Source organism: Burkholderia sp. 22313, from assembly GCF_052045245.1.
Classification (GTDB): Bacteria; Pseudomonadota; Gammaproteobacteria; order Burkholderiales; family Burkholderiaceae; genus Burkholderia.
In genome coordinates this window covers 173015-228329 of the sequence record NZ_JBQEON010000002.1, presented here as the reverse complement: position 1 = coordinate 228329, position 55315 = coordinate 173015, and the positions used below count along the sequence as shown (strand labels likewise).

The window sequence follows — 55315 nt, the reverse complement described above, 5'->3', positions numbered from 1 at the left end:
AAGGGCAGCAGCGCGCCGCGAGCCGCACCGCCCGCGCCGAGCATCAGCACGCGTTTGCCGGCCATGGGCAGGCCGAGATTGAGTTCGATATCGCGCACGAGCCCGATGCCGTCGAAATTGTCGGCCAGCATGCGTCCGCCTTCGAACTTGAGCGCATTGGCCGCGCCGGCAAGCGTTGCGCGCTCGCTGCGTTCGTCCGACAGCGCGAACGCGTCGAGCTTGAACGGGGCGGTGACGTTCATGCCCTTGCCGCCGCTCGCGGCGAATGCCCGCACCACGGCGGCGAACGCGCCTTCCGGCGCGACCGGGCCCTCGATGGCCGCGTAGTGCATGTCCTGCCGCGTCGCTTGCGCGAAGATGCCGTGGATCAGCGGAGATTTCGTGTGTCCGATCGGGTGGCCGATCACCGCGTACTGGTCAGTCATCACTGGCTCGCTTTTGAATAGAGCACGCCATCGGCCTGCATGGCTTCGATTTCGGCGGGTTCGAACCCGAGCGAACGGGCGACGTCGGCGTTGTGCTGCCCGAGATCGGGCGCGACGTCGCGAATCGTCGTATCGCAATCGGAGAACCGGAACGGCAGGTTCGGCAGGCGCAGGGTTCCGTAGCGCGGGTGCTGCTGCTCGACGACCATGCCGCGGGCCTCGATCTGCGGATCCGCCAGGACCTCGTCGATGCGTTGTACCTTCGCGCACGGAACGTCGATACGATCGAGCAACTCGAGTACCGACGCGACGGAATGGGCGGCCACCCACGGCTCGACGACCGACAGGATCTCCACGCGATGCGCGTTACGTCCGACGCTGTCGTGAAATCGCGTATCGGCGCCGAAGCCGGCCGGCCCGCCGTGCGCTTCGATCAGCGCGGCGAAGCGTTTCCATGCGTCGTCGACCTGCGCGGCGATCACGAGATCGCCATCCGCCGCGCGGAATACGCCGTAGAGCGTCGAAGTCGGCATGTCGTGCCCGGTCTGCTCGGGCAGCACGCCTTGCAGCGTATAGCACTGGACCGCGTATTCGTGCATCGAGACCAGCGTGTCGTACAGCGCCATGTCGATGTGCTGGCCGCGGCCGCTCTTCACGCGCCCCAGCAGCGCGGCGTTGATGGCCGCGACCGCGTGAATGCCGGTGTACATGTCGCCGAGCGAGATGCGCAACAGCGGCGGCCGCTCGCCCGGCGTGCCGACCATCTGCATGATGCCGCTCCTGGCCTCGGCGATCAGCCCGAAGCCTGCGCGATGCGCGTCGGGACCGGTGTGTCCGTATGCCGAGATCGAGCAGTAGACGAGTGCCGGATTGCGTGCCGACAACTCGGCATAGCCCAGTCCGAGCTTGTCCAGGGCGCCCGGCCGGTAGTTCTCGATGAACACGTCCGCGGAGTCGCACAGCCGCTGCATGAACGCCTTGCCGCGCGCGTCCTTCATGTTCACGCTGACGCCGCGCTTGCCCATGTTGAGCTGCAGGAAATAGCCGCTTTGCTGGTCGTCGAGCACCGTCGCGTGCTGGCGGCCGGCGTCGCCGGTGCCGGGGCGTTCGACCTTGATCACTTCGGCCCCGAGCGCCGCGAGGCAGCGCCCGACATAGGGGCCGGCGAGGAAATGGCTGTAGTCGACGACGCGAATGCCTTCGAGAGGGCGGGCCTGCATCAGAATGCTCCCGGCCGGCGCGGCACCATCAGCCGGTGTTCGCCGCGCTGGACGACCTGGCCGTTCTGGTTGACCAGCTCCGACGGCAGCACGACGATGCCCCAGCCCGGTCGGCTCGTGCTGGCCCGCATCGAGCCGACGCGGAACGACACGTGCAGCACGTCGTTCACCTTGATCGGCAGCAGGAAGTCCCAGGTCCAGCCGAGCGACATGCCCGGCAGGAAGCGGTAGTCGCTCTGCGTCTTGAGGCCGTCGGCGATCGACAGCCCGAACAGGCCGTGCGCGACGATGCAGCCGAAGTGGCTCGCGTTCGCGTACGCCTCGTCGACGTGCACCGGTGTGTGGTCGCCGGTGAGATCGGCGTACGCAAGGATACGCGCCTGGGTCACCGTGTAGCTCGGGCTCGTGCACGCGTCGCCTTCGCGGGCATCGTCCCAGTATTTTTCGACGATCGTCATGGTCATGCCTCCGTCCGCGGGTTGATCGCCAGCGCCTGCGCGACGCAGGAGGCCGGCATCGCCTGAATGAGTTCGACGGCCAGGCCGTCCGGCAAGCGCAGCCAGTTCCGCCCCTGCGGCATGGCGGTCACGCCGTACGCCTGCGCCGCGGCCAGCGCGGCCTCCAGGTCCTCGCACATCACGCCCAGATGACCGAGCCGGCCCTCGGGGCCGTCCCAGGCCGGGGCATGGATGAACTGCAGGCCGCCGAGCGTCCAGTACTGCCGCGGCGCGTCGACGGTGCCGTCCACCTCGCGCATCGTCATGCCGAGCACGTCCTCGAAGAACCGGATATGCCAATGGATGTCCTTCACCCAGATGGCGACGTGCTCCAGATAGGCTCGGGTCGCGCTCATGCGGCAACCTCCTTCGATTGGCGATCGGCCAGCGCGCGCTCGATACCCTTGATGCACGCGACCAGCGTCGTGTTGACCGGCGTGGGCACGCCGTAACGCTGCCCCCAGCGCACGACCGATCCGTTGATGAAGTCGATTTCGGTCATCGCGCCGCGCTCCAGGCTCTGCAGCATCGACGTCTTGAACGCGGGGGACAGGCCCTCCGCGGCCAGCGTCCAGGCGCGCTCGGGGTCCGTCATCGACAGCCCGACACCGGCTGCTTGCGCGGTCTCGATCGCTTCGGCGACGGCCGCGAGCGCCGTGGCCTTCAGCAGCGGCTCGCTGTAGAGCTGCCCGTAGGTCAGCCCGGTGATACCGGTCAGCGCGCCCGTGGCGACGTTGACCAGCAGCTTGTCCCACATCGCGCCGACGATGTTGTCGCTGACCGTCGTCGCGAGGCCCGCGGCGTTGAATGCGTCGGCGATCGCCTGGATACGGGGCGTGATGCGCCCGTCGAGCTCGCCGATGCAGGTGAGCTTGCCGGCCACGCCCGATTCGATGTGGCCATCGCCGCGCCGCACGCCGCCGACGTAGGTCTTGCCGGCGAGCACACGCTCGCGGCCGACCACGTCGGCGAGGATGTCCTCGTGCCCGAGGCCGTTCTGCAGCGACAGCACATGCGTATCGGGCCCGATCAGCCCCCGCGCGCCGCGCATCGCCGCGTCGGTGTGAAACGACTTGACCAGCACGATCACGAGATCCGCTACGCCGACGTCGTCCGAGCGCGTCGTCGCGCGGACGCTCACGCGTCGGGAGCCGCTCGGATCGTCGACCTGGAGGCCGTCGCGGCACATCGCGCCGACGTGCGACGGCGAGCGGGCGATCAGCCAGGTCTCGTGGCCGCCTTCGGTCAGGGCGGCGCCAATCGCGCAGCCCAGCGCGCCGGCGCCCAGCATCGCAATCTTCATGGGGTTTCTCCGATGTCATGCAGGGTTGACGTATCGCTGCACGATAGAAGTTGCCCGTCATGCTGACAATGCAATGACTACAATGGCGTCATTGCAATGGACAATAATGCGATGATTCCGACCGATCTTCCCGACCTGAAGCTGCTCCAGCTTTTCGATCTGCTGTATGACGCGCGCAGCGTGACCCGCGTGGCCGAGCAACTCGGACAGAGTCAGCCGACGGTCAGCATCTGGCTCGGACGCCTGCGGGAACACCTTCACGATCCGCTGTTCATTCGAACGCCCGGCGGCATGGCGCCGACGCCGCAGGCCGACGCGCTGATCGGCCCGTGCCGGGAAATCCTCGAATCGTTGCGGCGCTTCGCGGCCTGGGAGATCGCGTTCGACCCGGCGACGGCCCAGCGCCGGTTTCGCATCTGCATGACCGACGCGAGCCATGTCACGCTGTTGCCGCGGCTTCTGGCGCACGTTCGCGCGCAGGCGCCGGGGGTCCGGCTGGAGGCGGCGCGGATCGACGGCAACACGGAACGGGCGCTCGAGTCGGGCGAGGCCGATCTCGCGATCGGCTATGTGCCGTGGCTGGGCGGCGGCATCTACCAGCAGAAGCTGTACGACCAGGACTGGGTGTGCCTGGCCAATCGCCATCACCCGAGGATTCGCGCTCGCCTCGGCGTGAAGCAGTATCGGTCGGAGGGCCATGTGGCCATTACCGCCGGAACGGGCGCGCAGCTGCTCGACCAGGCGCTGGTGCGGGCGCGCATCGAACGTCAGGTCGTGCTGGAATTGCCCGGATTCCTCGGTTTGGGCGCAATCATCCAGAGCACGGACCTGATCACGACGCTGCCTCGCCATATCGGCGAGACGCTGGCCCGGGCCAATGACCTGACGGTTCATGCGTGCCCGATCGAGGTCGAGGGTTTTGCGGTGCGACAACACTGGCACGCGCGATATCACCATGAAGCCGGCAATCGCTGGCTGCGCGGGGTCGTGGTGCAGTTGTTCGCGGATGCGCGGTGAGGGTGGGGTGGCGCTCGTGATCGATCACTGCGGACGGCCGCACGGCGACGGCGGGATCGTACTGTCACGTTACGTTTGATGCCGCGCGTGCCATTGCCGGTTGCAGGACGCGGACGCCGGCCGGGTATCCAGTCTTCCCCGGCAAAGGCGTCGCCGTCGAGAACAGGCATGAAAGTTCGTATTCGGACAACGAAGCATATCTCCACCCCGGCTCGAAATCCCGTCGGCGCGGACACGGCATTACACCTTCGGGTGGCTTTTTCGTCTTACATTTGCCCTTTCCAGGATGCAGGTTTTGTCCTGTTAAATGGAGGGTCTGTCCGTTGAGCATGTGAAAATTTGGCCATAGAGTGCTCCTACTAAAAACAGTCTGATCGTTCGGTTCAGCATACGGAGCGCACTATGGTCTATCAGATCACCCTCAATTTTGAAGACGGCGTAACTCGGCTTATCGACTGCGAAGAGGGCGAGCGCGTTACCGACGCCGCGATTCGCGCCAAACTCAATATCCCTCTCGATTGCCGTGACGGCGTGTGCGGTACCTGCAAGGCCGTATGCGAATCCGGAGAATACACGACGGGTGACTGCACGGATGAAACCATCAGCGCGGAAGAGCTGGCTCAGCGCAAAGTCCTGACATGCCAGATGAGCCCGAAGTCGGACTGCGTGATCCAGATCGCGTCGAGTTCGACGGGCAAGAGCGCTCGCGTGCACCAAGGCCGTCTGACGTCGATCGAGCGCGTTTCGGAAAGCACCATTGCATTCGCCGCCAAACTCGACGACCGTGTTGGGCTCGAATTCAAGGCCGGTCAATACGTGAACGTGACGGTTCCGGGCACGGATCTGACGCGCAGCTACTCATTCTCCTCGGGCCCCCAAGACGGTGACGTCTCGTTCCTGGTGCGCAATGTGCCGCAAGGCCTGATGTCCACGTGGCTGGCCGAGAAGGCGAAGGTCGGTGCTGCGATCGAGTTCAAGGGTCCATACGGCGGTTTCCATCTGCGAGAAATCGGGCGTCCGGTTCTGATGCTGGCCGGTGGCACGGGGCTCGCACCGTTCCTGTCGATGCTTGACGAGGTCCTGAAAAGCGGCGGCAGCAAGTATCCGATTCACCTGATCCTGGGCGTGAATACGGACAACGATCTGGTGTGCGTCGATCAACTCGAGGGATACGCGAAGCGGATCCCCGGTTTCACGTACGCAACGGTTATCGCGGACAAGACGAGCGCTCACCCGCGCAAGGGTTGGGTTACCGATCACATCGAGGCCGCTCAGCTCAATGACGGCGAAGTCGACATCTACCTGTGCGGGCCGCCCGCGATGGTCGATGCGGTAAGCAAGTATCTCAAGGACCAGAACGTGAATCCCGCGAGTTTCCATTATGAAAAATTCGCGACGGCAGCGCCTGCACAAGCTGTTGCTCCGGCTGCGGCTTCTGTCGTCGTATCGCAAGTGGTGGACGCGCCCGTTTCGTCCTCGGACGCGGCCAGGGCTTTCGAACTGGGCTTGCTGCTCGGTCGCTTGAACGCAGATCAGATCCAGACGTTCGGGGCCTTCGCTGCGGCACAAAATGCGCTGGTTCGAGCAACGGGCGATGATCAGCTGGTCAAGCTGTACGCAGAATTCGCACAAAACGATTTCGTGATGAAGGCGCTGGCCAAGCACGTGAAGCATGATTCCGGGGCGATGTCGGCTCTGGCTGACGAAGCCAAGGCCGGTGGTTGCCCGTTCCACGCGATGATCGACCAGACGCCGGCGACCGCGCTCCCTGCATACTCGCATGAATTGAAATGGCCCGCGGGCATGGAGCCGTTCAAGGTCGTTGACGACGGTTCGCAGGGCGACCCCTACGCTCACTACGAGTGGATGCGTGAAAACGCACCGGTTCTGCGCTGCCAGTCCACGACGTCCGACGTCTGGTTCCTCTCGCGTTACGAAGACGTGTTCAAGGCCGTTCGTAATACGAAGCTGTTCTCGTCAGAAGTGGTGAAGCCGGTGCCCCTCACGTTCCTCACGTTGTTTGACGGCGAAGCACACTCGCGTCTGCGCACGATTCTGCAACCGTCGTTTACGCCGCTGGCAATCGATCCGTTTGTTGAAGCGGTGACCGCACGTGCCAACGAACTGCTGGATGCGATGATTGCCAACGGCGGTGGCGACGTGGTTCAGGACTTCTCGATTCCGCTGTCGATTCGCACGATTTCGGCCATGCTGGATGTTCCGGCAGAAGACGAAGAGAAGATGAAGTTCTGGTCGGATGAAACCTTCTCGTACTTCGGACGTATTGCACGTAACGCGCTGGGCACCGGCACCGATGAGCAGAGTGCTAACGATTTTTGGGAATACCTCCGCGTCCAAATGCTGAAGCTCATGGACACGGACAGCCGGTCGATTGGCGCGCACATCGCACGTATGTGGAAGGACGGGCTGCTCAGCGAGAAAGAGGCAAAGGAGCTGTGCTCGTTCGTGTTCATCGCCGGCCACGACACGACGACTATCTTGGTGGCCAACGCGTTCCGCATGATGGCCGAGCAGCCGCACCACCTCGAACGATTGCGCGCCAACATGGACGACTGCGAGAAGTTCGTGGAAGAGACGGCACGCTATCGTGGCACCGTTCAACGCGTGTCCCGCGTGACGACCGCCGATACGACGGTCGCCGGCGTTCACATCCCGAAGGGTTCGATCATCCGACTGCTGCTGTCCTCGGCCAACCGTGACTCGCGCAAGTTCCCGGACGGTGAGACGTTCAACATCGACCGCGATAACGAAGCACACATGGGCTTCGGAAACGGGATGCACAAATGCCTGGGTATGCCGCTGGCGAAGCTGGAGACGCTGCTGTCGGTGCGTGCGCTGGCACAGAAAGTGGCTTCGATCTCGCTCGATGCCACGAAGGAAATCAAGTACGTGCGTGGCAACAACTTGACGAACTCGGGACCGGAGCACCTGTTTGTCAAGCTCACGGGCCGCTAACCCAGCAGGAATCGCTCTTGGGCATTAGAACGATACTCGGTTGGCCGTTCTCCCACTTGTTTGCGGAAGAAACGGCCGAAGTAGGCTTCATCCTGGAATCCTAGTTCGTTGGCGATTTGCTTCACGCTCATCGTTGAATAGCCGAGTAATCGTTTTGCTTCATGGATAGAACGCGCGTCGATAGCCTCGATCGCTGAAGTACCAAATGCGGCATGGCAGATTCGGGAAAGTTGGCCGGTGGTTACGCCCATGGCTTTGGCGTACTCACCGACTGGCCGGCGTTCACGACAGTGCTTGTCGAGCAGGGCGCGGAATTTTTCAATTCTGTCGGCCAGTGTTCGTTGCTCGGGATTGGCTGCCAGTTTCGCACTTTCGCCAAGACGTCCAACCTTAACGAACAAGGCAATCATCTGTGCAGCACCCGCAGCGAACTGCCAACGCGCGTCTACCAGCGTCTCTTGTCTGATCGATTGAAAAACGGTCTCTAGCGGGGTGCCCTTGTCAAGGTTGAGTATTCCCGACAGAACTGCCGGCGTTCGAACGAATTCCAGTAGATCTGGGGCCAAGGCCATGATCACGGATTCGAGTGCTGGCTGAGCCGCCGTAACAACGTGTCCCTCAATGTCGTTCGCGAAGTGGAAGTTATGCACCGATTGTGCAGGGACCGAAATGAGGCAGGGGGCCTGAAATGTCCAGGTCCTGCCGTCAATCGACGTCTCTCCGCCACCGTGGGTGATGTATAGCACCTGGATCAGGGCACGGTGGACGTGAGGCTCGATTTCGAAGTCGAAAAGACTGGCACGCAGTGAGATAGGCTCGTAATGAACCATATCGTCGTGGGGGGCATTGCTCTCCGCTCCGTAGAGCACGAAGTTCGAAATCGCATTTCGCTCGCGTTGCACGGTTTGTCCTGCTATTTGAGTAGTTTGTCCATTGTCACATACTTGGCCAGTGTGTGAAATGGCGGAACGATTCTCCATAGAAGTAACCTTCCAAAAAGTCGGGTATCCATATGAGTCAAGAAATTCAAAATCCGGCGCAGCCTGGGCTGCACCTGAATGGCAAGATTGTTGTCGTGACAGGCGCGGGCTCGGGTATCGGTGCCGGCATCGCACAGGCGTTCGCGCGCGTGGGGGCCCACGTTGCTCTCGTGGATAAAAACTTCGAAGGTGCGAAGGCCGTAGCCTCGTCGCTGCGTGATGAGGGTCTGGTTGCATTGCCCTTCGCTTGCGACGTATCGGATGAGAAGTCGGTCGTCGCTGCCGCTGACGACGTGCGTGCCACGATGGGCCCGGTCAACGCCCTGATCAACAATGCGGGCTTGCTCCGCGCTGGCTCGCTGGAAATGGTTTCGATCGAGGACTGGAATCTCTCACTGTCCGTGAACCTGACGGGCTACCTGCTGTGCGCTCGTTCGTTCGGCAAGGATATGCTGGCCGCAGGCAAGGGCAGCATCGTTCACGTGGCTTCGATCGCAGCACTCAACCCGCAGACGAATAGCGGCTCGTATTCGCCGGGCAAGGCAGGCGTGCTCCTGCTCTCGCGCCAACTGGCAGCAGAGTGGGGGCCCCGTGGTGTGCGCTCGAACTGCGTGCTCCCCGGCATGATCCGTACCGCACTGTCGGCCAGGTTCTATGAAGAGCCGGGTTTCGAAGAGCGTCGTGCGCAAGTCGTTGCCTCGCGTCGTATCGGTGAACCGGAAGATCTGGCAGGACCCGCACTGTTCCTGGCCTCGGACCTCGCGGCCTACGTCAACGGCGCAGAGATTCTCACCGATGGCGGTCTGAACTGCATGCTCATGGACCAGGTTCCACGTCCTGGTTTCAACGCAGTGCCTGCAAAGTAATCCGTGACTACGACAAGGAAGTCAGACATGAAGAAGACAACTTGCGATTTGGTGGTCGTTGGTTCCGGTGCAGCTGGACTTGCTACGGCCATCACGGCAAAGAAGCGCGGCCTCAATGTTGTGGTCGTGGAAAAGGAAGCAGTGTTCGGCGGCACAACCGCACTGTCAGGCGGTGTTCTCTGGATTCCGCTCTCCCACTATGGCCGCAAGCAGAATCAGGCAGACTCGGTAGAGAAGGTCAAGCAGTACCTGCAGGAAGAAGCGGGCAAGAATTACGACGACGCTGCTGTCTCGTGTTTTATCGAGAACGGCGCGAAGATGGTGGACTTCTTCGAGAAGGAAACCGATACGAAGTTCGTACCCACGATGTATCCCGATTACAACCCGCATAAGCCGGGCGGACAGGATATCGGCCGCTCGATTTTGGCCGCACCGTACGACATTCGTGGCCTCGGTAAGGACATGAATCGTCTGAAGCCGCCGCTCGAAACGATCACGTTCATCGGCATGATGTTCAATTCGAGCAATGCCGACCTCAAGCATTTCTTTCAGGCGACGAAGAGCTTCAAGTCATTCTGCTACGTGGCAAGGCGTCTGGCCACACACGTCAAGGAACTGACGCTCTATCGTCGCGGTATCAACGTCACGAGTGGTAACGCGCTGGCCGCACGCCTCGCGGCCTCGGCGCTGAAGCTCGGTATTCCGATCATGACCTCGACGCCGGTTCGTGGTTTGCTGACCGAAAATGGCAAGGTCACCGGCGTGCACGCTGTGGGCCCGGACAGTGAAGTCCAGATCGTGGCAAGGCACGGTGTCGTGCTCGCGGCAGGCGGCTTCCCTCACGACCTCAAGCGACTGGCCCAGGTCTACCCGCACGTCAAGAATGGGGGCACCCACTTGAGCCCGACGCCGGAAAGCAATACCGGTGACGGCGTCAACATGGCCGAGAAGGCGGGTGCAGCCCTGGGTATGGCCTATGCCGACGCCAGCGCATGGATGCCGGTGTCGAAGGTGCCGCTCGGTGGTGGTCGTACCGGCGTGTTCCCCCACCTGCTGGACCGCTACAAGCCCGGCATTATCGGTGTGCTGTCCAATGGCAAGCGCTTCACCAACGAATCAAATTCGTACCACGACGTTGGAGCAGCACTGATGCGTGCATGCGAAGGCCAGCGTGAAACCGCGATGTGGCTCATCTGCGACAAGGACGCGCTGGCGAAATACGGTCTGGGCTACGTCAAGCCTGCACCGATGCCGACCGGTGGTCTGATCAGGAAGGGCTACCTGATCAAGGGCAAGACCCTGCGTGACCTGGCGCAACAGTGTGGTATCACCGCGGACACGCTGGAAAAGACGGTCGCTGAATACAACAAGGGCGCGGTCGTCGGCCAGGATATGCAATACGGTCGCGGCACGACGGCATTCAACCGCTATCTGGCCGATCCGGAAAACAAGCCGAATCCGTGTGTCGCACCGGTCCAAAACGGTCCGTTCTACGCGGTCAAGGTGCTGATGGGCGACCTCGGTACGTTCGACGGTATCGAAACGGCGGTCACGGGCGAAGTGCTGCGTAAGGATGGTTCGCAGATCGAAGGTCTGTACGCAGTGGGCAACGACCGAAAGTCAATGATGGGCGGGGCTTATCCGGGCGCGGGTATTACCCACGGTCCGAACATGACGTTTGGCTACGTCACGGGCAACACGATTGCAGACAAAGTAAATGGGATGGGCGCATGGTAAATCTCGCAAAGCCGCTGGTCGATCACCGGACGTACACGATTGCACTTCGCAAGATGCCGGAGTTTCTGGAGGTGTTCAATCGATTGGCCATGCCGATTCTGCTCGAAACGCTGGGCCATCCTTTGGGTTTCTGGACCTCGATGGTTGGGCCACAGAATCAGTTCACCCATTTGTGGGGCTATGAGGATCTGGCCGATTACGAGCGCCGTTGTCGAGCCCGTGACACACACCCGGATTTCCCCAAGTATCTGGCGGCGTCGGGCCATCTGATTACCGCGCAAACGACCCAGCTTATTCGCGCTATATCGATGTCCGCCGTCGCAAAATAGCAGCATTATTAATGGACGAGTCCAGGCTGGGCCCTGGTATAGCTATAAGTTCGCCATGCCGATCGAGGCATCGGGCCATCTGATCACGGCGCAGGAGACGCGGCTCATTCGTGCCGCCGCGCCGGGTAGCGTCGCAGGGTAAGCCAGCAGGCCGTTATCGCATGCCTTCGGCCCACTTCGCGTCTCGCGCTACGACGTGCCTAATGCCAGATCGCGATGAGCAGAGCTCTGGAATTCGCGGGGCGTCGCGCCTGTCTGCTTGCGAAAGTAGCGGCTGAAATAGGCGCTGTCCTCGAATCCCAGACTGTGCGCGATCTGCTTGACCGTCATGCCCGAGTAGACGAGATCGCGCTGCGCTTCGCGAATCAGATGGTCGTTGATCAGCGCGGTGGGTGACGAACCGAGTTCTTCGCGGCAGATGCGGCCGAGTTGCGGTGGGGTGACATCAAGCGCGTCTGCATAGAACTCCACCGGGCGATGCTCGCGGAAATGCTGGGCAATCAGCTCGCGAAAGCGTCTGATTTGCTGGCTGCGCCGCGCGGCGAGCGCGGCCACCGGCACGTTGGCATGATCGACAAGCCGCGCCGCCTGTACGAAAAGTGCCATCAGCAATGACATGCCCGCTGCCGTATAACCGGCCGAGCCACGGCGAAACTCGTTCTCAAGCATATGGAAGAGCGGCATCAGCGTCTCGTCGCTGGCTGCTGGCCCGCTCACTGGAATCACGGCCGGGCGCTGGAGAACCGCGACGAGCGTTGACGAAACGGACTTCGCAACGGACTCCAGCGCGCGCTGGGCCGCCGTGACGACCAGGCCGTCAATCTCCGGCGAAAACGCGAAGCCGTGCACCACCTGCGCAGGAACGATCACGAGGCAGGGCGGGTTAAACGGCGTTTTTTCGCTCTCGATGACGACGTGACCCTGACCGCTGCGGATGTAGAGAAACTGCAGCAGCGCGTCGTGACGGTGCGCCGGAATGTTCCAGTCGTTCGGCCGGCTGCGCTCCGGAATCCACTCGAAATTGAATGCATCGTGCCACGGCGGCCGCGCGGCCGATGCTTCCCCATACAGCTCGTAACTAGGGATTTTCCTCATGTCACCTTCCCTCAGATGTGCAGATTGTCCTGTTTTTCCTCAGTTTTGTCCATGATCGGCCGATGCCGTCTGCCTATACTTCATGCAGACGGAATCGATGAGCATGCTTCGTTGGAGACGTAAGGCACCCTATGGTGTATGCCTTTCAAGCATTAGATTCTGATAACTAACGAAATAGAAGCACTAGACCGTCGCAATAAAAAAACATCAATTTCTGGAGACATCGCAATGCAAACGCCCGATCGCACCGGCTCCGCCGGAGCGCAGCCCCCGTACGTCCTTCACGTTGCCGGAGGACGGTCATGAAGACTTCCGAACGCGTCATCGATACCCAGGCCTTCATTGACGGCCAGAGATTCTCGCCATTTCAGTGGGTCATTCTCGTGCTGTGCTTCCTTGTCGTCGCCGCCGACGGCTACGACACGGCGGCGATCGGCTTTATCGCACCGTCGCTCGTGCAGCAGTGGGGCATTGCTCGCGTCGCGCTCGGCCCGGTCATGAGCGCGGCGCTGGTCGGGCTGGGCATCGGTGCGGTGCTGGCCGGCCCGCTCGCAGACCGGCTCGGACGCAAGACTGTGCTGGTGCTTTCCGTTGCGTTCTTTGGACTGTGGAGTCTTGCCGCGGCATTCGCCAACACGGTGGAGTCACTGACCGTGCTGCGCTTTTGCACCGGTCTCGGTCTCGGCGCCGCCATGCCGAACGCCGTCACGCTGATGTCCGAATATGCACCGACGCGCGTGCGCGCGGTCGTCGTCAATGCAATGTTCTGTGGCTTTTCCACGGGTCTCGCACTCGGCGGATTCGCCTCGGCATGGCTGATTCCGCATTTCGGCTGGCAAAGCGTGCTGGTCGCCGGCGGTGTCGGTCCGATCGTGCTTACGGTTCTGCTGATCCTGCTCTTGCCGGAGTCCGTTCAGTTCATGGCGGTACGTCAACGTGCCGACGCGAAAATCGCACGTATCCTTGGCCGTATTGCACGCGGCGCAACGCTTGAAGGCTGCCGCTTCGTCGCCCCGGAGGGTGGCCTGAGCACGAAGCGTGAATCGGCGATTCGCGTGGTCCTGTCGCGACAGTACCGCTTCGGGACGCTGATGTTGTGGCTTGCCTACTTCATGGGCCTGCTGATCTATTACCTGCTCACCAACTGGCTGCCCACGCTGTTTCGGGACACGGGTTTCTCCGGCGCGCGTGCGGCCCTGATGACGTCGCTTTTCCCGCTTGGCGGCGTGCTGGGCAACCTGTGCGTGGGCTGGTTCATGGACCGCCTCAACGCCAATCGCGTGATCGCGGCCACGTATGTGTTCGCAGCAGTCATGGTCCTGCTGGTAGGGCGCGGTGTCGGCCATCAGTGGTGGCTCGGCACGCTCATCTTCCTGACCGGCACATTGGTCACGAGCGCAGTCACGTCGATGTCCGCCCTGGCCGCCGCGTTTTATCCGACACACGGGCGTGCGACTGGCGTTGCCTGGATGCTCGGCGTGGGGCGCATAGGGGGCGTGGCCGGTGCACTGGTCGGTGCGGCACTGATGGGCTTCGGCTGGCAGATCGGATCGGTGTTCAGCCTGCTTGCGGTGCCGGCGCTGGTGTCCGCGTGCGCGTTGTTCCTCATGATCGGGCGGGGCGCGCCCGTTACGCGGACGCACGCACAGCACAGCGTGCCGATGCACTAGGCAACGAGCCGGCTTTGTCGTGAATTCTCGTGAGCATAATTAGATTTACTAATAATTTATAATTGGATGATCGCAGATGAAAAAGAAGCTTCTCGCATTGGCCCCGCTTTGCATGTACGGCGCATCGGCATGGGCGCAAAGCAGCCTTACGCTGTACGGTGTGCTGGACGAAGGCATCATGTTCAACACCAACGTCGCTACCGGGCCGTCGAAAGGCGCGAAGAAGTGGTACCTCGACTCGCTCAACGGCATGTACGGCAGTCGCTGGGGCATGAAGGGCTCAGAGGACCTGGGGGGCGGCACGCGGGCGATCTTCACGCTCGAATCCGGCGTGAATCTGAATACGGGTGCCGCAGGGCAAGGGGGGCTTCAGTTCGGACGCCAGGCCGCCGTCGGCCTGAGCAACCAGCGCTTCGGTGACCTCACGTTAGGGCGGCAGTACGATTCGGTCGTCAACTATGCGCAAGCGGTTACGATTCAGGGCTATCTGGCGAGCCAGGTTTTCCAGCATCCGGGTGACTTCGACAACACCGCGAACTCGCTGCGCACCAACAATGCCGTTCGCTACGCGAGCCCCAACATCAATGGACTCACGTTTGGCGCCACGTGGAGCGTGGGCGGCCAACCCGGCAATATCAGCGGCAATGGTGGCTATTCGGCCGGCGCGGCGTACTCCAATGGCGTGGTGACCCTGGCGGCCGCGTACCTCTACTTCAAGAATCCGACCGCCGTCACCGCCGGACAGGGCTTCTTCACGAGCAACGGCAGTGGGACGCAGTTGACCGGCGTCCTGAATAAGGGTTATGCAAGTGCGAATTCGTATCAGGTGGCCATAGCGGGCGCGCTGTACACGATTGGACCGGTGCAGATCGGCGCATCGTGGTCGAACATCGAGTACGGCAATATCGTGGCACTGGGCGGCGTGAGTGCGAGGTTCAATAACGTGGATGCGGGAGTGAAGTGGTCGGTCACGCCGGCGTTCAATCTCGGTGCGGCCTACGACTACGCGAAGGGCAACAACATCCACACGCCGGATGGCGCAAACGTCGGCAATCAGCATTTCAACCAGGTCAGCGTGATGGCCGATTACTTTCTTTCGAAACGAACCGATCTTTACGCCGAAGGCGCGTACCAGATTGCGGCGGGGACGTCGTCCACGGGTGCAGCTGCGGTGGCCAACATCGGCAATGCCGGCGACTCATCGAACCGCCACCAGGCGCTCGTGCGCGTCGCGCTTCGTCACAGGTTCTGAGGTAGCGCGGCCCCCACAAACGGCTTTTTCATCACGTGCAAGGTCACGCGCTCAAAAGGGGGGGCGCGTGGCCTTGCGCCTCGATCCGCGCGCGTGTTGATCTCGCTGAAGGGCAACTGCCCACTGCTGGCAACAGTGAAATCACTTTCCCTTACGAAAGGCATTGGGCGTCACGCCAGTGAATCGCTTGAAGAAGCGCGTGAAATACGCGGGCTCCGTGAAGCCCAAAAAATCCGATATCTGATTGATATTGAGTGCGGTGTAGGTGAGACTGCGCTTGGCCTCCAGCAGTAATCGCTGGTGGACGAGGGCGAGCGCGCTTTTGCCTGCTATCCGCTGACAAACCATATTCAAATACACCGGTGTCACGCCCAGGCGTTCGGCGTAGCGGCTGATCGAATAATGCTCGCGGTAGTGTTTTTCGATCAGCCCGGAGAATGCCTTCAGGTGGGCCTGGCCTCGATCCTGAGATTCGCCTCTTACCTCGCCTTGCTGATCCTGGCGACTGACCCATACCACGAGCGCGCTGACGAGCGAGCGGAGCATCAGGTCCCTTGAAGGCGCCGGAAGGCCGTATTCCTGATTCAACTGGACGCATAGCGTGTTCAGGTACGCCCGGTCGTCGCCAACCGAATAGCAGCCCGGGTGCTCCAGCACGTGCCGCGGCGCATCGATTTGCTGCTGAAGCCAGTTCACTAGCGGCGCGGCGATAGTAATCACATAGCCGTCGACTTCCGGAGAAAACTGGAAGCCATGCACGCACATCGGCGGGACGACCTGGACCGATGGCGTGTTTATGCGGGTCTTCTCGCCCTCAATTTCGAGCCGTGCCACGCCCTTCTGGACGTACAGAATTTGCGCGAGGTCCGCGTGCCGGTGTTGCCGGATTTCCCAGTCGTGCAGACTGCTTCGCTCGGGTATCGACTCGCAGTGCAGCAAATCGAGCGTGCTCCAGTCTGGCCCTTCGCCGTATAACTTGAAGACGGGGATGTCGTGCTGCGCCGGACGCTTCATGAGTTCATTAGCGGAGCATGGGCCCGCACGGGACTTTTTAAAAGTCCTATTTTAATCGCAAAAATTGCCTTACCAGCGCCGTGCATTTCTAGAAAAATACAATTCAACCGCGGCGCTAATTATTGGGGCTCGAAGAGCGGAGCAGAAGTCGCGGTGTAGAGGAATACAGGAGACATCGGTCATGAAGACCCAAGTAGCGATCATCGGCGCCGGGCCGTCCGGCCTGCTTTTGGGACAGTTGTTGCACAAAGCGGGCATCGACAACGTCATTCTCGAACGTCAAAGCGGCGAATATGTGCTTGGCCGAATCCGTGCGGGCGTGCTCGAGCAGGGCATGGTCGACCTGATGCGCGAAGCAGGCGTACGCGAGCGTATGGATGCCGAAGGGTTGGTTCACGACGGCATCGAACTGGTGTTGGGTGGGCGACGTGATCGCATCGACCTGAAGCAGCTCACGGGTGGTTCGTCGGTGCTGGTGTACGGCCAGACCGAAGTGACGCGCGATTTGATGGCGGCACGCGCGGCAAGCGGTGCGACCACGATCTACGAAGCGGCCAACGTTCAATTGCACGACGTGAAAGGCGAAGCGCCCTACGTCACATTCGAAAAGAACGGCGAGACATACCGACTGGATTGCGATTACGTTGCGGGCTGCGATGGCTTCCATGGCGTTTCACGCAAGACAATCCCGGCGGAAGTGCTCACGCATTACGAGCGCGTCTATCCGTTTGGCTGGCTCGGCATGCTTTCCGATACCCCGCCTGTCAATCACGAACTGATCTACGCGCATCACGAGCGCGGCTTTGTGCTCTGCAGCCAGCGTTCGACGACGCGCAGCCGTTACTACCTGCAAGTGCCGTTGACCGAGAAAGTCGAAGACTGGTCCGACGAACGCTTCTGGGAAGAGTTGAAAACGCGCCTGCCGCAGGATGTGGCGGAGAAGGTCGTCACAGGTCCGTCGCTCGAGAAGAGCATTGCGCCGCTGCGCAGCTACGTGGTTGAACCAATGCAGTACGGCAAGCTGTTTCTCGTGGGCGATGCGGCGCATATCGTGCCGCCGACCGGCGCGAAGGGCTTGAATCTCGCGGCAAGCGACGTAAGCACGCTGTATCGGATCCTGATTCGCGTGTATCGCGACGGCCGTACCGATCTACTGGAAAGGTATTCGCAAATCGCGCTGCGCCGTGTGTGGAAGGCAGAGCGTTTCTCGTGGTTCATGACGAACCTCCTGCATGAGTTCCCGGAGCGCGACGCGTTCGACAAGCGCATGCAGCGTACCGACTACGACTACTACACGACTTCCGAAGCCGGACTCAAGACGATCGCGGAAAACTACGTTGGTTTGCCGTATGAGCCGATTGAATGAAGCAGCTGTGATGCCCGCCTGATTTGCACTCTCCCGCCATGAAGAGGTATCTCGGGGTACGCCACCGGTGTTCCCGAGATCCTGCATCCGTCTTTTCACAAGACGAATTTCTTCCGCACTTTCAGGGCCAATCTATCAGACAAATATTTCTGATTATCAAATTTTACATAATGCGTATGATCGAATTTTTTCGTTGTAGGAGCAAAGTTATAATGTCGTGTTCTGGCTATTTACAGATGTCGTGTTTTTGACTGCTGGCATGCTGGACGGCTCGTTGAGCGAGCGCGGAGCCGACCATGCAGCCAGCCGGATTGGTGACACTGACGATGCGAGAGCTTGATCGACTCGAGGCGACGCTGCCTGCGCTCGCCCGGAAACGCGCACAGGCCGACGACCTGCTCGCGCTGCTGGCCGGCCGCTACCCGGTCGACTGGCAGACGCCGGACCTGTCGCTCGACGGCATCGAACTGCCCGCCAGCCTGCCCGATACGGCGCCGTCGTCGCTGGTGCGCCGGCGGCCCGACATCCTGGAGGCGGAAGCCCGGTTGCACGTGGCCAGCGCGCAGGTCGGCGTCGCGACGGCCGCGCTCTACCCGAACCTCACGCTGTCCGCATCGGGTGGATTCGACAGCCTCGTCGCCGGCAAGCTGTTCGCGCCGGCCGGCCGCGCGTGGAGCGTCGGCGCCGGGCTCACCGCGCCGCTGTTTCATGGCGGCACGCTGCTGAACCAGCGCCGTGCCGCGCAGGATGCGTACGACGAGGCCGATGCGACTTATCGGCAGGTCGTGCTGTCGGCGTTCTCGCAAGTGGCCGACACGTTGCGCGCGCTCGCCAACGATGCGGCGGCGCTCGACGCGCAGGCCCGCGCGCTGGCCGCGGCCCGCGAAGCGCTGAAGCTGACGCAGGCCGGCTACGACGCAGGGATCGCCGGCTACGTCCCGTTGCTGGTCGCCGACGTGCAATACCATCAGGCGCGGATTGCGTGGCTGCAGGCTGTCGCGCAGCGGCTGCAGGACACCGTCGCGTTCTATGTCGCGCTCGGCGGCGGCTGGGGTGACGCAGGCTGACAGGCGGGGCGCACGGCATCCCGCCTTCATTCGACCCTTCAGCCCGTATGCGCGGCGACGTCGGGACGCTGCCACGGCGGCAACTCCGCCCAGCCGAGCGGACCATAGACGGTGCCGCCCGCGGCCTCGATCGTCTCGACGAACGCGGCGAGCGTCGCCCCGGCCGGCACGGCCAGCGTCATCGCATCGATGAAATCCTCGCTGCGCAGCCACGGCGCGGCGCCGTGGTTGATCTGCTGGACGCTCCAGGCGTGCCCGTGCCGCCCGGCCTCGGGCGGCAACAGGCTCGGCGCGTCGAACGCAACCCTGAGCAACTGCGCGCGCGAATCGCTGTACGGCGGTTTCGCGGCGCTCTGGTACGGCACGTCCGCCCAGCGCTCGCCGCATTGCTCGTCGAGCGGCAAGCAGGTAAACCACGCCCAGGGCGAGCGGACGAAACACAGCCGGTAAAGGGGCCCGGCACCATCGAGATTGGCGATCAACGTCATGATGGATTCATCCCGAAAGACGCGTGATACCGACACGCGGCACACGTGCGGCATGCGCGGATAACGGGGCCACGACACGGCACCGCATGCGCGCACGGAATCACTATCCTGCCGCCGCCGAGGCCGAGGCTTGATCGTCGTCAAACCGGGCGCCGTCCGGGAATTTCGTCCGGCGCGCGAGGCGATCCCGCAATTCCTGATTTCGGTCAACCGCCGCGCGCGCGTTCGGGATGTAATCGACGTACTGCTCCGTCGACTCTGCGCGAGGCGATCCATGAAACTGACTTTTCTCGGTGCGACCGAAACCGTGACCGGCTCGAAGTATCTGGTCGAGCATGGCAGCCGGCGCGTCCTCGTCGATTGCGGCCTGTTCCAGGGGACGAAGAACCTGCGGCTGCGCAACTGGCACCCGCTGCCGCTCGCGCCCGACACGCTCGACGCGGTCGTGCTCACGCACGCGCATATCGATCACACCGGCTACCTTCCGGTGCTGGTGCGCGACGGATTCCGCGGGCCGGTGTACTGCACGGCGGGCACCGCCGAACTCTGCGACATCATGCTGCGCGACAGCGCGCGGCTGCAGGAAGAGGAAGCGGACTTCGCGAACCGGCACGGTTACTCGAAGCATCATCCGGCGCAACCGCTTTACACGCTGGACGACGCGCAGCGCGCGCTGCACCTGCTGAAGCCTGTCGCGTTCGACGATTGCACTACGCTGGCGGGTGGCTTGACGTTCCGACTGCTGCCGGCCGGGCATATCCTCGGGGCGGCGAGCGTCGTGATGCACTGGGATCACAAGGTGCTCGCGTTCTCCGGCGACCTCGGCCGGTATCACGACCCGATCATGCAACCGCCGCGGCCGCCCGCGCATGCGGACTACCTGGTGGTTGAATCGACGTACGGCGACCGGCTGCACCCGGCGTCCGATCCCGAGAACGAACTGGCCGCGATGTTCGACCAGACCTTCGCGCGCGGCGGGGTCGTCGTGATGCCCTGCTTCACCGTCGGCCGAGCACAGGAAATCCTGCACTACATCGCGCGGTTGAAGGCGTCCGGCCGCATGGCGCGCGTCCCGGTGTTCCTCGACAGCCCGATGGCGACGGACGTGACCGAAATCTATCGCCATCATCTCTTCGAACACCGGCTGAGCGCGTCCGAAGCGAACGCGCTCGGCCACGCGGCGACGATGATCCGGTCGGTCGACCAGTCGAAGGCGATTGCCGAACATCATGGCCCGATGGTCATCATCGCCGGCAGCGGAATGGCGACCGGCGGACGCGTGCTGCATCACCTGAGCCGCTACGCGCCCGACGCGCGCAACACGATCGCGCTGGTCGGCTACCAGGCCGTCGGCACGCGCGGTGCGGCGCTGGCCGCACACGAGCCGACGCTGAAGATTCACGGCGAGTACGTCCGCGTGCGCGCGCAGGTCGAGTCGATCACGGCGCTGTCGGCCCATGCCGACTACGAAGAGGTTCTCAAGTGGCTCGGCACGATGCCGTGTGCGCCCGTGCGGACCTTCATCACGCATGGCGAACCCGCCGCGGCGGATGCATTGCGCCGGCGTATTTCCGAGACCCTGCATTGGCCGTGCGAAGTGCCGACTTACGCGCAGTGCATCGATCTGGACGAAGTCGAGGCCGGCGGCACGCAGGAGCCTGCCGCGCTTTCGACCTGACCGACCTGACGGCGCTGCCGGCGAAAGCGCCGGTCGCGCGTGGCGGGACGCAGATGTTCGCGGCTCCCGTCACGCGCGACCGCATCATCAGCCGACTTCGATGATCACCTTCAGCGCATGGGTCTGCGCGGCGCGCCCGAACGTGTCGTACGCGCCTTCCACGTCGTCGAGCGAGAACCGGTGCGTGATCAGGCGCTTCGGATCGAGACGCCCGGCGCGCACGGTCTTCAGCAGCATCGGCGTGCTCACCGTGTCGACGAGCCGTGTCGTGATCGAGATGTTGCGATCCCACAGTTTCTCGAGGTGCAGGTCGGCCTTGACGCCATGTACGCCGATGTTCGCGACCACGCCGCCCGGTGCGACGAGCGCCGTGCACATCTCGAACGTCGCCGGAATGCCGACCGCTTCGATCGCGCAATCCACGCCGACGCCGTCGGTCAGCTTCATCACTTCCGCCACCGGGTCGCCGCTGCGGCCGTCGATGCAGTCGGTCGCGCCGAAGTGTCGGGCGATCTCGAGCCGGTTGCCGTCCGGGTCGATCATGATGATCCGCGCCGGCGAATAGAACTGCGCGGTCAGCAACGCGGCCAGCCCGATCGGCCCCGCGCCGACGATGGCGACCGAGCATCCCGGCTGCACCTTGCCGTTCAGCACGCCGCATTCGAATCCGGTCGGCAGGATGTCGGACAGCATCACGAGCGCGTCCTCGTCCGCGCCCGGCGGAATCCGGTACAGGCTGGTCGGCGCATGCGGGATGCGCACGTACTCGGCCTGGGTGCCGTCGATCCGGTTGCCGAGAATCCAGCCACCGGTCGTGCAATGCGAATACAAGCCGCGGCGGCAGTACTCGCAGCGGCCGCACGACGAGATGCATGAAATCAGCACGTGATCGCCTGGCTTCAGCGAGTCGACCGCGGCGCCGGCCTGCTCGACGATGCCCACGCCTTCGTGGCCGAGAATGCGGCCGGGTTCGCACGTCGGCACGTCGCCCTTGAGGATGTGCAGATCGGTGCCGCAGATCGTCGTGCGCGTCACCCTGACGATCGCATCGGTCGGCGACTGCAATTCCGGTTTGGGCCGCTGTTCGAGCGCCTTGCGCCCGGGGCCGTGGTAAACGAGTGCTTTCATCGCTGTTCCTCCATCGAAAAGACGGCCTGTTGGCTGGCCAACGCCGGCGCATGCCGATCCTGCGCCAGCCATGCCGCGAGCGCGCAGGACGCGACCCGCACGGCAACGCTGTCGGCGCGGCTCGTCAGTACGATCGGCACGCGCGCGCCCACGACGATGCCTGCGTTCGCGGCACCGCCCAGGTATTCGAGTTGCTTCGCGAGCATGTTGCCCGCTTCGAGATCGGGAACCACCAGGATGTCGGCGCGGCCGGCAACCGGCGAATCGATCCCCTTGTCGCGCGCGGCCCGCTGCGATATCGCGTTGTCGAACGCGAGCGGGCCGTCGACGATCGCCCCGGTGATCTGCCCGCGCTCCGCCATCTTCGCCAAGGCCGCCGCGTCGAGCGTCGAACGCATTGCCGGATTGACCGTCTCGACCGCGCACAGCACCGCCACGCGCGGGCAGGCAACGCCCAGCGCATGGGCGACGTCGATCGCGTTCTGCGTGATGGCCGCCTTCTGCGCAAGATCCGGTGCGATGTTGACTGCCGCGTCGGTCAGGATGAACGGCCTCGGATACGCAGGCGTTTCGATCAGGAAACAATGCGACATGCGCTTGTCCGTGCGCAGCCCCGATTCCGCGGCGACGACCGCGCCCATCAGCTCGTCCGTATGCAGGCTGCCCTTCATCAGCGCGCCGGCGCGGCCGGACGCCGCGAGTTCCACCGCGCGTGCCGCTGCCGCATGGCTGTGCGGCACGTCGTCGATCGTCCACGTCGCCAGATCGACGCCCGCCTCGTGCGCCACGCGCAGCACCTTCGCGCGCGGTGCGACGATCAACGGCTCGATCGATGCGCCCAGCGGCGACGTGTTGATCGCAGCAAGCGCGACGAGGCTGGCCGTATCGCATGGATGCACGACGGCGACGGTGAGCGGTGGCGCGCTGCGTGCACGTGCGATCAGCTCGGGGAGTGTGCCGTCCGCCCGCGGCAGCAGTCCGGGCAGGCGCGCGCCGCCCGGCGGATCTCGCTGCAGGTGGTCGTTCATGTCGTGAGCACGTAGGTACCGGGTGCCGCGGCGAAACCGGCGGCCGGCACACGTGCCGGCACGTCGCCCGACGAATGCGCGTGCAGCCAGTCGCGCCAGCACGTCCACCACGATCCGTCGACCACCGGCGTTTCGCTCACGAAGTCGTGCCGGCTGCGGTAAGGCGCGCCGGGCTCGCGCGTCGCGCAGCGATAGTGGCGCCCGGAATGGCCGGGCTCGGACACGATGCCGGCATTGTGGCCGCCGGACGCCAGCACGAAGGTCAGCGCGTGGTGCGTGAGCAGGTGGAGCGTGTACACGGAACGCCAGGGCGACACGTGATCGCGCTCGGTCCCGACCACGAACGTCGGCACGTCGATATCCGACAGCGCGACCGGCCGCCCGTCGACGCAGTAGCGGCCCGCCGCGAGATCGTTGTCGAGAAAGAGCCGTGTCAGGTATTCCGTGTGCATCCGATACGGCATGCGCGTGGTGTCCGCATTCCACGACATCAGGTCGTTCGCCTTCGTGCGCTTGCCGAGCAGGTATTCGCTCATCATCCGCGACCAGATCAGGTCGCGCGCGTTCAGCATCTGGAATGCGGCAGACATCTGCGCGCCGTCGAGGTAACCCTGCCGCCACATCAGTGCATCGAGCGCGGACAGTTCGCTGGCGTCGATGAAGAGACCCAGTTCACCGGGTTCGCTGAAATCGGTCTGGGCCGCCAGCAACGTGACGGATCGCAATGCCTCGTGTTGACGGCCGTCGCGCGCGAGCGCCGCCGCACCGATCGTCAGCAGCGTGCCGCCGAGGCAATAGCCGACCGCATGAACGGCTTCGCCGCAAATCGACCGGACCGCGTCGAGCGCCGCCATGCAGCCGTCGCGCAGATAATCGTCGAGGCCGAGCGCGCGTGCCTCCGCGCCCGGATTGCGCCACGACACGGCGAACACCGTGTAGCCGGCATCGACGAGGAAGCGGATCAGCGAATCGTGCGGCTGCAGGTCGAGGATGTAGTACTTCATGATCCACGACGGCACGATCACGATCGGCTCGCGTGCCACGTCGGCCGTCGTCGGGTCGTATTGCAGCAACTCGCACAACGCGTTGCGCCATACGACGCGGCCCGGCGTGATCGCCACGTCGCGCCCCGGCAGATAGGTGCGTGCGTCGCGGGCCCGCGTGCCGTTCGCGCGATCGAGCCACGCGTGCACGTCGTCCAGCCAGTTTCGGAAGCCCGCCGCGAGATTCGCGCCGCCGCTGCGCATCGTCGCGTCGAGCACGACCGGGTTGGTCGCCAGGAAATTGCCCGGCGAGCAGGCGTCGAGCCATTGTCGCGCGGCGAATCCGACCAGTTTCTCATGATGCGGTTCGACGCCCGGCACGCCGCGCGTCGCGTTTTGCCACCAACGCTGGATCGACAGGAAGCTGTCGCGATACGCATGAAACGGCCATCCGGCCCACGCCGGCGCGGCAAAGCGCGGATCAGCCTGCCCCGCGTGCACGGTCATGCCACTCGGGTCTGCAGCGTCGGCCTCGCCCTCGCCCCGGTTTGCCGCCGGTGCAACGGCCGCCAGCCACGCCTGCGTCGCGAGCTCGAAGCATGTTCCCGGCGACACCGCCAGATGCGCGCCCCAGTCGAGCATGGCCAGCGCAAGCGATACGGGTGACAGCCCGAAGGTCATCGCGGCCACGTTCGCATGCGCCGCGCGGTTCCATCGTTCGGCGGGCGTCGTGGCGGCTTGCGCACATTCGGTCGCGCTCGACGCAGGTTCGTCCGTACCCGGTGGCCTCATCGATTCGTGCCCGATCCGCGCACGCATGACGGATGCGCTCATCGCATGTACATCCCGCCGTTGACGTCGAATTCCGCGCCGGTCGCGAAAGCCCCCGCGTCGGAACTCAGGAACGTGACGAGCGCGGCGATTTCGTCGGGGTCGCCAAGCCGGCCAACCGGTATCTGCGGCAGGATCTTCGTGTCGAGCACGTCCTTCGGCACCGACTCGAGCATCGCGGTGGCCAGGTAGCCGGGCGCGACCGTGTTCACTGTCACGCCGTGGCGCGCGAGTTCGAGCGCCAGCGCCTTCGTGAAGCCATGGATGCCCGCCTTCGCGGCCGCATAGTTCGCCTGCCCGTATGCGCCGCGCGCCCCGTTCACGGAGCCGATGTTCACGATCCGCCCGAAGCCGGTTTCGATCATGCCCGGCACGAACGGCTTCGTCATGTTGAACATGCCGTCGAGATTGGTACGCAACACCGCGTCCCACATGCGCTTGGTCATCTTCACGAAGGTGGCGTCGTGCGTGACGCCGGCGTTGTTGACGAGCACGTCGACACGCCCGAACTCGGCCAGCACGCGTGCCGCGCAATGCTGGCACGAATCGTAGTCGGCAACGTCCACTTCGAACGCATGGAACGTCCGGCCCGCCTCGCGTTCGTGCGTGAGCCAGGTCGCGACGTGGTCGTTGCGTTCCGTGTGCGATACCGCCACCGTGATGCCGGCATCGTGCAGGCGGCGGCTGATCGCGGCGCCGAGCCCGCCCATTCCGCCGGTGACGAACGCGACACGCTCAGCGCACATGGTCGCGCTCCCGTGCGTCGGCAATGCCGTTCACGGGCCGGTCGGCAACCGGCGATTCGTCATGCGCGCCGGCTGCATCCTCGATCCCGCGCTCCAATGCCGCCATCCACTCGGCCCACGGCATACTGGCCCCGTTGACCACGGCCAGTCTTCCCAGATCGGGCAACCAGTCGGTCTGATAGCGCGGCAGCGCACCGGCGCCGTATTCGCGCAACCAGCTGCGCCATGCACCGGCGCTCTCGTATTGCGAACGCATGCACATCTCGGTGGCATCCTGCCAGATCGCGACGCTCGCGATCGCGTAGTCGCGCATCACGCGCTGCGTCGCCACGGCGAAGGCCGTCCATTCCGGCGTTTCAGCAAACGCCCGCTGCAGCCGGCGCACCGCGTCACGGTCCCGATCGATGCGCCGCCCTGCCAGCGCATGCCATTCGTGCTGCCAGTCGCGGTTCAGTGCGACCATCCGCAACGCGAGGTCGCAGCCCGCGCGGCAAACGTCATTCGGTGTCGTCAAAGCGTACGTGCTCATCGGCTTCCCTTTTTCGATCCGATCAATGGGTTGGCATCCTGCCTCGTGCCGCACACCCCGCATCGGCGTCGCGACCGTTTCACTGTGCGGCCGCGGCGCACGAGCGCCGTTGATCTGAGTCAAGCGCGCGGAAAGCCTGCTTCGTAGACTGGATTGCACTGGCGGATCACCCGTCGATGGAGCGATTCCGATGAGCTACAAGAGCATCGTCGTGCACCTCGATACAAGCGCCCGCGCGCATTCGCGGCTCGAATTCGCGTTGCGTCTCGCCCGGCGCTTCGGTGCACACCTGACGGGTCTGTTCGCGGTCTACACGCCGGAACCGCATTCGTTCTACGTGATGGCCGGGTCCGCCGACTATTTCCGCGCGCACCGCGAACAGCGCGACGAACGGCTGGCCGCGCTGGAACGCCTGTTCCATGCGGAAGCCGCTCGCGCAAAAGTGCCCGCTGCATGGATTCGCGCGGATGAGCGCGCCAATGCAGCCGTGCCGCGCGCCGCACGTCTTGCCGACCTCGTGATCGCCGGCCCGAGCGACCCGAACGATCCCGAGACCTATATCGACGACCAGTTTCCCGAGAATCTCGTGTTGTCCGCCGGTCGCCCGGTGCTGTTCGTGCCGTACTCGGGCGCATTCCCGTCGGTCGGCGAACGGGTGTTCGTCGCCTGGGACGGCAGCCGGGAGGCCGCGCGCGCCGCGCACGATGCGATTCCCTTTCTCGAACATGCGAAGCGCACGACGCTCGCTGCCGTGGTCGACGGCGATTCTGCATCGGCGAGCGCGCGCATTCCGGCCGCCGATGCCGCACTGATGCTGGCGCGCCATGCACCTGACGTGAACGTGCTCGACATCGATGCCGGCGACGGGTCGGCGATCGGCGACACGTTGCTGTCGCGCGCGTATGAAACGGGTTCCGATCTGCTCGTGATGGGCGCCTACGGCCATCCGCGCTGGCGCGAGCTGGTGATGGGCGGCGCCACGCGCACGGTGCTGGCGTCGATGACGATGCCGGTGCTGATGTCGCACTGAACCGGCCGATGCGCACGCTCGCGCTGCTCGTCGTCAATGCCGGTTCGTCGAGCGTGAAGTTCGCGGTCTTTGCGTACCCGCCGCACGGCGATCCCGCGCGGCGGCCATTGCACGAAGGTGAAGCGGTCGCGACCGGCAACAGCGTGTCGATCCACTTCGATGCCGAACCGTGCGGTACGCTGTCGTTGGCTGCCGACGATCCGTACCGTGCCGTGTTCGCGCGCATCGCGACCTGGATCCGCACGCAGTTGCCGCACATCGCGCTGGGCGCGATCGCGCATCGCGTCGTGCACGGCGGCATGCGGTACGTGGAGCCGGTGGCCGTCGACGATGAGGTGCTGAACGCGCTTCGCACGCTGACGCCGCTCGCGCCATTGCATCAGCCGCACAGCCTGGACGCGATCGACGCGCTGCGCGACGCGTTCCCGGACGTCCCGCAAGTCGCCGTGTTCGACACGGCGTTTCATCGCACGCTGCCGCGTGTCGAGCAACTGCTGCCGCTGCCGCATGCATGGTTCGACCGGGGCGTGCGCCGCTACGGATTCCATGGCCTGTCGTACGAATACCTCGCCGTCGCGCTCGACGAATCGTTCGGCGCGCGCGCGCATGGCCGCGTGATCGCCGCCCATCTCGGCAGCGGCGCGAGCCTGTGCGCGCTGCGCGACTGCCGCAGTGTCGCGACGACCATGGGTTTCTCGGCACTCGACGGATTGATGATGAGCACCCGCTGCGGCACGCTCGATCCCGGCGTCGTCCTGCACCTGCTTGAGACTGCGAAGCTGTCGGGCGACGCACTGGGCCACCTGCTCTACCACGCGTCCGGGCTCAAGGGGGTCTCGGGTGCGTCAGGTGATCCGCGGGTACTGCTTGCGTGCGAAGCGGCGGGCGACGCGCAGGCCCGCGATGCGCTGGCGCTGTACGTCCATCGCATCGTGCGTGAAGCCGGTGCGCTGACCGCGTTGCTCGGCGGCCTCGACATGCTGGTCTTCACCGCCGGTATCGGCGAACACTCGGCGGCATTGCGCGAGCGAATCTGCACGTTGCTCGGCTGGCTCGGCATCGAACTCGACACGCACGCGAATGCCGCCCATGCGCATGTCGTGTCGTCTGCGTCGAGCGCGGTCACGGTGGTCGTCGAACCGACCAACGAAGCATGGGTGGCGGCGCGCGCCGCGGTGCGCGTCCTTCGTGGCGACCGCGACGGTTGATCCAGATCAGCGCGATCGGCGCACACGCGCCGATGATGATTCCATCGACATCCGTTCAAGGGAAACGCCATGTACTCGAACATTCTGGTTGCGCTCGACGGCAGCGATACGTCGTCCCGCGCGCTCGATGCCGCGCTGAACCTCGCGTCGGAAACGGGTGCACGGCTGACCCCCGTCTACGTCGTCGATTTCCTGGTGCCGGCCTACGACACGTACGGTTACGATCCGTCGATCCTGATCGATGCATTCCGGGAGGAAGGACTGCGCGTCACGGACGACGCGGCGAAACGCATGAAGGCACGCGACGTGGCCGGCACGCCGCAGATCTCCGACGTCGCGCCGGCGGGCGAGGACGTGCCCCAACGGATCGTGAGTCTCGCCGGCGAGCTCAACGCCGACCTGATCGTGATGGGCACGCACGGCCGGCGCGGTTTTCGCCGGCTCGTCCTCGGCAGCGTGGCCGAGCGCGTGCTGCGCCATGCCACGTGCCCGGTTCTGATGATTCCGGCGAGCTGCGCATCGAAGGCGTCCGCCGAGACCATTGCCGCATCGACCGAAAAGGAGCCGTCATGAGCTACAAGACCCTGCTCGTCCATCTCGACGACAGCGAGCGCTGCTCGACGCGCGTCGATCTCGCGCTCGAACTCGCGGGACGCTGGAATGCCCACCTGATCGGCCTCTACGTGGTTTGCCAGGATCTGTTCGAACCGTTGCGACGCCCCGACGAACCGCTGAAGCTGGCCGTCTACGAACGCCTGTGCGACCAGCGGCGCAAGGAAGCCGAGGAGCGATTCCTGGCAGCCGCCGAGCGCGCCGGGCGCAACACGGTCGAATGGCAGGCGCCGACCGGCGACGCGACGGCCGCCGCGATCCTCCATGCGCGCCACGCCGATCTGCTGGTGCTCGGCCAGGAGGACCCGGACGACCGCATGACCTACGTCGCTCGCCATTTCGTCGAGGATGTCGTGATGGGTAGCGGACGCCCCGCGATCGTCGTGCCCTACGCGGGCGACGTGCGAACGCTTGGCGAGAACGTGCTGATCGGCTGGGACGGCGGGCGCGAAGCCGCCCGCGTGATGGCCGACGCACTGCCGCTGCTCGCCCGTGCGCGCTTCGTCAACGTCGAAACGGTCACCCGCGGGAATCCGGATCCGGACAAGACACCGGCGGGCGTCGACGTCGCCGCGTATCTCGAACGGCACGGCGTTCGCGCGTCGTTCTCGACCACGCCGCGCGACCGGACGGTCAGCGTCGGCGCGACGTTGCTGAACCGGGTGACCGATCTGCACGCGGATCTGCTGGTGATGGGCTTGTACAGCCATGCACGCATGCACGAACGCGTGCTGGGCGGTGCGACGCGCACGATCCTCGAGACGATGACGGTGCCGGTTCTGCTGTCTCACTGAGCGAGTGAAACGGGCAGCCGCTTGTGGCTGCTCGTTTCTTTTGTCACGACCGTCACAACATGCCAGCGCCCGCGCCCGGGCCCTCCCGCACCACCAGCACCGGCCGGTCCGCGATGCGCACCAGCGATTCGGCCACGCTGCCGAGCAACGCACGGCGCACGCCGCGACGGCCATGCGTGCCCATCACGATCAGGTCCGCGTCGCATTCGGCGGCAGCTCGCGCCAGCACGTCCGAAACGTCCTCTCCATACGCGTCGATCGTTTGCGCGATGCCGCGTACACCGGAGAGCTGAAACGCTGCTTTCGCGTCCGAGACCGCGATCGCGGCCTTGTCCGCATCCAGTCCGGCCGGGTCGCGCTGGTCGATATAGCCGCTGTCGGCGTCGGTCAGCCGCCGCGCGTCCGATACCACGCACATGGCGATGATCAGGCTGCCCGAATCGCGGGCGAGCGAAATCGCCTCGTCGAGCGCGAGCCGCGCACCGCGGCTGTCGTCGAGTGCCGCGAAGATCCTTTGATACATGGCGCCTCCCTGCTGTCGTCCGGATTCGATCGGTTGGTCAAGCCAGTCTGCTCCCGCCGAACCCCGTTCCGTTGATACGGATCAAGGCTGCAACGCGCGCCCGTCCGCATCGGTCCCGATTGGCGAACGCCGGCAAAGCGCGCACAATTTCGGGCGCCATCGCACTTCCGGTCCGCCCCGCTTTTCGTGCCTCGCGTCCGGCTCGCGGCCCGCCAGCCGCCGGCGAAATCCGTCAGGATGAACGGCAATGACAGTGAATGCGCCCTCCTTCAAGGCCGGGCCGGCTCCGCAACGGACTCGGCCCGCCCGCCATGCGGCCATGGCCGCGCTGCTGACGCTGGCGCTGGGTCTGACTGCAACGTTTTCGGCGTCCCGTTCATTGCAGAACGAGGCCCGGCAAGCCGCCCAGGCAAGGTTCGAGCAAACCGCGATGCTCGCGACCGCGGAGCTCAGGCGCAGCCTCCTCGGCGCAGTTGCCGTGTTGCGTGGCGCGCGCGGCTTCGCGTCGACACTGGCCGCGCCGCAATCCGGGCCAGCGTGGCGCGGCTATCTCGCCAGTCTCGATCTGGACGGCTTGCAATCTCCCGTCCGTCGTATCGGAAGAATCGATCCGAGCGTCGCCATCGACGATCAGCCGACCCGGCTGGCACTGCAGCGGGCGGCAGAAACCGGCAAGGCCGCGCTGGCCGCGAACGCGATCCAGGACAGCACCGATGCGACGATCGCCCGTACGGAACTGACGCTGTACTTGCCGATTTATGCGAATGCTGAAGAGCGGGCGTTGTCCGGACCCCGGCACGCGAGCGTGACCGGATATGTTTATGCGTCGCTGAATCCCGCTCGACTGGCCGATTCGTCCGTGCTCGACCGGCTGCGCATGGACATCGTCGCCGACGATCCGGCGGCGCCCGTGTATTCCGGCGGCTTTGCCGGCGGCGGCAACGCTGAAGCCCGCGATACGTTCACGCGAACCGATGCGCTGACGTTCGGCGGCACACCGCTCACGCTGCACTACAGCGCACCGCGCGCCGCCGTGTCCGACGCCGCGATGGCCGTGCTGCTGGCCGGCATCGCGCTGTCGCTGACGCTGGCCGCGCTCGTGCGGCGGGTCGCCGCGCAGCGCCCGCTCGCGGGTGTACAGGCTGGCGACACCCGGCCCACCGAAGCCCGGATGATGGCCATCATCCGGTCATCGATGGAGGCCATCATTACCGTCGACGAAAACCAGACGATCGTGATCTTCAATCCGGCCGCCGAACGCGTGTTCGGCGTCTCGGCGATGGATGCGATCGGTGCGCCGCTCGCCCGCTTCATCCCCGAGCGCTTCCGTGCCGCGCATGCGCGGCACGTCGAGCAATTCGGCGTGACCGGCGTGTCGGAGCGGCAGATGGGACGGCAACGCGTGCTGTTCGGCTTGCGCGGCGACGGCACCGAGTTTCCGATCGAGGCGTCGATCTCGCAGATTCGCGACGGCAGCAGCAAGCTGTACACGGTCATGCTGCGCGACGTCACCGAGCGGGTGCGAGCGGAAAACGCCCTCAAGCAGTCGCGCGAGGAACTGCGCGACCTGTCCGCCAACCTGCAGAACGTGCGGGAGGAAGAGAAAACGCGGATTGCGCGCGAATTGCACGATGACCTCGGCCAGCAACTCACCGCGCTCAAGATGGATCTCTCCGCCGTCGAACTGGCGCTCGCGGGCGGTGTCGCCCCCAAGACCGGTGTGCGTGAGCAGCTGGGCGGCATGCATCGCCTGATCGATTCGACCGTTGCGTCGGTTCGGCGCATCGCGGCCGATCTGCGGCCCGTGATGCTCGACGACCTGGGCCTCGTCCCGGCGATCGAATGGCTGGCCAACGACTTCACGCGCCGCTACAGGATCACGGTCGACCGCGACATCGCCCCCGTCGACACCGCGTTCACCAGCACCGGCGCCACCACGCTGTTCCGCATCGTGCAGGAGGCGCTGACCAACGTCGCGCGGCACGCCGACGCGACGAACGTGACGCTCGCATTGAAAGTCGAGGACGGCTACTGCATGCTGCGCATCGCCGACAACGGTCACGGCGCGCCCGAGAACCGCCACGATGTGCGCGATCGCCCGTCGTTCGGCCTGATCGGCATCCGCGAGCGCGCGCACATGCTCGACGGGACGGTGACGATCGACAACCGGCCGGGAGCGGGATTCACGATCACCGTGGCATTACCGCTTCACGCCATCCAGCAAGGAGATGTGCTGTCATGATCAGGGTACTCATCGCCGACGACCACGCACTCGTCCGGGACGGACTGCGGCACATTCTGCAGAATGCAAGCGGTTTCGACGTCGTCGGCGAAGCGCAGGACAGTGCTTCGACGATCGCGCTCATGCGCGACACGGACGCCAACGTGCTGGTGCTCGACCTGTCGATGCCCGGCCGCAACGGCGTCGAACTGATCAAGCAGATCAAGGACGAGAAGCCGGCACTGCATATCCTCGTGCTGACGATGCATGCCGAACAGCAGTACGCGGTGCGTGCGTTCCGCGCGGGCGCGTCCGGCTACATGACCAAGGAAAGCGCCAGCGCGGAACTGGTCGCCGCGTTGACCAAGATCGCGGCCGGGGGCGTCTACGTCAGCCTGACGATGGCGGAGCAATTCGCGCAGAGCCTGAACGAGCCGTCCGATCTCCTGCCGCACCAGCGCCTGTCCGACCGCGAGTTCGACGTGTTTCGGCGCGTGACTTCCGGCGAGTCGATTTCCGAAATCGCGCAGGCGCTCTGCGTCAGCGTGAAGACCGTCAGCACGTACAAGACGCGGATCCTCGAGAAGATGCAGATGCCGAACGACACGGCACTCGTACGCTACGCGTTGCGCCACAAGCTGTTCGATGACCCGGACGAGCTCTGACGGCAACGAGGCAGTCGGTTAATGCTTTCCGGTGCGCGCCCCGCTCCGGCGGCGTCAGCACCCTGCCGACGCCCCGTTCTTCGGCCATTTTCGGTTTCCTCCGGCGGACGGAATCCCATCGGCAACGATTGCGACAAGACGCCGCACCTCTGTAGGAAACGTCCTACAGCACTTCCACGTCACCTACCGCATCTTCAATTCCGGCTGATTTTCTTGACGTCGCGCACCGTCCATACTGCACATCAAGAAAAACAACCCAGCGTGCCTCCCGGAGCAAAGACAGCATCACCGTCGAGACTGGCGTATCGGTCTCTCGGCCCGTCCGGTGCGGCGTTTCCATCAGGAAGGCGGCAGAGACCAAGGCCGCCGGTACAACGGCCAGCGCGATCCCGCCTGACGGCGAACCGTCGCTGCCCCCGAACTGGAGCCGATCATGCAGAGCAATGCCGATGTCTCGACGACCATGCCGTTAAGCCCGTTACGCCCGTTCATCCCGCTGCATCCCGTCGCACCGGTGGACCAGCCGAAGCGCGCCGCATCCCGCTGTTCGACGTGCGCATTACGCAGCGTATGCATGCCGCCCGATCTTTCTCCTGACGATTTCGCACGCGTCGACGCGATGATCTGCACGACGCGCCACGTCAGGCGCGGGGAAACGCTGTTTCGCGCGGGCGACACGTTCAGCAGCATCTATGCGGTGAGAACCGGGTCGTTCAAGACCATCGTGATGCATCGCGACGGCGACGAGCAGATCACCGGCTTCCAGATCGTCGGCGAGTCGCTCGGGCTCGACGGCGTGTACACGGGGCACCACAACGGCGACGCCATCGCGCTCGAGGACAGCACGGTCTGCATCATCCCGTTCGGCCAGCTCGAGCAGATGTGCCGCGAAGTGCGGACGATGCAGCATCACGTGTATCAGATGATGGGCGGCGAAATCGTGCGCGAGTCCTCCCAGATGCTGCTGCTCGGCACGATGACGGCCGAGCAGCGGGTGGCCGCGTTCCTGCTGAATCTTTCCTCGCGCTTCAAGGCACGCGGCTACTCGGCCGCTGAATTCATCCTGCGGATGACGCGCGACGAAATCGGCGAATATCTCGGGATGAAGCTCGAAACGGTCAGCCGCATGCTGTCGAAGTTCCAGCGCAAGGGGCTCGTCGCGGCGCAAGGCAAGCAGATCCGGATCGTCGATCCGGAAGGCCTCCGGCAGATCTGAGCGCGCCGCGGGCACGTCGGCGGGATCAGCCCCGCATGCTCAGCACGGCGGCACCCGACACGCGCCCGCCGCGCAGATCGTCGAGCGCCCGGTTCGCATCGGTCAGCGCATAGCGCACCGCCTCGACTCGCAGCGGCATCGCAGCGGCGATCCGCATGAATTCGACGGCATCCGCACGCGTCAGGTTGGCCACCGACGCAATGCGGCGCTCGCCCCACAGCCATGCGTACGGAAATCCCGGAATGTCGCTCATGTGAATGCCGCCGCACACGACGATCCCGCCTTTGTCGAGCGCGCGGAGTGCGGCCGGCACCAGTGCACCCACCGGCGCGAAAATCAGCGCGGCATCGAGGGGCTCGGGCGGCGCTTCGTCGCTGCCGCCGGCCCATGCCGCGCCCAGCGACCGTGCCAGCTGCTGCGCCGCGACATCTCCGGGCCGGGTCAACGCAAACACCTTGCGTCCTTCGAAATGTGCAACCTGCGCGACGAGATGGGCCGCCGCGCCGAAACCGTAGATGCCGATCCGGCGCGCGTCGCCTGCCATGCGCAAGGTTCGATAACCGATCAGCCCGGCGCACAGCAGCGGCGCGGCGTCCAGGTCGGAATAGCGCTGCGGCAGCGGCACGCAATACCGATGGTCCGCAACGGTGCACTCGGCATAGCCGCCATCGATCGTATAGCCGGTGAATCCCGGGCTGTCGCACAGGTTTTCGCGGCCGGATCGGCAATACGCGCAATGCCCGCACGTCGAACCCAACCAGGGAACGCCCACCCGGTCGCCGACGGCCACGCCCGTCACGCCCTCGCCTGACTGGCGCACCGTTCCGACGATTTCGTGCCCCGGGATCAGCGGCAGCTTCGGGTGCGCGAGCTCACCGTCGACGACATGGAGATCGGTCCGGCATACGCCGCACGCATGTACGTCGATCAGTAGCTGACCCGCGGCCGGCGAGGGCGCCGGCATGCGCGCTTCGCGCAAGTGCGGTGTGCTGCCGTCAAACATCATCGCAAGCATGTTCGCCTCCCCGCGCAATCGTCGCCGCACGCCGTGCATTCCAAGGCTGGTCGTTGCACATCGCGCGCGCACCACCGGGTGCCGGGCGCTTGATGTGGGTCAACGGCCGCCGCCCCGTTGCTGACACGATGAAGTGGCGTCATGCCGCCAGAGCGGCGACCTGGAGACGATCAAATGATAGCCGTTCCCCCGCTTGCCGCAAGCACCCGTCCCGACCGTTACCTGCGGTCGCTGCTGGGCTACGCGGTGCTGGCTCCGTCCAGCCACAATTCCCAGCCGTGGCGCTTCCTGGTCAACGGCACCACGATTTCGGTCTGCGCGGACCGCGTTCGCGCATTGCCCGTGGTCGATCCATTCGATCGCGAGCTGATCATCAGCTGCGGGGCAGCGTTGCTCAATCTGCGTGTCGCGCTCAATCACGCGGGGCTCGCCCACACGATCAGCACGTTTCCTTCCGAAGTCGACCCCGATCTCCTTGCACTCGTCCGGATCTGCGACGACGGCTATTCCGATGTGTCCCTTGGCGCACTGTTCGATGCGATCAAGGCGCGCGTCACGACACGCGCGCCGTTCGAATCGAGCGCCATCCCGGAAGAAATCCAGCACGAGCTGATCGCGGCCGGCGTTGCGGAAGGCGCCGAGGTCGCGTGCGTCGACTCGATCGCGCATCGCGCGAGAGTCGCCGAGCTGGTCGCCGAGGCAGATCGTCAACAGTTCGCGGACCCGCGCTTTCGTCGCGAGCTGGCGAGCTGGATCGATCCGCGCCGGCACGTCGACGGCATGCCGGCATTCGCGGCCGGCGTGCCGACGTTGCTGGACTTCGCCGCGCCCGTCGTGACGATGGCGGTACGGACCTTCGATCTCGGCAACGGGCTGGCCGCACTGCATCATCAGCTCGTCGGCGCATCGCCGCTGATCGTCTGCATCGCGACCGCGCGCGACGATCGCGAGGCGTGGCTCGCCACCGGCCAGGCGCTGGAGCGGATCCTGCTCGTGGCGACGCGCGCCGGTTATACCGCGTCGTACCTGAATCAGCCGATCGAGACGGCCGGGCTGCGCGCGCACTTGTGCCACATGCTCGGGTTTCGCGGCTCGCCGCAATTGCTGCTGCGTGTCGGGCGCGGCCCGCATACGCCGCATTCGCCGCGTCGCCCGCTCGACGAAGTGATCTCCGTGGCCTGAATTCGACGAGGAAACGAACATGAGAATCATGCGTTGCACGGTCGTCTGCGTGATCGCCGCAACGGCCGGCACGGCCGCAGCGCAGACTGCCGTGCCCGAGCCGACCGAACTCGTCAACGCGCAGCACTGCATGTTCTGCCATACGCTCGACATGACGTTCCTCGGGCCATCATTCCACGAGATTGCGGATCGGTACCGCGGCGATCCCAATGCCGGCGCGGAACTGGAGCGCAAGCTGCGCGTCGGCGGCCGCGTGCATTGGGGCGACACGCCGATGCCGTCCGCGATCGATCGCGGCGGGCCGCTCTCCCCCGACGACGCGCATCGGCTCGTTCAATGGGTGTTGAGCCAGTAACCGTCGCGCGCCCCTTCAACGCATGTCGCCCATGGTCAAACGCGTTCTCCCCGGCAAGACGAACGGCAACGCTCGCCACCGTGCCGCGTCCGACGCGACGATCGCGAAGGCGCGCGGCAAACGGCTAGCCGCGCGGTCGAATGCCATCGACGGAAACGACGGCATCCGACGCACCTCGTATCGCGTACGACGCCTCGCCCAAAGCCCGCAACGCACCGCGGCCGATGAAGACGCGACGCTGCTGCAGCGCGCGAGCATGCGAGGCATCCGGCTGCAACTCGACTACTGGAAAGCGGAGGAGCGCCTGCAGAATGAACGCATCGGTCATGCGGTCGTGATCTACGGCAGCACGCGCATCGTCGCGCCGGCCGTCGCACATGCACGGCTGGACGAGGCGAATCGCCTGCTCGCCGAGCGTCCGCACGACGCGGGCCGGCGTCGTGCCGTCACGGCCGCCAGCCGGCTCGTCGAGCACAGCGCGTATTACCGCGTCGCGCGCGAGTTGGGGCGCATCGTCGCCTACGCCGATCGATGCACGCGCACCGCACGGCTCGCCATCGTGACCGGTGGCGGCCCCGGCATCATGGAGGCCGCCAACCGCGGCGCATACGAGCGCGGCGCACCGAGCATCGGCTTCAATATCGAGCTGCCGCGGGAACAGGCGCCGAATCCGTACATCACGCCGGATCTCTGCTTCAGGTTTCACTATTTCGCGATTCGCAAGCTGCACCTGCTCGAACGCGCGAAAGCGGCCGTTTTTTTTCCAGGTGGCTACGGCACGTTCGACGAGTTGTTCGAAGTGCTGACGCTGCTGCAGACGCGAAAGATCGCGCCGCTGCCGGTCATCCTCGTCGGCGAAGCCTACTGGCGCCGCGCGGTCGACCTGGCGTTTCTCGCGGACGAAGGGATGATCGACCGCCGCGACCTGGCGCTATTCACCTATTGCGAATCCGCCGCGCAGATCTGGCACGCGATCGGAGACTGGTATGCACGGCGTCGGGAACGCGCGCCGGCACGCTGCAAGGCTTCGTCGAAGCCGCGCGCCGTGTAGGAATCCGCCGACGGCATTCACACGATTCCTACCGCAGCTTCGGTCGAGGCTGATTGAATCGCACCGTGACGACAACGATACTGAAAGCACCGAGAACGGTTGCACGACATACCGACCGCAGGCACGAGGAGAGACGTCATGTCACACACCACCTACCGCCCCGCCGCGGACAGCCCGTCCTACGCAGATGCGCTTGACACGCAGGCACTCGTCGCACTCGCTCGCGATGCCGGCATGCTCGTGATACTCGACGGGCAGATCGGGCGCGAGCGCTACGAAAGCGTGACGGGATCGGTCGCCACGCTCGCCCGCTTTGCGAAGGCATTGCAGTTGTCGGTACTCAAGGCTGCATGAAGGGGAACGTGGCGTGTCGTGACGCGCAGCCCGGAGCCTGGGTCCGGTGCGACGGCATCGCCCCGGGCCGTTGACGCCATGGTCACGCCCGTTACGTCGTCCCGTCCGCCTGGCGACACCGGCTGCATCCCGATGAACGCGCGCTTGCCGGGCCGAAACCCGGCTTTCAACCGGATTGCTCCCGGATGACGGACGCCGCGATGAATCGGCCCCTTTCCGGACGGATCGCCCGCATGCTTCCGGGCGTGGCGCTGCTCGCGAACTACCGGCGTGCGTGGCTTGCGCGCGACCTGTATGCAGGGCTCGCGCTTTCCGCCGTACTGGTGCCGGTCGGCATGAGCTACGCGCAGGCGGCCGGACTACCCGCCATCACGGGGCTCTATGCGTCGATCGCCGCATTGCTCGCCTATGCGCTGCTCGGCCCGAGCCGGGTCCTCGTCCTCGGCCCGGATTCCGCGCTGGCGGCGCTGATTGCGGGCGCCATCGTCCCGCTTGCCGATCATGATCCGCAGCGCGCGATTGCGCTTTCCGGCGCGCTGGCGCTGTCGGCCGGAACGATCTGCATCCTGCTCGGTGCGCTCGGCCTCGGCTTCGTCACCGATCTGCTGTCGCGCCCGATCCAGTACGGTTACCTGAACGGCATCGCCATCGCGCTCGCGCTCGGGCGGATGCCCGAGCTGTTCGGCATGCCGGTGTCGGGTAGCGACGTGTTTTCCAGCGTGCCGCGCATCGCGCATGCCCTCGTCGACGGCCGCTTTTCCACCGCTGCCGCCCTGCTCGGCATAACCGTGCTGGCGGCCATCTTCCTGATCAAACGCGTGACACCGCGCTGGCCCGCCGTATTGATCGCCGTGCTGGCGGCAACGCTCGTCGCCCGCCTGACGCCTTTACACGGGGGCGCGACGGTCGGCGCGTTGCCGGCCGGCATGCCTGCCCCGCGCCTTCCGATCGTTTCGCTGGCCGACGCAGGCGCACTCGCGTCCGGCGCGATCGCCGTTGCGCTGGTGTCGTTCGCCGACATCAGCATGCTGTCGCGCGCGCTTTCCGCGAGTGCGGGCGAAACGCCCGACCGCAACCAGGAGCTGATCGCACTGGGCGCCGCCAATCTGCTCGCCGGCGTGACGCACGGTTGCGCGGTCAGCAGCAGCGCGTCCCGCACGCCGGTCGCGATCGCCGCGGGCGCGCAAAGCCAGGTCACGAATCTCGTCGCGGCCGCGTGCATCGCGGCGCTGCTCATTGCCGCGCCGACCTTGCTGACGTTCGTCCCGCGCACGGCACTGGCCGCTGTCGTGATATACGCGGCGTTCGGCATCGCCGACGTCCGCAGCGTCGTGCGGCTGTACCGGATGCGCCGCGGCGAATGCCTGATTTCGGTGCTGTGTTTCGCCGGCGTGATCGGCATCGGCGTCATACCCGGCATCCTGCTCGCCAGCGCGCTGTCGCTGCTGTCGTTCGTCTGGCGGGCCTGGCATCCGTACGACGCGGTGTTGGGCCGGCTGACGGGCGTGCGCGGCTATCACGACATCGCGCGGCATCCGGACGCGGCGCAAGTGCCCGGACTCGTGCTGTTCCGCTGGGATGCCCCGCTCTTCTATGCGAACGTCGAGATTTTCTGCGAGCATCTGCGCGCGGCGATCGCGCGATCGGCGGGACCGGTCACGCGAATCGTGGTCGCTGCCGAGCCGGTCACCGACATTGACATCAGCGCCGCGGATCGGCTCGTGGCGCTGCACGAGGAGCTCGATGAGCGAGGCATCGCGGTGAATTTCGCGGAAATGAAGGGGCCGGTGAAGGATCGCCTGCGCGCATACGGCCTGTTCGACGTGTTCGGGCCCGGCAGTTTCTTTCCGACCGTGACCGATGCCGTTGCCTCTCACGTTCGGCGCCCGGGCCGACATACCCACGCCTGCAAACGAAAGCGTGCCACGCGCCGGCGCGTCTCGCACAAGAAGAGGTAGCGGCGCGGCGCACGAATCGGTGCGGTGGTCGCCGCATCGCGCGACGAGCCCGACGCCGTCGTCGCCGCGCCCGGTGGCTCAGACGGTGAAGGTGTTCGACCTTCTCATCTCGATCCACGTCATTCCGGCTCGCAACCCGTCGACTGCGGCGTCGCGCTCGGTCGCATGGATCCTGCTGTGCTCGAAGGTGCGCTCGCAAACGCCATCCGGCGACTCTAGGGTGACGTGGATCCGGCAGCGGAAGCCGCCCGGTTCGGCCGCGATCGTCTCGATCGCGACCGACCAGTTCGCTTCGTGAAGTTCGCCCGAAAGTGTCATCTGACTGCCCTCCTGGATCTCCGCGGGCCGCATATCCGCCAGCCGCCGGCGGGATTCACTCGACCACCAGGTCGTCGACGACGGCACGCACGCCTCGCGCGGACCACGCGGCACCGCGCACGGCCTTGCGTTCGGAGAACGAGCCGACCTTGCCGGACAGCCGCACCGTGCCGTCGTGCACGTCGATCGCGATGTGCTTCGCTTCGCGCTCGGCGTGACGCATGATCGCGCGCTTGATGTTGCCGCCGATGTCATCCGAACCGACCGTTCCCTGTACTGCGATGTGGTCGGTCACGCCCGTCACGCTGCGCATCTGCGAGATCGCGCGCACGGCCAGGTGGCTCTGGTACGCCCAGTCGACCTTGCCGGACAGCGTGATCCAGCCGCGCTCGACCTGCACCTTGACCGCGTCGTCGTGCAGACCGACCGTCCAGTGCAGGACCGAACGCACCGCCTTCGCGACGTCCTCGTCGGTGTGCACGTCGTCGTCCGGCAAATGCACGCTCATGTCGACGACGAGTGCCTTGACACCGGCCACCCGATTCGCCGCGCGCTCGATCGCCAGCTTCTCCGCATAGCTCGGCGGATGACCCGACAGCGTCACGATCCGGTCGGCCACCTCGACACCGATGCGTGTCGCATCGATCGACGGGTCGGATTCCAGTTCATCCTGAACGTCCTGCTTCAACTGCTTGTCGGTTTTCATCGTCTGCTCTCCTGTGCGCCACGGCGCGCTTGTTCGCCGCATGCAGCCAGATTTGCACACACGCGGCCCCGGATCGCTGATGCAGGTCAACGGATGCCTCGCGCCGTGCCGTGCGGCCGGCCGATACGCCGCTTGACGGAGGTCAACCGGCGTCGCCGCAGGTCTCGCACAGACGGTCGGCTATCGGACCGGCGCATGAGCGAACCTGCAGCCGCTCCAATGAGACGGCGCGCGGATCGCTCCGCGCGCCGAATCCTCCCGATGGGCGATGCGTGCCTGCATCGCCCGTTGCCCGTCGTCCGATCAGCTGATCGTCAGCTTCTTCTGTCCGACCGGCGCCTTCTTCGGCAATGTCAGCGACAACACACCATCCAGATACGTCGCCGTTGCGTTCGCCTCGTCGATTTCCGCGGAAAGCGAAAACGATCGACTGACCGCACCGCTGTAGCGTTCGCGCCGAATTACCCGCTCGCCGTCCTTCTGCTCGTTTTTGCGTTCGATCTTTGCATTGATCGATACGGTTCCGCCCTTGACTTCGATGTCGATGTCCTCCTTCGCGACGCCGGGCAGTTCCGCGTTGACCTTGTAGGCGTCGTCACTTTCCGTCACGTCGATCTTCATCGAAGCCAGATCCGGCTGCTCTGCCAGCGCCATGCCGCGCAGCGGCCTGAACAGCCCCTGAAACAGGTCGGACACGGGCTCGATCGAAAACGGATCGTAACGCGTCACGTTGCTCATGATTCGCACTCCTCATACAGATGGCATGCGGCCAACGCCCTCGTCCCGACAGCATGGGCCGCAATGGAGATCGGATGGCACGGCTCCGGATGCCGCGCACGGGACGAATGATCTTTAGAAGTCCAGCGTACCTTCCCGCACCGGTACGCGCTTGATGCGGGTCAAAGGCGATGGCTGCTTACGTACAGAACCGGAAATAGCCGCTATGAAGCAGGATCGGCCGCCCGCCGACTTCCTCGAGCAGGCAGCGTGCCGCGCGCTCGATAGCGGGACGGTGGCGCGCAAAGGCGTCGACGAGATCCTGCTCGCGGGGAGATGCCGCGCGGAAGTGATCTTCCAGCGCCTCTGCGGTGATCGCGCATCGCACACGACGACCCTCGACGAGTGCAGGAAAGCTCAGCGCTGGATCGAGCCCGCAATAGCCCGGTTGTTCGGAAGGAAACGATATCTGCATGATGGTTTCCTGCTCAAGTAGACCATTGACCGAGAACGAATAGGCGCTCGGCACGTCGCCTGTATAGGCCGGTATCCAGCACGTTTATTTCCACCGCCCGTCTTCGCGCTGCGGCGGTAGCTAGGCTGCCACGGCTGCGGGTGTGCGGCCTTCGTCGCGCACCAGAAGAACCGGGCAACTTGATTCGCGCAGGAACCGTTCGGCGATGCTGCCGAGGAGCATTCGCCGGACACCGCGACGTCCGTGTGTACCGATCGCGGCCAGATCGATCGAACGATCGTCGACATAGCGCCGCAGCCGCGCCACGACATCCTCGCCGATGTCAGTTTCGACAATCTCTGTCTCGCCGTTCACCCTGGCGCGCGAGATCGTCCGGTCAGCGCTTCGCAGGATCGTCTTGCCATAGTGCCGGATCTCTTCGAGCAACTCGTCCGGCTCCTGGCGGCCGCCGTACGCAAACAGAACGGATTTGTCGACCACGAAAACGGCGAACAGGCGGGCGCCGCACGATCGAGCGATCTTCAGGCCTTCGTCGAGTGCCAGATTCGATGAAGGACTGCCGTCGACGGCGACCATGATGTTCGTGTACATACCGACCTCGCTGGATGAACCGACGCGCCGGTGACGTTCGGATGTGCTTTCATCATCAGCGCTCGCCGGAAACGGGCGTTGACCGAGGTCAATGGTTTGAAACCGCAAGGAGATGCGCATGAGCCGGGACTAGAGACGCGGAATGAGCGGGTGCCAACCGGCTGCGTCTGCGTTTCCGGTGAGCGCGGGGGGCCTTTCACCTCGATCCCACGAAAGAAAGATGCGCGCATCTTCGACGCCCCTCTCGCTCGACGGAAACCTGCGAGCGGTGCCGGCCGGATAGCGCCGCATGCGCACATCGATCGCGAACGCGGCGACGTAACCTTCGCGCGCGACGATCCGTCTCATCGGCATGGACGGAACGACAGCCGTCGTCGACAGTGAACGCGACAGCGCAAGCCGTGACGGCATCAGACACGGTCGTCGAGCGTTCCGCGACATTCCAGTTCGGCATTTTCGTGCGTTGAGTTCGAACATCATGCCAACCCCATCGTTACCGCCGCGATTGTCAATCAAATATCATATGTTGATATATCAGGATCGCAGAATAAATGGCTCCTGATGCTGTGCCGGCCATCCGCAGCTAGCGCTTGCCTGAACCTGTCGCGGGGCGTAAGGTTTATTTCTCTATCGCCCTTTTTCGGGAGATATCAAAATGGCTGCCATGCAATCCGCGGCCACGCCCCTCTCCGACGAGGAAGCCCGGCGCCAGTTGCGCCGCGCCGTCATCGCCAGCACGATTGGCACCACCATCGAATGGTATGACTTCTTCCTCTACAGCACGGTCACCGGCCTGGTCTTCGCAAAGCTGTATTTCCCGCAATCCCATCCACTCGTCGGCACGCTGCAGGCGTTCCTGATCTATGCCGTCGGCTTTGTCGCACGGCCGGTCGGCGCGGCGATCTTCGGCCATTACGGCGACCGCATCGGACGCAAGGCCACACTGATCGTGACCCTGTTGCTGATGGGGCTCGCCACGTTCGCCGTGGCCTTCGTTCCGACCTACGCCACGATCGGCATCTGGGGCGCCGTCATCCTCACGGTACTGCGCTTCATCCAGGGCGTCGGCGTGGGGGGCGAATGGGGCGGCTCGGTCCTGATGTCGATGGAGTGGGCCCGCACCAATACGCATCGCGGTTTCGTCGCGTCGTGGCCGCAATTCGGCGTACCCGCGGGATTGTTCCTCGCCAACCTTGCCGTGCTGGCCATGAGCTGGTTTTCCGGGAGCGCTTTCCTCGCGTGGGGCTGGCGCGTGCCGTTTTTCCTCAGCATCGTGCTGGTGGCGATCGGGCTCTATATCCGCCTGAATATTCTCGAGACGCCGATCTTCGCGAAGCTGCTGGCCGAGCGCCGGATCGAGAAGACGCCGATGCTCGAAGTGCTGCGCAAGCAGCCGAGGGATATCGTGCTGTCGGCATTTGCGCGGATGGCCGAACAGGCGCCGTTCTATATCTATACGGCGTTCGTGTTCACTTACGGGATCACGGCGCTGGGCGTCACGCGCGAACTGCTGCTGGCGGCGGTGCTGGTCGCATCCGTGGTCGAGTTCTTCACCATTCCGCTGTTCGGGCACGTGTCGGATCTGATCGGGCGGCGGAGGATGTACGTGATCGGTGCGGCGGCCGTCGGCGTATTCGGATTCGTCTACTTCGCGATGGTCGATAGCCGGAATCCGGTGTGGATCTTCGCGGCCATCGTGTTGTCGCTGGTCCCGCATTCGATGATGTATGGACCGCAGGCTGCCTTGATTGCCGAGTCATTCACCGGGCGGTTGCGGTATAGCGGCGCGTCGATGGGTTATCAGCTCGCTTCGGTCATTGCCGGTGGCCCGGCACCGCTGATCGCAACGGCGCTGTTTGCCTACTATCACTCGGGGTATGCGATCGCGGCGTACGTGCTGGTGTGTGCGGTGCTGAGCGTGATCGCCGCATCGAAGCTCGGGGACTATACGAACAAGGATATTTCGCGGGAATACGACGACGCCCGGGGTTTGGGGGATCATGGGCACGCGCCGCCGTTGACTTGACGCATTCGCCAGCTCAGGCTGGCGACGACGGCAGCCACGATCCCATGGCGTCGCGGGCGCATCGAGCCCCCTTGGGTCAGCAGACACGCGGGGCCGCGCCGTGAGACGGCGCCGGGCGACGCAGAACACCGCGCCGCACAGTCCGGAACCGGTCTGGCGACGAGGCGCGACAGGCGTGCCGCGCCGCTCGTGATTCGGCGCTCGCCGGCCGGCGGGCGCGTTTCACATGGATCGAAATCGGGAGCGCGACCGGACGGTGAGATCGCCGCTGTCGCGCAGCGGTTCGCCCGGCGTGACCGGGTTTTATCGCTCGCTGACCTTCACGCGCGGCAGCCATTCAGCCTCGGCGCCCTGCGTCCCTTTCAGATGAGCAGGCGTCGCGTCCTGCGCGAGCGCGTCGGAACGGCGTGCCGCCTCGGTGTCGAGATGCCGGCCATCGAACGTCGACTGGCGACGGGTAATCATGTTGATGCGAAGGCGCTTTGCCGCCATGGTCGGTATTCCTCGAGAAAACGGTACCCCGCCGACTGGCGAGGTGCGATAGATTTACGCGAGAAAAATGTCGCTGCGATGACGCGGCCCGCGACGCGAATCTCCACCCTCACCTCTCCTACAGCGACCGCGGCCATCGCACCACATGGTCGATTTCCGGTGAATCCTCGCGTAGCGTTAGAATGGCGCCCCTTCTCACAGGAGACGAAAATGTCCTGGTTCGTATACGAAGTGCCCGAATACCACGAAGACGCTACCCGCATCGAGCCCTTGAGCGACCTGCGCAGCCGTGTGCTGAAAGTCGGTGGCGTGGCGATGGCCGACGAACTGGAAAGCATTCGCGAGAACGCCGCGGCGACAGCGGAAACACCCGAGCGCCCGCTGCGTACTCCGGAAAACCCGCATGTCTTTCCGATTCCTTACGCCGACTCCATGATCCTGGTCGGGTTCATCTTCGATCTGAAACGCGAGTTCCGGCAACTGGTCGTGTCGCCCGTGGAAATGCCCTGGCTGAAAGACGCGTAAAAGGTGGTCGAAACGGCAGCCGACGGGAGACTTGCTCCTGTTCCGCAGCCGGGTTCGACTATCCAGCGCACGCTTTCGAATACACATGCGTCGAGCTGGAACCGCGGGTCGGACTGAATCGAATCGAGCAGTGATGTAACCGGGGGAACTGCCGTGGACTCGAATGAGTACAGGGCAGAGTTTCGTGTAACGATCGCGCTATTGCGACAAGAAAGATTAGCCGACGTTCCAGCAGTCGGGCCGATTGGCATACGTTTATAACAACGACAACTGGCCCGGCATGCTCACGTGAACTTCCGGTCGGCATTCCTTTACCGACCGGCTCAGATGGTCGGCAGACGCTGCCTCCCCGTCGCCCGGCCGATATTTGTGCACCCACTCGGCGCCAAGCACATCGGATGAAAAAACAACGCCCGGCGCAATCTGAACCAGCTCGCTCATTCGCGGATTCTCCTACGCGGACTGAACGTCGAAGTGCGCAGCGGCATAGCGTGCGCTGCAATTCCATACTTCAACGCCGTCTCGGGTAAACGTCGCCCATCCCGCCTTTACCACCATCTCAGCGTGCGGAAATACATCGCCATGCCCGTGCGCCGTGGCGGCAAAGATTGTCCGCTCACGACACGTGGCCTGGTATTTCCCGTCGGGTAATGTCGGCGACACCATGCTCGACTTTCAACTTCGTTCACGGCTCGATCAGGAAGCGATCGCGATTCCGTGTCTTTGCGATCCATGCCGGAGCGCGCCCCTTTCCGGTCCAGGTCGCACCCGTCTTCGGATCGCGGTATTTCGGAACGCCTGCGCTCTTCGCCGCAGCGCCACCATTCGCGCGCGAAGCGCGTTTGCGGCCGAACACGTCCTGTTCGGTGAGGCCGTACGCTTCTACCTTCTCCCGCACGTCGGCAATCACCGCCGCGATTTCCTGCGCACGCAGCGCTGCGGCCTCGGCTTCCAGCGCCTCGATTTGCGCCTTTACATCTGAATAGCTGCGCTTGTTCGTTGCCATCTTCTCCACCTCCGTTGAATTCGGATGTCGCATGGTTCAGGTCCGCAAATCAGACCCGCGCGGCATCCAGTGTATTCCTACATTGTAGTCGCGCCACAATTCTAGCTCGGATGAAAGAAGAATTGCCACGCTTTATATGTTACTAATTCAACGACCTGGATTTGAACGAGCAAGGATCACGATGACTTTCCGCGACTTCTAGTGAAATGCCGACGGCCAATTCGATGGCCATTTCCGCTTTGCCATTCGATGCCTCCAGCGCACGTACTCCCATGAGTACAGAACCCGCGCGATTCACGCGCGGGTTCTACTCAAGCAAACCACCATGCACCGATCGCCGCTGATTCAACGCGCTTTCGCCGGCACCACTATTTCGCTTCTTGCGCCTCATTCTTGATCGCCTGGCCGCCCTTGGAAATGTCCTGACCTGCGCCCGCCACGGTGTTGCAAGCGGCGAGAACCGCGGTGCCGGCAATCAACATCCATGCAATTAATCGCAACATTATCGTCTCCTTGTTCAAGTTAGCAGGACCACGTTTAATTCCAACCAGTCTGGCGAGCGCCTCCGAACCCGCCCGACCGGCGTTACCGGTCGTGAGAAGCGGCCGGGTTCGCTCGCTCCGCATTCTTGCGCGCGGCACCCGCCGGCGCTGAAGCAGCCGAAACAGTCGAAGCAGTCGAAGCAGCCGACGGCGCGTTCATGTACGCCGGTGCAGCCTTCGGCTTCTGCCGGACGCCCGGCGGCGGCGCCGTCGGGCGCTGCGCCATGCCGGCCAGCATCTGCCGGCACGGCAACGGGCGATTGTGGCCCGGCTGCACAAGCGCGAGCAGACTGGCGAGCGGATTCAGCAAGCCCAGCCCGACCGCCGCCGCGCCACGCGCGATCAGCGATTCAACCTTCACCCCGACGTGCGGCTGCTTGAAGGACCCGGTCACATACAGTGGCGAGCGTAGCGATATCACCCTGAATCCCTTGGTATGAGGATGAATCGTCAGGTTCATGGTTTCGTCTCGCAGGTTCACGCTGCCGTTCATTCCGATCACCGCGTCGTCGGTGTCGAGCGCGAATACGCGCGAGTCGAGCACCCCGTTGGTGACCACGAAGTCGGCCGCCCCGCAGTTGATCTTTACGTCACGTGTGCCGAACAGTTTCTCGTACACCACGTTTGCAACGTTCAGCCCGGCGGCTTCCATCAGCAAGAGACTCACCGTGCCGTCGGTCACCAAGGTCTTCACTTCCCCGTTGGACGTCGCCGCGAGTGCCGCCGGCGAATTGCCGGTGGCCGATAGCGCGGCATCGCCGTTGACCTCGCCGAGCGCTGTCTGCATCACCGAGAAGGTCGGGAACAATTGCTTGAGTTTCAGATGGCGCGCCTGCAGCGAGAACCGCCCCTTGAGCGGGACGCCGCTGCCGTCCAGGTGGATGTTCGACGCCAGCGTACCGCCCGCGACCCCGAAGTTCAGCGGATTGAGCGTCAGCACACCGTCCTGCATGACGACGTGGGTCGACAGGTCGGTGATCGGCAAGTTCGAGGTCTTGATGATGCGCCGCCCGGTAAATCGGACGTCGGCGTCGATCTTCTTCCAGCGGTCAGTGCGGAATGGCTCGACCGGCAACGCCTTGTTCGCGGGCTGCGCGACGGCGGCGCCCCGCCGCGCCTTGCTGGCATTCGTGTCGGCGCCGATGAGCGGCGCAAGGTCGGAAAACCGCAGCAGCTTCGACACCAGCGTGCCGGACAAGAGCGGCCTCGGTTCGCGCGAAACGTACACCAACGTGCCGTTGAGATCGCTGCCGCCGACGCGTCCGGTGAAGTTCTCGTACTTGAAGACGTTGCCGGACGCGCGGAATTGGCCGACCAGTCGGCCGTCGGTCGCATAAGGAGCGGTTTCGGGCAGGGTGATGCCCGTGATTTCATACAGTTTGGCCATGCTGGTGCCCGCGAGCCACAATCGCAGATCAACCGCTGCCAGGTGAGACGGATCGGTCAGCGTGCCGACGAGTGCCAGGTGCGTGTCGCCAAAGCGCAAATCGGCCTGAACCGGAAATGGGCGCTGCGTGCCCTGCACCTCCAGCACATTGCCGATCTTGCCATTGCCGGCGACACGCCCCTTCTTGTAGGTCCCCTTGACGGTCCAGCCAATCATGTAAGCGCCAACGCCGGCAGATGCCGCGGGCGCCGCGCCTGCCGATGCGCTCGTCGCCGACGCGACCGTTGCGCCCGGCGCGGCCGTTGCAGGTGGGTTCGGTGCCCCCGGTGGCCCCGATACCGACGGGGCGATCGTGGTGCTGGATCCGGTCGCCGCGGCATGCGAAGCCGCGGCCACGGCTTGCGAAGCCGCTGCCGATGCGCGGGACGCCGCCTCGGCACCCGACGCAGGAACCACCGACTGCGCTGAACCGGCATGCGCCTGGGCCGCGAGCTTTTTTTGACCGGCCGGCCCGACGACCCGTGCCGATTCCCGGTGCGCTGACGCCTCCTGCTGCTTCACCATCGCGCCGAACGGAATCGGCTGGCCAAGCGTGTCGATCACGGCGCTCAGATCGAATTGCTTTTGCTGGTCGTAGTAGCCGAGGTTGCCCTGGGCAAACGCGATCGCATGCAGGTCGAGCGCCCACCGGCCCCGTTGTGCGGGCTGCTTGAGCTTGAGCGTCCAGTTGACTCGCCCGTCCTTGAGGCGTTCGAGGTCGACGGACGGATTGACGAGATCGATTGCCGGAATCACGATGCGGCGTGCCATCAGCGGCAGCGCCTCGACTTCGAAGCTGATCTCGTCCAGCGCGACGAAATGCCGGGTGCGCGCCCAATCGGGGTTGGCGATCGTGACATTGCGCGCGCTGAATCGCGGCCATGGCACCCATGCGCGCCAGCCCTGCTCGCTCGCGGGCCGGCGCCACCCGACACGCAGGTCGCCGTTGATGGCGAACGGGCGTCCGATCGCGTCCGACACCTTGTCGTCGATCCAGGGCCGGGCGCGATTCCAGTCGAACGTCACGATGAAGATAACCAGCACTGCAAGCGCCACGGCAACGATAACGGAAAGCCATGCGGCCGCCTTGCCGATGGTGGGGCGGATGTGAATTTTTCACTCCTCGGGTTGGCTGCGCGATATCGAGCGATTCGTGTTCCTGAATGCGCATCAAACGGGCGTGTTCGACGATACCGACGCCCAATCACGTTCGACCTGCCAATTGCGTGCGCAAGCAAGGGACTGACCGCGCGAAACCGGATTGCCGGACCATCCGCGACGCGCGCATGAAATTTGCGGGATGGCCGATAAGGGCCTGTTCTGCCACGCGCGTGCCTTCGCAAATCGCGTTCCCACGACTGTTCAGCCGTGGCGCCTCGCGGTACGGTTCCGGATCGGCTGCGCCATCTCCTCGTGCTGCGTGGTGGTGGCAAGCTTGTTGCGCGACAGAAGCAGACGCTTGCCGCAGCGCTTTCCGCAGCCCCGGCATGTCGATCGGGAGGGTCAATGGATCGTCGCCGTTTCCTCAAGTCGTCGACCTTTTTTACCATTGCGGCGGCCACCGCCAAGCTCGGCGCGCCACGGGCGGCCCTGCCGGCCGGCGCTGCTGGCGCGCACCTCCAGCGATTCCCGCAAGGTGTCGCAAGCGGTGATCCGCGCGATCGCTCCATCGTGTTCTGGACGCGATGCGTGCCGGCATCCGGGGGCATCCAACACCCTGCAAAAGGCGTCGCGCGCGCGGTCCCGCTGCGACTCGACGTATCGACGCAGCCGGATTTCTCGACGCTCGTCGCCAAGGTACCGCTCCGCGCGCTGGCTACCTACGACTTCACCGTGCGCGCGAAGGTGACAGCGCTCGCGCCGAAGACGATCTACCACTACCGGTTCGTCGCCGGCGACGACGTCAGCGTGACGGGTGTCGCGCGCACGGCGCCAGAGGCGAACGAGGCCAACGAACGGGTTCGCTTCGCGTGGCTCACCTGCCAGGACTGGAGCGTCAACCATTGGCAAGCGATGACGCTGCTGGCCGCCGAACGCGATCTCGATTTCATCGTGCACGTGGGCGACTACATCTATGAAACGGTCGGGACCGTCCCCCCCGGCCGTGCCGAGCCCGCCCATCCTCCGCTGCGCTTGCCCGGCGGCAAGCGGCTCGCGGACGGCCGCGCGTATGCCGATACGCTCGAAGACTACCGGACGCTCTATCGCACCTATCGAACCGATCCGCGCTTGCAAACGCTCCACCAGCGCCTGCCGATGATCGCGATCTGGGACGACCACGAATTTTCCGACGACTGCTGGCAGGATCATCAGGTCTACACCAACGAGGAGCGACAGGAAACCCGGCGCCGCCGCAGCGCCAGTCGCGCGTGGGCGGAGTACATGCCGGTGGACTGGAGCGATGTGCGCTTCGAGCCGGACAATTCGTCGTACACGAACATTCGCATCTATCGCGATTTTCGTTTCGGCATGCTGATGCACCTGGTGATGACGGACGAACGGCTGTACCGCGACGACCACGTCGTGAGCGAGGCGGCCGTGGCGCGTGCACACGGACACGACCCGGTACAGGGGGACGACGCGACCGGCTCGCGCTACTTCGTCAAGCAGGACGTGCTGCAACGTGACGAGGCACGCGATACCGAGCAGCTCGGTCGCCCGCCTTCGATGCTGGGCCCGGAACAGACGCGCTGGTGGAAAGCCGCGATGAGCGGCTCGCCGGCAACCTGGAAGGTATGGGGCAACGAGGTGATGTTGAATCGTCTATGGTTCGTGATGCCGGGCGCGCCCAAGACACCCGCGGCCCGCCTCGTGATCGATTGCGACGCCTGGGACGGCTATCCCGCGCACAAGCATGCGTTGCTCGCTTACTTGCGGGAGCACGACATCCGTAACGTCGTCGCGATCACCGGGGATCTGCATGCGTTTCAGTGCGGCATCGTGCGGGACGATCCCGATCCCGCGACGGGGGTGCCGGTGATCGTCGACTTCGTCTGCGCCGGCATCAGCAGCACGTCCTTCCATGCCTGCCTGAAAGGCGCCTGGAAAGGGACGCCACTGGCATCGATGGCGGCGACTCCTGCCAGACTCGACAGCTTCCTGATGGCGAACAACCCCGATCTGTGCCACGCCGACCATGATGCGCAGGGTTATGCGTCGGCCACCGTCACGCCGGAACATTTTTCCGTGACGTTCAACAAGGTGAAGCCGTTGAACCCGGACGGAACCGCGCCCGCGGACGCACTGCTTGGCCGCACGCGATTGACCGTGCCCAGGGATTCAGCCGAGGTACGCGTCGAGCATATTTAGGTTCGGACGCGCCTGCGCTGATTGCCGAAGACCGTATCGCTGCAGTTTTTTCTCTCGTCAGTGGATATGTCCGGCGAACAGCCCGAGCAATCCTATGATGATCAGGTAGATTGCAACGATGTAATTCAGCAGGCGCGGTACCGCCAGGATCAGAATCCCCGCGATCAGCGAGACCAATGGGCTCAAATTCGTGAATACGTGCATGGCGTTGCCCCTCAACAGTGCAGCGTTCATGTGCGTATCGGAGCGATTGTCGTGCCTGCCTCGGCGCGTGGTGCGTCGGCCGTGCACATGAATAGATCCCTAGAAATTGCGCGCCACACCGACCATGAACATGTCCTGGTCCTTGTCGTTGCCGGTTGCGACCCGATTGAAGCGCAAGCTCGCCGCCCAATCGTTCGTGACCTGATAGGTCACCTGCGCGCTGAGCAGCGCATTGAGCCTCGTTTTGCTCGAGGTCTCGTCCCGATCGTGCGACACATACGGACCGACGCCTGCCGAAAGCGTCCATTTGCTCCTGATCGGCGCGACGTACCAGAATTGCGCGGCCACACCTCTTCGGCCGGCGACGCCATTGTTGCCTTCGTAGACGAAGCTCGCCGAATAGGCCCACGCATTGCCGAGCGGCCGCTTCACTTCGACCATATACCCCTTTTCGATCGGCACCTGGGGGCGGTTCGTCTGCGACGTCCCGGCCCACACGCTGACCTGCGTCTTGCCGTCCGACAACGCCGGGCCGGGATCGCCGCCGAAATTCGAGCCGATGCCGAACAGCACCGCGTCGGAATTGAATCCGCCGATCATCTGGACGTGGTTGTACTGCACCTTGAGGTAGAAGCGGTCGGGAACGACGTAATACCGCACCGCCGCCGACGCACGCACGCCCCATCGCTTTTCATTGCGCGCCTGGTTGTCGACATGGGTCGTGTCGATACTGAAATACGGCCCCGCCGACAATTCGAGCATCACACGATTGCCGACCGGCCAGCGAAACGAACCCAGGGCGGCGAAGCCGTCACGATGGTGATCCTGCGGGTGCCCTTCGTTCAGATACGCGAGGTAGACCGACAGGTATTCGTTCAGGACGTCGCCGAAGCCGACTTCGTACGCACGCCAGTGCATGTCGCCGCCCTCGGTCGCGCGGCCGTCGCCATAGACCGCATAGACGTCGATCTTTCTTGCCGAGGGCGGGGACGCGGCCGGCGCGCTCGAAGGCGTGTCTTCGGCGTGCGCGGGGCCCGGACCTGCCAGCATTGCCAGAGCGGCGATCGAGCTTGTGAGGAGGAAGCGTGAATAGATGCGACGGCACTGTCCCATTTGGACACCCCCCAACTTGGTAACCGCGATTTTCTTCGACACGCTGGTAGCGATTATAGGCGGCCTCGGGCAATTGGGGCCGCCCGCCGGTGCGGCGACACCGGCCGGTCGTGCAGTACATGTCGAGGGTACGTTTCGTGCTACCGGGGCCGGCGTCGGAATGCGCGACGACATGTACGACGACAAGCGCGCATCGCACGATGTCGCCATGCGCGGCGGGAGGTGCCGGATGCAACCGGACAAGATGGAGCAAACCGGCGCTCAGACCGCCATGCACAAATACTTGATGACCAGATAATCATCGATGCCGTAATGCGATCCTTCGCGGCCGAGCCCCGACTGCTTCACGCCGCCGAACGGCGCGACCTCGTTCGAAATGAGGCCGGTATTGATGCCGACCATCCCGTATTCGAGCTGCTCGGCCACCCGCCACACGCGCCCGATATCGCGGCTGTAAAAGTAAGCGGCGAGCCCGAACTCGGTGTCGTTGGCGAGCTTCACGACCTCGTCGTCGCTCGAGAAGCGGAACAGCGGCGCAAGCGGCCCGAACGTTTCTTCGCGCGCGACGTCCATCTGCGCGGTGGTATTCAGGAGCACCGTCGGCTCGAAAAAGCCGTGTCCGAGTGCATGCCGCCTGCCGCCGGTGGCGAGCGTCGCGCCTTTGTCGAGTGCGTCCGCGATATGCGCTTCGACCTTGCCGACGGCCGCGTCGTTGATCAGTGGCCCCAGCGTCACGCCGCCTTCGGTGCCATGGCCGACCTTGAGGCGCTTCACCGCCGCCACCAGCTTGTCGGCGAAGGCGTCATAAACGCGGTCATGGACGTAGAAGCGGTTGGTGCAGACGCACGTCTGCCCGTTATTGCGGTACTTCGACGCAATCGCCCCGTCGACGGCCGCATCGAGATCGGCATCGTCGAACACGATGAACGGCGCGTTCCCGCCGAGTTCGAGCGTCACCTTCTTCACGGTCGGCGCGCTTTGCGCCATCAGCAGCCGCCCCACGCCGGTCGATCCGGTAAACGACAGCTTGCGCACCACGGGGCTGCTCGTCAGCGCGCCGCCGATCGCCTTCGGGTCGCCGGTGACGATGTTGAGCACGCCGTTCGGCACCCCGGCGCGCTCGGCCAGCACCGCCAGCGCAAGCGCCGAGAACGGCGTGGCCTCGGCGGGCTTCACGACGATCGGGCAACCGGCCGCGAGCGCCGGCCCGACCTTGCGGGTGATCATCGCGTTCGGGAAATTCCACGGCGTGATCGCCGCGCACACGCCGACGGGTTCCTTGACGACCACGAGGCGCTTGTCCGACGCGGGCGTGGCGAGCGTGTCGCCGGCCACGCGCTTGCCCTCTTCGGCGAACCATTCGATGAACGACGCGCCATAGACGATTTCGCCCTTCGCCTCGGCCAGCGGCTTGCCCTGCTCGGCCGTCAGGATCAGCGCGAGATCGTCGGCGTGC

At 64.6% G+C, this 55315-nt stretch carries 55 protein-coding genes and 1 pseudogene (2 of these 56 cut by a window edge); 25 read left to right on the top strand and 31 right to left on the bottom strand.

Features of this window, described 5'->3' with window-relative positions:
* The 5 genes in view from aroE to ACTJKF_RS02735 are tightly spaced (at most 2 nt apart) and all read right to left on the bottom strand, a layout consistent with a single transcriptional unit that may run on beyond the window.
* Positions 1-425, bottom strand: the 5' portion of a protein-coding gene (gene aroE, locus ACTJKF_RS02755; protein ID WP_440622016.1) for a shikimate dehydrogenase. Its footprint begins 409 nt before the window's first position; 425 of the gene's 834 nt are visible here — the first part of the coding sequence; the start codon lies at positions 423-425; its stop codon lies beyond the left edge, outside the window.
* On the bottom strand, positions 425-1645 hold the full coding sequence (locus ACTJKF_RS02750) for a CaiB/BaiF CoA transferase family protein (RefSeq protein ID WP_440622015.1): 1221 nt from the start codon (positions 1643-1645) through the stop codon (positions 425-427). Before ACTJKF_RS02750 ends, aroE begins: the two co-directional genes overlap by 1 nt.
* Positions 1645-2103, bottom strand: a complete 459-nt coding sequence (locus ACTJKF_RS02745) for a MaoC family dehydratase (protein WP_440622014.1) — start codon at positions 2101-2103, stop codon at positions 1645-1647. The genes ACTJKF_RS02750 and ACTJKF_RS02745 overlap by 1 nt, the downstream gene beginning before the upstream one ends.
* Positions 2104-2105: 2 nt before the next feature.
* Positions 2106-2498, bottom strand: coding sequence for a VOC family protein (locus ACTJKF_RS02740; RefSeq protein ID WP_440622013.1), 393 nt, complete (start codon positions 2496-2498; stop codon positions 2106-2108).
* The gene (locus ACTJKF_RS02735) at positions 2495-3445 is read right to left on the bottom strand and encodes a ketopantoate reductase family protein (protein WP_440622012.1); all 951 of its coding nucleotides are present in this window, start codon (positions 3443-3445) and stop codon (positions 2495-2497) included. The genes ACTJKF_RS02740 and ACTJKF_RS02735 overlap by 4 nt, the downstream gene beginning before the upstream one ends.
* A 96-nt stretch (positions 3446-3541) precedes the next feature.
* Between ACTJKF_RS02735 and ACTJKF_RS02730 the strand changes: the two genes are divergently transcribed.
* Both ACTJKF_RS02730 and benC read left to right on the top strand, forming a co-directional pair.
* Complete coding sequence (locus tag ACTJKF_RS02730) at positions 3542-4462, top strand: LysR family transcriptional regulator (RefSeq protein ID WP_440622011.1); 921 nt, start codon at positions 3542-3544, stop codon at positions 4460-4462.
* 402 nt (positions 4463-4864) lie between these two features.
* Positions 4865-7438 (top strand): benzoate 1,2-dioxygenase electron transfer component BenC, encoded by a 2574-nt coding sequence (gene benC / locus ACTJKF_RS02725; protein ID WP_440622010.1) that lies wholly within the window; start codon positions 4865-4867, stop codon positions 7436-7438.
* Here benC and ACTJKF_RS02720 read toward each other — a convergent pair.
* Positions 7435-8340, bottom strand: a complete 906-nt coding sequence (locus ACTJKF_RS02720) for a helix-turn-helix domain-containing protein (protein ID WP_440622144.1) — start codon at positions 8338-8340, stop codon at positions 7435-7437. The two genes, benC and ACTJKF_RS02720, sit on opposite strands and share 4 nt — an antisense overlap.
* Before the next feature lie 110 nt (positions 8341-8450).
* On the opposite strand from ACTJKF_RS02720, the gene ACTJKF_RS02715 reads away from it, so the two are divergent.
* From ACTJKF_RS02715 to ACTJKF_RS02705, 3 genes are read left to right on the top strand one after another with little or no spacing between them, the layout of a single operon-like run.
* The gene (locus tag ACTJKF_RS02715) at positions 8451-9284 is read left to right on the top strand and encodes an SDR family NAD(P)-dependent oxidoreductase (RefSeq protein ID WP_440622009.1); all 834 of its coding nucleotides are present in this window, start codon (positions 8451-8453) and stop codon (positions 9282-9284) included.
* A 27-nt stretch (positions 9285-9311) separates the two neighbouring features.
* Positions 9312-11021, top strand: a complete 1710-nt coding sequence (locus ACTJKF_RS02710; RefSeq protein WP_440622008.1) for an FAD-dependent oxidoreductase — start codon at positions 9312-9314, stop codon at positions 11019-11021.
* On the top strand, positions 11015-11350 hold the full coding sequence (locus tag ACTJKF_RS02705) for an NIPSNAP family protein (protein WP_440622007.1): 336 nt from the start codon (positions 11015-11017) through the stop codon (positions 11348-11350). The genes ACTJKF_RS02710 and ACTJKF_RS02705 overlap by 7 nt, the downstream gene beginning before the upstream one ends.
* A gap of 189 nt (positions 11351-11539) precedes the next feature.
* Here ACTJKF_RS02705 and ACTJKF_RS02700 read toward each other — a convergent pair whose 3' ends face one another.
* Positions 11540-12445, bottom strand: coding sequence for a helix-turn-helix domain-containing protein (locus ACTJKF_RS02700; protein ID WP_440622006.1), 906 nt, complete (start codon positions 12443-12445; stop codon positions 11540-11542).
* Positions 12446-12747: 302 nt separating this feature from the next.
* Here ACTJKF_RS02700 and ACTJKF_RS02695 point away from each other — a divergent pair, with 302 nt between their 5' ends.
* Both ACTJKF_RS02695 and ACTJKF_RS02690 read left to right on the top strand, forming a co-directional pair.
* A complete protein-coding gene (locus ACTJKF_RS02695; RefSeq protein WP_440622005.1) occupies positions 12748-14115 on the top strand; it encodes an MFS transporter in 1368 nt (455 codons plus the stop codon).
* A gap of 76 nt (positions 14116-14191) precedes the next feature.
* Positions 14192-15367 (top strand): porin, encoded by a 1176-nt coding sequence (locus ACTJKF_RS02690; protein WP_440622004.1) that lies wholly within the window; start codon positions 14192-14194, stop codon positions 15365-15367.
* A 141-nt stretch (positions 15368-15508) separates the two neighbouring features.
* Here the strand turns inward: ACTJKF_RS02690 and ACTJKF_RS02685 are convergent, their stop codons facing one another.
* Positions 15509-16381: a helix-turn-helix domain-containing protein gene (locus ACTJKF_RS02685; protein WP_440622003.1), complete on the bottom strand. Its 873-nt coding sequence runs from the start codon at positions 16379-16381 to the stop codon at positions 15509-15511.
* Between the two features lie 181 nt (positions 16382-16562).
* Here ACTJKF_RS02685 and pobA point away from each other — a divergent pair, with 181 nt between their 5' ends.
* Together pobA and ACTJKF_RS02675 are read left to right on the top strand one after the other, a co-directional pair.
* Positions 16563-17747: a 4-hydroxybenzoate 3-monooxygenase gene (pobA, locus tag ACTJKF_RS02680; protein ID WP_440622002.1), complete on the top strand. Its 1185-nt coding sequence runs from the start codon at positions 16563-16565 to the stop codon at positions 17745-17747.
* 344 nt (positions 17748-18091) lie between these two features.
* Positions 18092-18814 (top strand): annotated as a pseudogene (locus ACTJKF_RS02675) (efflux transporter outer membrane subunit); the annotation flags it as partial.
* 38 nt (positions 18815-18852) lie between these two features.
* On the opposite strand, the gene ACTJKF_RS02670 reads toward ACTJKF_RS02675, so the two are convergent.
* Positions 18853-19302: a hypothetical protein gene (locus ACTJKF_RS02670; protein ID WP_440622001.1), complete on the bottom strand. Its 450-nt coding sequence runs from the start codon at positions 19300-19302 to the stop codon at positions 18853-18855.
* A gap of 274 nt (positions 19303-19576) precedes the next feature.
* On the opposite strand from ACTJKF_RS02670, the gene ACTJKF_RS02665 reads away from it, so the two are divergent.
* On the top strand, positions 19577-20980 hold the full coding sequence (locus ACTJKF_RS02665) for an MBL fold metallo-hydrolase RNA specificity domain-containing protein (RefSeq protein WP_440622000.1): 1404 nt from the start codon (positions 19577-19579) through the stop codon (positions 20978-20980).
* 87 nt (positions 20981-21067) lie between these two features.
* Here the strand turns inward: ACTJKF_RS02665 and ACTJKF_RS02660 are convergent, their stop codons facing one another.
* Genes ACTJKF_RS02660 through ACTJKF_RS02640 form a run of 5 tightly spaced genes read right to left on the bottom strand, consistent with a single transcriptional unit; the run spans position 21068 to position 26225 of the window.
* Entirely contained in the window at positions 21068-22108 is a 1041-nt protein-coding gene (locus ACTJKF_RS02660; RefSeq protein WP_440621999.1) for a zinc-dependent alcohol dehydrogenase family protein, read from the bottom strand.
* A complete protein-coding gene (locus ACTJKF_RS02655; RefSeq protein ID WP_440621998.1) occupies positions 22105-23136 on the bottom strand; it encodes a bifunctional enoyl-CoA hydratase/phosphate acetyltransferase in 1032 nt (343 codons plus the stop codon). Before ACTJKF_RS02655 ends, ACTJKF_RS02660 begins: the two co-directional genes overlap by 4 nt.
* Complete coding sequence (locus ACTJKF_RS02650; RefSeq protein WP_440621997.1) at positions 23133-24953, bottom strand: PHA/PHB synthase family protein; 1821 nt, start codon at positions 24951-24953, stop codon at positions 23133-23135. Before ACTJKF_RS02650 ends, ACTJKF_RS02655 begins: the two co-directional genes overlap by 4 nt.
* Complete coding sequence (locus tag ACTJKF_RS02645; RefSeq protein ID WP_440621996.1) at positions 24950-25696, bottom strand: beta-ketoacyl-ACP reductase; 747 nt, start codon at positions 25694-25696, stop codon at positions 24950-24952. Before ACTJKF_RS02645 ends, ACTJKF_RS02650 begins: the two co-directional genes overlap by 4 nt.
* Complete coding sequence (locus tag ACTJKF_RS02640) at positions 25686-26225, bottom strand: hypothetical protein (protein WP_440622143.1); 540 nt, start codon at positions 26223-26225, stop codon at positions 25686-25688. Before ACTJKF_RS02640 ends, ACTJKF_RS02645 begins: the two co-directional genes overlap by 11 nt.
* Before the next feature lie 190 nt (positions 26226-26415).
* Here ACTJKF_RS02640 and ACTJKF_RS02635 point away from each other — a divergent pair, with 190 nt between their 5' ends.
* The 4 genes from ACTJKF_RS02635 to ACTJKF_RS02620 all read left to right on the top strand — a co-directional run bounded on the left by ACTJKF_RS02635 (position 26416) and on the right by ACTJKF_RS02620 (position 29869).
* Positions 26416-27255, top strand: coding sequence for a universal stress protein (locus ACTJKF_RS02635; protein WP_440621995.1), 840 nt, complete (start codon positions 26416-26418; stop codon positions 27253-27255).
* Between the two features lie 8 nt (positions 27256-27263).
* Positions 27264-28463 (top strand): acetate/propionate family kinase, encoded by a 1200-nt coding sequence (locus ACTJKF_RS02630; RefSeq protein WP_440621994.1) that lies wholly within the window; start codon positions 27264-27266, stop codon positions 28461-28463.
* 69 nt (positions 28464-28532) lie between these two features.
* Positions 28533-29036: a universal stress protein gene (locus ACTJKF_RS02625; RefSeq protein WP_440621993.1), complete on the top strand. Its 504-nt coding sequence runs from the start codon at positions 28533-28535 to the stop codon at positions 29034-29036.
* Positions 29033-29869 (top strand): universal stress protein, encoded by an 837-nt coding sequence (locus ACTJKF_RS02620; protein ID WP_440621992.1) that lies wholly within the window; start codon positions 29033-29035, stop codon positions 29867-29869. The genes ACTJKF_RS02625 and ACTJKF_RS02620 overlap by 4 nt, the downstream gene beginning before the upstream one ends.
* 52 nt (positions 29870-29921) lie before the next feature.
* Here ACTJKF_RS02620 and ACTJKF_RS02615 read toward each other — a convergent pair whose 3' ends face one another.
* Positions 29922-30392 (bottom strand): universal stress protein, encoded by a 471-nt coding sequence (locus ACTJKF_RS02615; protein ID WP_440621991.1) that lies wholly within the window; start codon positions 30390-30392, stop codon positions 29922-29924.
* A 247-nt stretch (positions 30393-30639) separates the two neighbouring features.
* Between ACTJKF_RS02615 and ACTJKF_RS02610 the strand changes: the two genes are divergently transcribed.
* Positions 30640-32634 carry a sensor histidine kinase gene (locus tag ACTJKF_RS02610; RefSeq protein WP_440621990.1) on the top strand — a complete coding sequence of 665 codons (1995 nt, stop codon included), beginning with the start codon at positions 30640-30642 and terminating at the stop codon, positions 32632-32634.
* Complete coding sequence (locus ACTJKF_RS02605) at positions 32631-33278, top strand: response regulator (RefSeq protein WP_440621989.1); 648 nt, start codon at positions 32631-32633, stop codon at positions 33276-33278. The genes ACTJKF_RS02610 and ACTJKF_RS02605 overlap by 4 nt, the downstream gene beginning before the upstream one ends.
* A 339-nt stretch (positions 33279-33617) precedes the next feature.
* Here the strand turns inward: ACTJKF_RS02605 and ACTJKF_RS02600 are convergent, their stop codons facing one another.
* Positions 33618-33854, bottom strand: coding sequence for a hypothetical protein (locus ACTJKF_RS02600; protein ID WP_440622148.1), 237 nt, complete (start codon positions 33852-33854; stop codon positions 33618-33620).
* Here ACTJKF_RS02600 and ACTJKF_RS02595 point away from each other — a divergent pair.
* A complete protein-coding gene (locus tag ACTJKF_RS02595; protein ID WP_440622142.1) occupies positions 33742-34494 on the top strand; it encodes a helix-turn-helix domain-containing protein in 753 nt (250 codons plus the stop codon). The genes ACTJKF_RS02600 and ACTJKF_RS02595 overlap by 113 nt on opposite strands.
* Before the next feature lie 25 nt (positions 34495-34519).
* Here ACTJKF_RS02595 and ACTJKF_RS02590 read toward each other — a convergent pair whose 3' ends face one another.
* Complete coding sequence (locus tag ACTJKF_RS02590) at positions 34520-35509, bottom strand: zinc-dependent alcohol dehydrogenase family protein (protein WP_440622141.1); 990 nt, start codon at positions 35507-35509, stop codon at positions 34520-34522.
* A gap of 174 nt (positions 35510-35683) precedes the next feature.
* Between ACTJKF_RS02590 and ACTJKF_RS02585 the strand changes: the two genes are divergently transcribed.
* The 5 genes from ACTJKF_RS02585 to ACTJKF_RS02565 all read left to right on the top strand — a co-directional run bounded on the left by ACTJKF_RS02585 (position 35684) and on the right by ACTJKF_RS02565 (position 40409).
* Positions 35684-36691 (top strand): Acg family FMN-binding oxidoreductase, encoded by a 1008-nt coding sequence (locus ACTJKF_RS02585; RefSeq protein ID WP_440621988.1) that lies wholly within the window; start codon positions 35684-35686, stop codon positions 36689-36691.
* Positions 36692-36710: 19 nt separating this feature from the next.
* Complete coding sequence (locus ACTJKF_RS02580; protein ID WP_440621987.1) at positions 36711-37046, top strand: c-type cytochrome; 336 nt, start codon at positions 36711-36713, stop codon at positions 37044-37046.
* A gap of 22 nt (positions 37047-37068) precedes the next feature.
* Positions 37069-38097: a TIGR00730 family Rossman fold protein gene (locus ACTJKF_RS02575; protein ID WP_440621986.1), complete on the top strand. Its 1029-nt coding sequence runs from the start codon at positions 37069-37071 to the stop codon at positions 38095-38097.
* Positions 38098-38235: 138 nt separating this feature from the next.
* Entirely contained in the window at positions 38236-38451 is a 216-nt protein-coding gene (locus ACTJKF_RS02570) for a hypothetical protein (protein ID WP_440621985.1), read from the top strand.
* A 200-nt stretch (positions 38452-38651) separates the two neighbouring features.
* On the top strand, positions 38652-40409 hold the full coding sequence (locus ACTJKF_RS02565; protein WP_440621984.1) for a SulP family inorganic anion transporter: 1758 nt from the start codon (positions 38652-38654) through the stop codon (positions 40407-40409).
* A 78-nt stretch (positions 40410-40487) separates the two neighbouring features.
* Here ACTJKF_RS02565 and ACTJKF_RS02560 read toward each other — a convergent pair whose 3' ends face one another.
* From ACTJKF_RS02560 to ACTJKF_RS02535, 6 genes are all read right to left on the bottom strand, one after another.
* Complete coding sequence (locus ACTJKF_RS02560) at positions 40488-40727, bottom strand: hypothetical protein (RefSeq protein WP_440621983.1); 240 nt, start codon at positions 40725-40727, stop codon at positions 40488-40490.
* A 55-nt stretch (positions 40728-40782) separates the two neighbouring features.
* Positions 40783-41433 carry a BON domain-containing protein gene (locus ACTJKF_RS02555; RefSeq protein WP_440621982.1) on the bottom strand — a complete coding sequence of 217 codons (651 nt, stop codon included), beginning with the start codon at positions 41431-41433 and terminating at the stop codon, positions 40783-40785.
* A 303-nt stretch (positions 41434-41736) separates the two neighbouring features.
* Positions 41737-42171 (bottom strand): Hsp20/alpha crystallin family protein, encoded by a 435-nt coding sequence (locus ACTJKF_RS02550; protein ID WP_440621981.1) that lies wholly within the window; start codon positions 42169-42171, stop codon positions 41737-41739.
* Positions 42172-42349: 178 nt separating this feature from the next.
* The gene (locus ACTJKF_RS02545) at positions 42350-42625 is read right to left on the bottom strand and encodes a DUF1488 domain-containing protein (RefSeq protein WP_440622140.1); all 276 of its coding nucleotides are present in this window, start codon (positions 42623-42625) and stop codon (positions 42350-42352) included.
* 120 nt (positions 42626-42745) lie between these two features.
* Complete coding sequence (locus tag ACTJKF_RS02540; RefSeq protein ID WP_440621980.1) at positions 42746-43216, bottom strand: universal stress protein; 471 nt, start codon at positions 43214-43216, stop codon at positions 42746-42748.
* Positions 43217-43345: 129 nt separating this feature from the next.
* Positions 43346-43696, bottom strand: a complete 351-nt coding sequence (locus tag ACTJKF_RS02535; protein ID WP_440621979.1) for a hypothetical protein — start codon at positions 43694-43696, stop codon at positions 43346-43348.
* A gap of 175 nt (positions 43697-43871) precedes the next feature.
* Here ACTJKF_RS02535 and ACTJKF_RS02530 point away from each other — a divergent pair, with 175 nt between their 5' ends.
* Positions 43872-45242, top strand: a complete 1371-nt coding sequence (locus ACTJKF_RS02530) for an MFS transporter (protein WP_440621978.1) — start codon at positions 43872-43874, stop codon at positions 45240-45242.
* A gap of 303 nt (positions 45243-45545) precedes the next feature.
* On the opposite strand, the gene ACTJKF_RS02525 is transcribed toward ACTJKF_RS02530, so the two are convergent.
* Positions 45546-45734: a hypothetical protein gene (locus tag ACTJKF_RS02525; protein WP_440621977.1), complete on the bottom strand. Its 189-nt coding sequence runs from the start codon at positions 45732-45734 to the stop codon at positions 45546-45548.
* 210 nt (positions 45735-45944) lie between these two features.
* Here ACTJKF_RS02525 and ACTJKF_RS02520 point away from each other — a divergent pair, with 210 nt between their 5' ends.
* Positions 45945-46259 carry a helicase gene (locus tag ACTJKF_RS02520; RefSeq protein WP_440621976.1) on the top strand — a complete coding sequence of 105 codons (315 nt, stop codon included), beginning with the start codon at positions 45945-45947 and terminating at the stop codon, positions 46257-46259.
* Positions 46260-46514: 255 nt separating this feature from the next.
* On the opposite strand, the gene ACTJKF_RS02515 is transcribed toward ACTJKF_RS02520, so the two are convergent.
* The 4 genes from ACTJKF_RS02515 to ACTJKF_RS02500 form a co-directional block, all read right to left on the bottom strand.
* Positions 46515-46700, bottom strand: a complete 186-nt coding sequence (locus ACTJKF_RS02515) for a hypothetical protein (RefSeq protein ID WP_440621975.1) — start codon at positions 46698-46700, stop codon at positions 46515-46517.
* 244 nt (positions 46701-46944) lie between these two features.
* Positions 46945-47265: an H-NS histone family protein gene (locus ACTJKF_RS02510; RefSeq protein WP_440621974.1), complete on the bottom strand. Its 321-nt coding sequence runs from the start codon at positions 47263-47265 to the stop codon at positions 46945-46947.
* Positions 47266-47633: 368 nt separating this feature from the next.
* Positions 47634-47768 carry an entericidin A/B family lipoprotein gene (locus ACTJKF_RS02505; protein WP_440621973.1) on the bottom strand — a complete coding sequence of 45 codons (135 nt, stop codon included), beginning with the start codon at positions 47766-47768 and terminating at the stop codon, positions 47634-47636.
* 82 nt (positions 47769-47850) lie between these two features.
* Positions 47851-50277, bottom strand: a complete 2427-nt coding sequence (locus ACTJKF_RS02500; protein ID WP_440621972.1) for an AsmA family protein — start codon at positions 50275-50277, stop codon at positions 47851-47853.
* Positions 50278-50739: 462 nt separating this feature from the next.
* On the opposite strand from ACTJKF_RS02500, the gene ACTJKF_RS02495 reads away from it, so the two are divergent.
* Positions 50740-52542: an alkaline phosphatase D family protein gene (locus ACTJKF_RS02495; protein ID WP_440621971.1), complete on the top strand. Its 1803-nt coding sequence runs from the start codon at positions 50740-50742 to the stop codon at positions 52540-52542.
* A 57-nt stretch (positions 52543-52599) separates the two neighbouring features.
* Here ACTJKF_RS02495 and ACTJKF_RS02490 read toward each other — a convergent pair whose 3' ends face one another.
* The 3 genes from ACTJKF_RS02490 to ACTJKF_RS02480 all read right to left on the bottom strand — a co-directional run.
* A complete protein-coding gene (locus tag ACTJKF_RS02490; protein WP_301846384.1) occupies positions 52600-52746 on the bottom strand; it encodes a DUF3096 domain-containing protein in 147 nt (48 codons plus the stop codon).
* A 99-nt stretch (positions 52747-52845) separates the two neighbouring features.
* Complete coding sequence (locus ACTJKF_RS02485) at positions 52846-53859, bottom strand: hypothetical protein (protein WP_440622139.1); 1014 nt, start codon at positions 53857-53859, stop codon at positions 52846-52848.
* A 261-nt stretch (positions 53860-54120) separates the two neighbouring features.
* Positions 54121-55315, bottom strand: the 3' portion of a protein-coding gene (locus ACTJKF_RS02480) for an NAD-dependent succinate-semialdehyde dehydrogenase (RefSeq protein ID WP_440621970.1). Its footprint extends 266 nt past the window's final position; 1195 of the gene's 1461 nt are visible here — the last part of the coding sequence; its start codon lies off the right edge, out of view — the gene reads right to left on this strand; it ends in the stop codon at positions 54121-54123.

Coding starts and splice junctions, on each gene's coding strand:
- ACTJKF_RS02565 (WP_440621984.1), top strand. CDS start 38,652: ATGAATCGGCCCCTTTCCGGACGGATCGCCCGCATGCTTCCGGGCGTG.
- ACTJKF_RS02610 (WP_440621990.1), top strand. CDS start 30,640: ATGACAGTGAATGCGCCCTCCTTCAAGGCCGGGCCGGCTCCGCAACGG.
- ACTJKF_RS02510 (WP_440621974.1), bottom strand. CDS start 47,265: ATGGCAACGAACAAGCGCAGCTATTCAGATGTAAAGGCGCAAATCGAG.
- ACTJKF_RS02695 (WP_440622005.1), top strand. CDS start 12,748: ATGAAGACTTCCGAACGCGTCATCGATACCCAGGCCTTCATTGACGGC.
- ACTJKF_RS02605 (WP_440621989.1), top strand. CDS start 32,631: ATGATCAGGGTACTCATCGCCGACGACCACGCACTCGTCCGGGACGGA.
- ACTJKF_RS02620 (WP_440621992.1), top strand. CDS start 29,033: ATGAGCTACAAGACCCTGCTCGTCCATCTCGACGACAGCGAGCGCTGC.
- ACTJKF_RS02560 (WP_440621983.1), bottom strand. CDS start 40,727: ATGACACTTTCGGGCGAACTTCACGAAGCGAACTGGTCGGTCGCGATC.
- ACTJKF_RS02520 (WP_440621976.1), top strand. CDS start 45,945: ATGTCCTGGTTCGTATACGAAGTGCCCGAATACCACGAAGACGCTACC.
- benC (WP_440622010.1), top strand. CDS start 4,865: ATGGTCTATCAGATCACCCTCAATTTTGAAGACGGCGTAACTCGGCTT.
- ACTJKF_RS02710 (WP_440622008.1), top strand. CDS start 9,312: ATGAAGAAGACAACTTGCGATTTGGTGGTCGTTGGTTCCGGTGCAGCT.
- ACTJKF_RS02640 (WP_440622143.1), bottom strand. CDS start 26,225: ATGAGCACGTACGCTTTGACGACACCGAATGACGTTTGCCGCGCGGGC.
- ACTJKF_RS02685 (WP_440622003.1), bottom strand. CDS start 16,381: ATGAAGCGTCCGGCGCAGCACGACATCCCCGTCTTCAAGTTATACGGC.
- ACTJKF_RS02540 (WP_440621980.1), bottom strand. CDS start 43,216: ATGTACACGAACATCATGGTCGCCGTCGACGGCAGTCCTTCATCGAAT.
- ACTJKF_RS02515 (WP_440621975.1), bottom strand. CDS start 46,700: ATGAGCGAGCTGGTTCAGATTGCGCCGGGCGTTGTTTTTTCATCCGAT.
- ACTJKF_RS02545 (WP_440622140.1), bottom strand. CDS start 42,625: ATGCAGATATCGTTTCCTTCCGAACAACCGGGCTATTGCGGGCTCGAT.
- ACTJKF_RS02635 (WP_440621995.1), top strand. CDS start 26,416: ATGAGCTACAAGAGCATCGTCGTGCACCTCGATACAAGCGCCCGCGCG.
- ACTJKF_RS02495 (WP_440621971.1), top strand. CDS start 50,740: ATGGATCGTCGCCGTTTCCTCAAGTCGTCGACCTTTTTTACCATTGCG.
- ACTJKF_RS02625 (WP_440621993.1), top strand. CDS start 28,533: ATGTACTCGAACATTCTGGTTGCGCTCGACGGCAGCGATACGTCGTCC.
- ACTJKF_RS02705 (WP_440622007.1), top strand. CDS start 11,015: ATGGTAAATCTCGCAAAGCCGCTGGTCGATCACCGGACGTACACGATT.
- ACTJKF_RS02570 (WP_440621985.1), top strand. CDS start 38,236: ATGTCACACACCACCTACCGCCCCGCCGCGGACAGCCCGTCCTACGCA.
- ACTJKF_RS02615 (WP_440621991.1), bottom strand. CDS start 30,392: ATGTATCAAAGGATCTTCGCGGCACTCGACGACAGCCGCGGTGCGCGG.
- ACTJKF_RS02505 (WP_440621973.1), bottom strand. CDS start 47,768: ATGTTGCGATTAATTGCATGGATGTTGATTGCCGGCACCGCGGTTCTC.
- ACTJKF_RS02735 (WP_440622012.1), bottom strand. CDS start 3,445: ATGAAGATTGCGATGCTGGGCGCCGGCGCGCTGGGCTGCGCGATTGGC.
- ACTJKF_RS02730 (WP_440622011.1), top strand. CDS start 3,542: ATGGACAATAATGCGATGATTCCGACCGATCTTCCCGACCTGAAGCTG.
- ACTJKF_RS02595 (WP_440622142.1), top strand. CDS start 33,742: ATGCCGTTAAGCCCGTTACGCCCGTTCATCCCGCTGCATCCCGTCGCA.
- ACTJKF_RS02580 (WP_440621987.1), top strand. CDS start 36,711: ATGAGAATCATGCGTTGCACGGTCGTCTGCGTGATCGCCGCAACGGCC.
- ACTJKF_RS02660 (WP_440621999.1), bottom strand. CDS start 22,108: ATGAAAGCACTCGTTTACCACGGCCCCGGGCGCAAGGCGCTCGAACAG.
- ACTJKF_RS02665 (WP_440622000.1), top strand. CDS start 19,577: ATGAAACTGACTTTTCTCGGTGCGACCGAAACCGTGACCGGCTCGAAG.
- ACTJKF_RS02740 (WP_440622013.1), bottom strand. CDS start 2,498: ATGAGCGCGACCCGAGCCTATCTGGAGCACGTCGCCATCTGGGTGAAG.
- ACTJKF_RS02490 (WP_301846384.1), bottom strand. CDS start 52,746: ATGCACGTATTCACGAATTTGAGCCCATTGGTCTCGCTGATCGCGGGG.
- ACTJKF_RS02535 (WP_440621979.1), bottom strand. CDS start 43,696: ATGATGTTCGAACTCAACGCACGAAAATGCCGAACTGGAATGTCGCGG.
- ACTJKF_RS02585 (WP_440621988.1), top strand. CDS start 35,684: ATGATAGCCGTTCCCCCGCTTGCCGCAAGCACCCGTCCCGACCGTTAC.
- ACTJKF_RS02670 (WP_440622001.1), bottom strand. CDS start 19,302: ATGACGTTGATCGCCAATCTCGATGGTGCCGGGCCCCTTTACCGGCTG.
- ACTJKF_RS02690 (WP_440622004.1), top strand. CDS start 14,192: ATGAAAAAGAAGCTTCTCGCATTGGCCCCGCTTTGCATGTACGGCGCA.
- ACTJKF_RS02650 (WP_440621997.1), bottom strand. CDS start 24,953: ATGAGCGCATCCGTCATGCGTGCGCGGATCGGGCACGAATCGATGAGG.
- ACTJKF_RS02590 (WP_440622141.1), bottom strand. CDS start 35,509: ATGCTTGCGATGATGTTTGACGGCAGCACACCGCACTTGCGCGAAGCG.
- ACTJKF_RS02525 (WP_440621977.1), bottom strand. CDS start 45,734: ATGGCGGCAAAGCGCCTTCGCATCAACATGATTACCCGTCGCCAGTCG.
- ACTJKF_RS02530 (WP_440621978.1), top strand. CDS start 43,872: ATGGCTGCCATGCAATCCGCGGCCACGCCCCTCTCCGACGAGGAAGCC.
- ACTJKF_RS02575 (WP_440621986.1), top strand. CDS start 37,069: ATGTCGCCCATGGTCAAACGCGTTCTCCCCGGCAAGACGAACGGCAAC.
- ACTJKF_RS02630 (WP_440621994.1), top strand. CDS start 27,264: ATGCGCACGCTCGCGCTGCTCGTCGTCAATGCCGGTTCGTCGAGCGTG.
- ACTJKF_RS02750 (WP_440622015.1), bottom strand. CDS start 1,645: ATGCAGGCCCGCCCTCTCGAAGGCATTCGCGTCGTCGACTACAGCCAT.
- ACTJKF_RS02555 (WP_440621982.1), bottom strand. CDS start 41,433: ATGAAAACCGACAAGCAGTTGAAGCAGGACGTTCAGGATGAACTGGAA.
- ACTJKF_RS02645 (WP_440621996.1), bottom strand. CDS start 25,696: ATGTGCGCTGAGCGTGTCGCGTTCGTCACCGGCGGAATGGGCGGGCTC.
- ACTJKF_RS02600 (WP_440622148.1), bottom strand. CDS start 33,854: ATGCATACGCTGCGTAATGCGCACGTCGAACAGCGGGATGCGGCGCGC.
- ACTJKF_RS02485 (WP_440622139.1), bottom strand. CDS start 53,859: ATGGGACAGTGCCGTCGCATCTATTCACGCTTCCTCCTCACAAGCTCG.
- pobA (WP_440622002.1), top strand. CDS start 16,563: ATGAAGACCCAAGTAGCGATCATCGGCGCCGGGCCGTCCGGCCTGCTT.
- ACTJKF_RS02655 (WP_440621998.1), bottom strand. CDS start 23,136: ATGAACGACCACCTGCAGCGAGATCCGCCGGGCGGCGCGCGCCTGCCC.
- ACTJKF_RS02700 (WP_440622006.1), bottom strand. CDS start 12,445: ATGAGGAAAATCCCTAGTTACGAGCTGTATGGGGAAGCATCGGCCGCG.
- ACTJKF_RS02550 (WP_440621981.1), bottom strand. CDS start 42,171: ATGAGCAACGTGACGCGTTACGATCCGTTTTCGATCGAGCCCGTGTCC.
- ACTJKF_RS02745 (WP_440622014.1), bottom strand. CDS start 2,103: ATGACGATCGTCGAAAAATACTGGGACGATGCCCGCGAAGGCGACGCG.
- ACTJKF_RS02715 (WP_440622009.1), top strand. CDS start 8,451: ATGAGTCAAGAAATTCAAAATCCGGCGCAGCCTGGGCTGCACCTGAAT.